Source organism: Planosporangium mesophilum (assembly GCF_016863255.1).
Taxonomy (GTDB): Bacteria; Actinomycetota; Actinomycetes; order Mycobacteriales; family Micromonosporaceae; genus Planosporangium; species Planosporangium mesophilum.
Genome location: NZ_BOON01000016.1, coordinates 1 through 56,981, shown reverse-complemented (window position 1 = coordinate 56,981; position 56,981 = coordinate 1). Strand labels below are relative to the sequence as shown.

At 72.2% G+C, this 56,981-nt stretch carries 57 protein-coding genes, 1 pseudogene and 1 riboswitch (1 of these 59 running past the window's edge); of the genes and pseudogenes, 12 read left to right on the top strand and 46 right to left on the bottom strand.

Going from position 1 to position 56,981, the window contains the following annotated elements:
• Positions 1-463 carry the 5' end (the start) of a CapA family protein gene (locus Pme01_RS08665; RefSeq protein ID WP_239088093.1) on the bottom strand. 605 nt of this gene lie to the left of the window's left edge, so only the first 463 of its 1,068 coding nucleotides appear in the window; the start codon lies at positions 461-463; its stop codon lies beyond the left edge, outside the window.
• A 52-nt stretch (positions 464-515) separates the two neighbouring features.
• Positions 516-604, top strand: a riboswitch (ZMP/ZTP riboswitch).
• Positions 605-633: 29 nt separating this feature from the next.
• On the opposite strand from Pme01_RS08665, the gene glyA reads away from it, so the two are divergent.
• On the top strand, positions 634-1,908 hold the full coding sequence (gene glyA, locus Pme01_RS08660; RefSeq protein WP_168115062.1) for a serine hydroxymethyltransferase: 1,275 nt from the start codon (positions 634-636) through the stop codon (positions 1,906-1,908).
• Here glyA and bioD read toward each other — a convergent pair.
• The 4 genes from bioD to Pme01_RS08640 form a co-directional block, all read right to left on the bottom strand.
• The gene (bioD, locus tag Pme01_RS08655) at positions 1,905-2,621 is read right to left on the bottom strand and encodes a dethiobiotin synthase (protein ID WP_168115061.1); all 717 of its coding nucleotides are present in this window, start codon (positions 2,619-2,621) and stop codon (positions 1,905-1,907) included. The two genes, glyA and bioD, sit on opposite strands and share 4 nt — an antisense overlap.
• A gap of 25 nt (positions 2,622-2,646) precedes the next feature.
• Positions 2,647-3,804 carry an 8-amino-7-oxononanoate synthase gene (locus tag Pme01_RS08650; RefSeq protein ID WP_168115102.1) on the bottom strand — a complete coding sequence of 386 codons (1,158 nt, stop codon included), beginning with the start codon at positions 3,802-3,804 and terminating at the stop codon, positions 2,647-2,649.
• A gap of 41 nt (positions 3,805-3,845) precedes the next feature.
• Positions 3,846-4,067, bottom strand: a complete 222-nt coding sequence (locus Pme01_RS08645; protein ID WP_168114886.1) for a hypothetical protein — start codon at positions 4,065-4,067, stop codon at positions 3,846-3,848.
• A gap of 172 nt (positions 4,068-4,239) precedes the next feature.
• Positions 4,240-4,845, bottom strand: coding sequence for a DUF998 domain-containing protein (locus Pme01_RS08640; RefSeq protein WP_168115060.1), 606 nt, complete (start codon positions 4,843-4,845; stop codon positions 4,240-4,242).
• A 146-nt stretch (positions 4,846-4,991) separates the two neighbouring features.
• Here Pme01_RS08640 and bioB point away from each other — a divergent pair, with 146 nt between their 5' ends.
• Together bioB and bsaP are read left to right on the top strand one after the other, a co-directional pair.
• Positions 4,992-5,987, top strand: a complete 996-nt coding sequence (gene bioB / locus Pme01_RS08635) for a biotin synthase BioB (RefSeq protein WP_168115059.1) — start codon at positions 4,992-4,994, stop codon at positions 5,985-5,987.
• A gap of 2 nt (positions 5,988-5,989) precedes the next feature.
• Positions 5,990-6,181 carry a biotin synthase auxiliary protein BsaP gene (gene bsaP / locus Pme01_RS08630; RefSeq protein ID WP_168115058.1) on the top strand — a complete coding sequence of 64 codons (192 nt, stop codon included), beginning with the start codon at positions 5,990-5,992 and terminating at the stop codon, positions 6,179-6,181.
• Positions 6,182-6,225: 44 nt separating this feature from the next.
• On the opposite strand, the gene Pme01_RS08625 is transcribed toward bsaP, so the two are convergent.
• Complete coding sequence (locus Pme01_RS08625; RefSeq protein ID WP_168115057.1) at positions 6,226-7,434, bottom strand: FAD-dependent oxidoreductase; 1,209 nt, start codon at positions 7,432-7,434, stop codon at positions 6,226-6,228.
• Entirely contained in the window at positions 7,435-8,511 is a 1,077-nt protein-coding gene (gene lgt, locus Pme01_RS08620) for a prolipoprotein diacylglyceryl transferase (RefSeq protein ID WP_168115056.1), read from the bottom strand.
• Positions 8,512-8,588: 77 nt separating this feature from the next.
• On the opposite strand from lgt, the gene Pme01_RS08615 reads away from it, so the two are divergent.
• A complete protein-coding gene (locus Pme01_RS08615) occupies positions 8,589-9,137 on the top strand; it encodes an NUDIX hydrolase (RefSeq protein WP_168115055.1) in 549 nt (182 codons plus the stop codon).
• Positions 9,138-9,158: 21 nt separating this feature from the next.
• Here Pme01_RS08615 and trpA read toward each other — a convergent pair whose 3' ends face one another.
• The 6 genes from trpA to hisI form a co-directional block, all read right to left on the bottom strand.
• Positions 9,159-9,983 carry a tryptophan synthase subunit alpha gene (gene trpA / locus Pme01_RS08610; RefSeq protein ID WP_168115054.1) on the bottom strand — a complete coding sequence of 275 codons (825 nt, stop codon included), beginning with the start codon at positions 9,981-9,983 and terminating at the stop codon, positions 9,159-9,161.
• Positions 9,980-11,182, bottom strand: coding sequence for a tryptophan synthase subunit beta (gene trpB / locus Pme01_RS08605; protein WP_168115053.1), 1,203 nt, complete (start codon positions 11,180-11,182; stop codon positions 9,980-9,982). Before trpB ends, trpA begins: the two co-directional genes overlap by 4 nt.
• Positions 11,179-12,042: an indole-3-glycerol phosphate synthase TrpC gene (gene trpC / locus Pme01_RS08600; RefSeq protein ID WP_168115052.1), complete on the bottom strand. Its 864-nt coding sequence runs from the start codon at positions 12,040-12,042 to the stop codon at positions 11,179-11,181. Before trpC ends, trpB begins: the two co-directional genes overlap by 4 nt.
• 93 nt (positions 12,043-12,135) lie before the next feature.
• Positions 12,136-12,639: a Trp biosynthesis-associated membrane protein gene (locus tag Pme01_RS08595; RefSeq protein WP_168115051.1), complete on the bottom strand. Its 504-nt coding sequence runs from the start codon at positions 12,637-12,639 to the stop codon at positions 12,136-12,138.
• Complete coding sequence (locus Pme01_RS08590; RefSeq protein ID WP_168115050.1) at positions 12,636-14,162, bottom strand: anthranilate synthase component I; 1,527 nt, start codon at positions 14,160-14,162, stop codon at positions 12,636-12,638. The genes Pme01_RS08595 and Pme01_RS08590 overlap by 4 nt, the downstream gene beginning before the upstream one ends.
• A gap of 76 nt (positions 14,163-14,238) precedes the next feature.
• Positions 14,239-14,601, bottom strand: a complete 363-nt coding sequence (gene hisI, locus Pme01_RS08585; RefSeq protein ID WP_168115049.1) for a phosphoribosyl-AMP cyclohydrolase — start codon at positions 14,599-14,601, stop codon at positions 14,239-14,241.
• Between the two features lie 104 nt (positions 14,602-14,705).
• On the opposite strand from hisI, the gene Pme01_RS08580 reads away from it, so the two are divergent.
• The 4 genes from Pme01_RS08580 to Pme01_RS08565 all read left to right on the top strand — a co-directional run bounded on the left by Pme01_RS08580 (position 14,706) and on the right by Pme01_RS08565 (position 17,806).
• Positions 14,706-15,581, top strand: a complete 876-nt coding sequence (locus Pme01_RS08580; protein WP_203935504.1) for a hypothetical protein — start codon at positions 14,706-14,708, stop codon at positions 15,579-15,581.
• Between the two features lie 132 nt (positions 15,582-15,713).
• A complete protein-coding gene (locus Pme01_RS08575) occupies positions 15,714-16,445 on the top strand; it encodes an ABC transporter ATP-binding protein (protein ID WP_168115101.1) in 732 nt (243 codons plus the stop codon).
• Positions 16,445-17,182, top strand: coding sequence for an ABC transporter permease (locus Pme01_RS08570; protein ID WP_168115047.1), 738 nt, complete (start codon positions 16,445-16,447; stop codon positions 17,180-17,182). Before Pme01_RS08575 ends, Pme01_RS08570 begins: the two co-directional genes overlap by 1 nt.
• 21 nt (positions 17,183-17,203) lie before the next feature.
• Positions 17,204-17,806 carry a TetR/AcrR family transcriptional regulator gene (locus tag Pme01_RS08565; protein WP_168115046.1) on the top strand — a complete coding sequence of 201 codons (603 nt, stop codon included), beginning with the start codon at positions 17,204-17,206 and terminating at the stop codon, positions 17,804-17,806.
• Here Pme01_RS08565 and Pme01_RS08560 read toward each other — a convergent pair.
• From Pme01_RS08560 to Pme01_RS08550, 3 genes are read right to left on the bottom strand one after another with little or no spacing between them, the layout of a single operon-like run.
• Positions 17,770-18,276: a hypothetical protein gene (locus Pme01_RS08560; protein WP_168115045.1), complete on the bottom strand. Its 507-nt coding sequence runs from the start codon at positions 18,274-18,276 to the stop codon at positions 17,770-17,772. The genes Pme01_RS08565 and Pme01_RS08560 overlap by 37 nt on opposite strands.
• 34 nt (positions 18,277-18,310) lie before the next feature.
• Positions 18,311-20,140 (bottom strand): ABC transporter ATP-binding protein, encoded by a 1,830-nt coding sequence (locus Pme01_RS08555; RefSeq protein WP_168115044.1) that lies wholly within the window; start codon positions 20,138-20,140, stop codon positions 18,311-18,313.
• Positions 20,137-21,933: an ABC transporter ATP-binding protein gene (locus tag Pme01_RS08550; protein ID WP_168115100.1), complete on the bottom strand. Its 1,797-nt coding sequence runs from the start codon at positions 21,931-21,933 to the stop codon at positions 20,137-20,139. The genes Pme01_RS08555 and Pme01_RS08550 overlap by 4 nt, the downstream gene beginning before the upstream one ends.
• 135 nt (positions 21,934-22,068) lie before the next feature.
• On the opposite strand from Pme01_RS08550, the gene Pme01_RS08545 reads away from it, so the two are divergent.
• Together Pme01_RS08545 and Pme01_RS08540 are read left to right on the top strand one after the other, a co-directional pair.
• Positions 22,069-22,701: a TIGR03085 family metal-binding protein gene (locus Pme01_RS08545; protein WP_168115043.1), complete on the top strand. Its 633-nt coding sequence runs from the start codon at positions 22,069-22,071 to the stop codon at positions 22,699-22,701.
• A 129-nt stretch (positions 22,702-22,830) separates the two neighbouring features.
• Complete coding sequence (locus Pme01_RS08540) at positions 22,831-24,624, top strand: AMP-dependent synthetase/ligase (protein ID WP_168115099.1); 1,794 nt, start codon at positions 22,831-22,833, stop codon at positions 24,622-24,624.
• Positions 24,625-24,683: 59 nt separating this feature from the next.
• Here Pme01_RS08540 and yczR read toward each other — a convergent pair whose 3' ends face one another.
• Positions 24,684-26,135, bottom strand: a complete 1,452-nt coding sequence (yczR, locus tag Pme01_RS08535) for a MocR-like transcription factor YczR (protein ID WP_168115042.1) — start codon at positions 26,133-26,135, stop codon at positions 24,684-24,686.
• Positions 26,136-26,194: 59 nt separating this feature from the next.
• Between yczR and yczE the strand changes: the two genes are divergently transcribed.
• On the top strand, positions 26,195-26,854 hold the full coding sequence (gene yczE, locus Pme01_RS08530; RefSeq protein ID WP_239088092.1) for a membrane protein YczE: 660 nt from the start codon (positions 26,195-26,197) through the stop codon (positions 26,852-26,854).
• A gap of 59 nt (positions 26,855-26,913) precedes the next feature.
• Here yczE and Pme01_RS08525 read toward each other — a convergent pair whose 3' ends face one another.
• From Pme01_RS08525 to hisD, 8 genes are all read right to left on the bottom strand, one after another.
• Entirely contained in the window at positions 26,914-28,365 is a 1,452-nt protein-coding gene (locus Pme01_RS08525; protein WP_168115041.1) for a GGDEF domain-containing protein, read from the bottom strand.
• A 108-nt stretch (positions 28,366-28,473) separates the two neighbouring features.
• Positions 28,474-29,235 (bottom strand): imidazole glycerol phosphate synthase subunit HisF, encoded by a 762-nt coding sequence (gene hisF / locus Pme01_RS08520; protein WP_168115040.1) that lies wholly within the window; start codon positions 29,233-29,235, stop codon positions 28,474-28,476.
• A 37-nt stretch (positions 29,236-29,272) separates the two neighbouring features.
• Positions 29,273-30,001, bottom strand: a complete 729-nt coding sequence (gene priA / locus Pme01_RS08515) for a bifunctional 1-(5-phosphoribosyl)-5-((5-phosphoribosylamino)methylideneamino)imidazole-4-carboxamide isomerase/phosphoribosylanthranilate isomerase PriA (RefSeq protein ID WP_168115039.1) — start codon at positions 29,999-30,001, stop codon at positions 29,273-29,275.
• A 1-nt stretch (position 30,002) separates the two neighbouring features.
• Positions 30,003-30,320 (bottom strand): hypothetical protein, encoded by a 318-nt coding sequence (locus Pme01_RS08510; RefSeq protein ID WP_168115038.1) that lies wholly within the window; start codon positions 30,318-30,320, stop codon positions 30,003-30,005.
• Positions 30,317-30,928 carry an imidazole glycerol phosphate synthase subunit HisH gene (hisH, locus tag Pme01_RS08505; protein ID WP_168115037.1) on the bottom strand — a complete coding sequence of 204 codons (612 nt, stop codon included), beginning with the start codon at positions 30,926-30,928 and terminating at the stop codon, positions 30,317-30,319. The genes Pme01_RS08510 and hisH overlap by 4 nt, the downstream gene beginning before the upstream one ends.
• Positions 30,929-31,537 carry an imidazoleglycerol-phosphate dehydratase HisB gene (gene hisB / locus Pme01_RS08500; protein ID WP_168115036.1) on the bottom strand — a complete coding sequence of 203 codons (609 nt, stop codon included), beginning with the start codon at positions 31,535-31,537 and terminating at the stop codon, positions 30,929-30,931.
• Positions 31,534-32,610, bottom strand: coding sequence for a histidinol-phosphate transaminase (locus tag Pme01_RS08495; protein WP_168115035.1), 1,077 nt, complete (start codon positions 32,608-32,610; stop codon positions 31,534-31,536). The genes hisB and Pme01_RS08495 overlap by 4 nt, the downstream gene beginning before the upstream one ends.
• Positions 32,607-33,896: a histidinol dehydrogenase gene (gene hisD, locus Pme01_RS08490; protein WP_168115034.1), complete on the bottom strand. Its 1,290-nt coding sequence runs from the start codon at positions 33,894-33,896 to the stop codon at positions 32,607-32,609. The genes Pme01_RS08495 and hisD overlap by 4 nt, the downstream gene beginning before the upstream one ends.
• Positions 33,897-34,020: 124 nt before the next feature.
• On the opposite strand from hisD, the gene Pme01_RS08485 reads away from it, so the two are divergent.
• Positions 34,021-34,731, top strand: a complete 711-nt coding sequence (locus Pme01_RS08485) for an LON peptidase substrate-binding domain-containing protein (protein WP_168115033.1) — start codon at positions 34,021-34,023, stop codon at positions 34,729-34,731.
• On the opposite strand, the gene Pme01_RS08480 is transcribed toward Pme01_RS08485, so the two are convergent.
• The 21 genes and pseudogenes from Pme01_RS08480 to mraY form a co-directional block, all read right to left on the bottom strand.
• Positions 34,646-35,485, bottom strand: coding sequence for a DUF2567 domain-containing protein (locus tag Pme01_RS08480; protein WP_168115032.1), 840 nt, complete (start codon positions 35,483-35,485; stop codon positions 34,646-34,648). The genes Pme01_RS08485 and Pme01_RS08480 overlap by 86 nt on opposite strands.
• A 60-nt stretch (positions 35,486-35,545) precedes the next feature.
• Positions 35,546-39,079: a DNA polymerase III subunit alpha gene (gene dnaE / locus Pme01_RS08475; protein WP_168115031.1), complete on the bottom strand. Its 3,534-nt coding sequence runs from the start codon at positions 39,077-39,079 to the stop codon at positions 35,546-35,548.
• 84 nt (positions 39,080-39,163) lie between these two features.
• Positions 39,164-40,183: pseudogene (locus Pme01_RS08470) on the bottom strand (MinD/ParA family ATP-binding protein); the annotation flags it as partial.
• A gap of 174 nt (positions 40,184-40,357) precedes the next feature.
• A complete protein-coding gene (locus Pme01_RS08465) occupies positions 40,358-41,134 on the bottom strand; it encodes a hypothetical protein (RefSeq protein ID WP_168115029.1) in 777 nt (258 codons plus the stop codon).
• Positions 41,131-42,063, bottom strand: coding sequence for an RluA family pseudouridine synthase (locus Pme01_RS08460; RefSeq protein ID WP_203935503.1), 933 nt, complete (start codon positions 42,061-42,063; stop codon positions 41,131-41,133). The genes Pme01_RS08465 and Pme01_RS08460 overlap by 4 nt, the downstream gene beginning before the upstream one ends.
• The gene (gene lspA, locus Pme01_RS08455; protein WP_373315473.1) at positions 42,056-42,688 is read right to left on the bottom strand and encodes a signal peptidase II; all 633 of its coding nucleotides are present in this window, start codon (positions 42,686-42,688) and stop codon (positions 42,056-42,058) included. The genes Pme01_RS08460 and lspA overlap by 8 nt, the downstream gene beginning before the upstream one ends.
• A 14-nt stretch (positions 42,689-42,702) precedes the next feature.
• Positions 42,703-43,143 carry a TraR/DksA family transcriptional regulator gene (locus Pme01_RS08450; protein WP_168115027.1) on the bottom strand — a complete coding sequence of 147 codons (441 nt, stop codon included), beginning with the start codon at positions 43,141-43,143 and terminating at the stop codon, positions 42,703-42,705.
• A gap of 573 nt (positions 43,144-43,716) precedes the next feature.
• A complete protein-coding gene (locus Pme01_RS08445) occupies positions 43,717-44,004 on the bottom strand; it encodes a DUF167 domain-containing protein (protein ID WP_239088091.1) in 288 nt (95 codons plus the stop codon).
• Between the two features lie 69 nt (positions 44,005-44,073).
• On the bottom strand, positions 44,074-44,841 hold the full coding sequence (locus Pme01_RS08440) for a hypothetical protein (protein ID WP_168115025.1): 768 nt from the start codon (positions 44,839-44,841) through the stop codon (positions 44,074-44,076).
• 116 nt (positions 44,842-44,957) lie between these two features.
• Complete coding sequence (locus tag Pme01_RS08435) at positions 44,958-45,758, bottom strand: DivIVA domain-containing protein (protein ID WP_168115024.1); 801 nt, start codon at positions 45,756-45,758, stop codon at positions 44,958-44,960.
• Positions 45,759-45,812: 54 nt separating this feature from the next.
• The gene (locus Pme01_RS08430) at positions 45,813-46,106 is read right to left on the bottom strand and encodes a YggT family protein (RefSeq protein ID WP_168115023.1); all 294 of its coding nucleotides are present in this window, start codon (positions 46,104-46,106) and stop codon (positions 45,813-45,815) included.
• Between the two features lie 15 nt (positions 46,107-46,121).
• A complete protein-coding gene (locus tag Pme01_RS08425) occupies positions 46,122-46,733 on the bottom strand; it encodes a cell division protein SepF (RefSeq protein ID WP_168115022.1) in 612 nt (203 codons plus the stop codon).
• A gap of 129 nt (positions 46,734-46,862) precedes the next feature.
• Positions 46,863-47,597 (bottom strand): YggS family pyridoxal phosphate-dependent enzyme, encoded by a 735-nt coding sequence (locus tag Pme01_RS08420; RefSeq protein ID WP_168115021.1) that lies wholly within the window; start codon positions 47,595-47,597, stop codon positions 46,863-46,865.
• On the bottom strand, positions 47,594-48,697 hold the full coding sequence (gene ftsZ / locus Pme01_RS08415; RefSeq protein WP_168115020.1) for a cell division protein FtsZ: 1,104 nt from the start codon (positions 48,695-48,697) through the stop codon (positions 47,594-47,596). Before ftsZ ends, Pme01_RS08420 begins: the two co-directional genes overlap by 4 nt.
• Positions 48,698-49,010: 313 nt before the next feature.
• Positions 49,011-49,508 carry a DinB family protein gene (locus tag Pme01_RS08410; RefSeq protein ID WP_239088090.1) on the bottom strand — a complete coding sequence of 166 codons (498 nt, stop codon included), beginning with the start codon at positions 49,506-49,508 and terminating at the stop codon, positions 49,011-49,013.
• Between the two features lie 11 nt (positions 49,509-49,519).
• Complete coding sequence (locus Pme01_RS08405; RefSeq protein WP_168115018.1) at positions 49,520-50,284, bottom strand: cell division protein FtsQ/DivIB; 765 nt, start codon at positions 50,282-50,284, stop codon at positions 49,520-49,522.
• 7 nt (positions 50,285-50,291) lie between these two features.
• Complete coding sequence (gene murC / locus Pme01_RS08400) at positions 50,292-51,773, bottom strand: UDP-N-acetylmuramate--L-alanine ligase (protein ID WP_168115017.1); 1,482 nt, start codon at positions 51,771-51,773, stop codon at positions 50,292-50,294.
• Complete coding sequence (gene murG / locus Pme01_RS08395; RefSeq protein ID WP_168115016.1) at positions 51,770-52,900, bottom strand: undecaprenyldiphospho-muramoylpentapeptide beta-N-acetylglucosaminyltransferase; 1,131 nt, start codon at positions 52,898-52,900, stop codon at positions 51,770-51,772. Before murG ends, murC begins: the two co-directional genes overlap by 4 nt.
• A gap of 21 nt (positions 52,901-52,921) precedes the next feature.
• The gene (locus tag Pme01_RS08390; protein ID WP_168115015.1) at positions 52,922-54,370 is read right to left on the bottom strand and encodes an FtsW/RodA/SpoVE family cell cycle protein; all 1,449 of its coding nucleotides are present in this window, start codon (positions 54,368-54,370) and stop codon (positions 52,922-52,924) included.
• A 39-nt stretch (positions 54,371-54,409) separates the two neighbouring features.
• Entirely contained in the window at positions 54,410-55,774 is a 1,365-nt protein-coding gene (gene murD, locus Pme01_RS08385) for a UDP-N-acetylmuramoyl-L-alanine--D-glutamate ligase (protein WP_168115014.1), read from the bottom strand.
• Positions 55,771-56,898: a phospho-N-acetylmuramoyl-pentapeptide-transferase gene (gene mraY / locus Pme01_RS08380; RefSeq protein WP_168115013.1), complete on the bottom strand. Its 1,128-nt coding sequence runs from the start codon at positions 56,896-56,898 to the stop codon at positions 55,771-55,773. The genes murD and mraY overlap by 4 nt, the downstream gene beginning before the upstream one ends.
• Between the last annotated feature and the right edge of the window lie 83 nt (positions 56,899-56,981).

Here is a 56,981-nt window from a genome sequence, read left to right as displayed (position 1 = left end):
CCGGCACAGCGGCCTTGCGCGCATTGTCCAGGGTGTCGGTGAGCCCCACCTGCCCGTAGTCGAGCGAGTGGTTGTTGGCGATCGTGACCACGTCCACCCCGGCTGCCTTGACGGCGTCGAAAGCGGAAGCCGGCGCCCGGAAGTGGAACTGCTTCGGTTCGGGCGTGCCCCGCTCGGTGACGGCGGTCTCCAGGTTGACCATGGCCACGTCCGCGCTCTGCAAGACCGACGCTATCGGGCCGAAGGCGTCCGCCGGGCGGCTGAGCAGGTCGGCGGTACGGCCCTCGAAGTGCACGTCACCGGCGAAGGCCAGTGTGATATCGGCCGGGGGCGCCGAACCCGACGCGGACCCGGCCGCCCCACCGACGGCCGGCTCGGCCCAAATCGCCACCGGCGCGCCGGATGAACAGCCGGCGACGGCCACCAGCACGGTGACCAGCGCGATCAACGCCCGGGTTCTCACCGCGTCAGCGTACGTGCGTCGCGCCCTGATCGCTCCTCGGCACTACACTCGGACGGGTACTCGTGACTGGCGCATGACAGAGGTGGAAACAACCACCGGGGAGCGACCATGATCGCGGCACCGCGCGCCTGGGTGTCCGGTCGCCGGCCGACCGTACCCGGAGGACGCTCATGCACGTACCGCCGATCCCGCACCTGACCACCGCCGACCCGGAGCTGGCCGCTCTGGTCGAGAGCGAGGCCCAGCGTCAGCACGACGTGCTGCGGATGATCGCCTCGGAGAACTACGTCTCCCCCGCCGTCCTGGAGGCGACCGGCTCGGTCCTGACCAACAAGTACTCCGAGGGATATCCGGGCCGGCGCTACTACGAGGGCCAGCAGTTCATCGACCAGATCGAGCAGTTGGCGATCGACCGCGCGAAGGCCCTGTTCGGCGTCGACCACGCCAACGTCCAGCCGTACTCCGGCTCGCCGGCGAACCTCGCCGTCTACCTGGCGTTCGCCCAGCCCGGCGACCCGGTCATGGGCATGGCGCTGCCGATGGGCGGCCACCTCACCCACGGCTGGAGCGTCTCAGCCACCGGTACCTGGTTCCGCCCGGTGCGCTACGAGGTGCGTCGCTCCGACGGCCGGGTCGACCTGGACCAGGTTCGCGACCTGGCCCGCCGGGAGCGCCCGAAGATCATCTTCGCCGGTGGTACCGCGATCCCCCGCACGATCGACTTCCCCGCGTTCGCGGAGATCGCGCGCGAGATCGGCGCGGTCCTGGTCGCCGACATCGCGCACATCGCCGGCCTGATCGCCGGCGGCGCGCACCCGTCGCCGGTCGGGTACGCCGACGTGATCACGACCACCACGCACAAGACCCTGCGCGGCCCGCGTGGCGCCATGATCATGACCACCGCCGAGTACGCGAAGGCGATCGACAAGGCGGTCTTCCCCGGCCTGCAGGGCGGCCCGCACAACCACACCACCGCCGGGATCGCGGTGGCGCTGCGGGAGGCGTCCCAGGACTCGTTCCGCCGGTACGCCCACCAGATCGTCGCCAACGCCAAAGCCCTCGCGGCCGCGCTGACCGAGCAGGGCTTCGACCTGGTCACCGGCGGTACCGACAACCACCTGATCCTGGTCGACCTGACCAGCAAGGGTATCGGCGGCAAGCCGGTGGCCAAGGCGCTGGACCGCGCCGGGATCGAGACCAACTACAACACGGTGCCGTACGACACCCGCAAGCCGTTCGACCCGTCCGGGCTGCGGCTCGGTACCCCGGCGCTGACCACCCGGGGGCTGACCGAGGAGCAGATGCCGCAGATCGCGGCCTGGATCTCGGCGGCGGTCGACGCGGCCGCCAAGGCCGACGAGTCCACCCTGGACACGATCGCCGCCCAGGTACGGGAGCTGCTGGCCGGGTACCCGATGCCGGGCTGGGAGCCGACGCCCCGCTAACGGGACGCCTGCTGGCTCCGGAACTTCTCGGCGTCGAACGTGCCGTGCAGTTCCGGGGCCAGCCAGTCGGCGGCCCGCCGTCGGAACTCCGCCGGCTGCCAGCCGCCCGCGCCGTCGGGTACCACCCCACCCAGCTCGCCGGTCAGGTCGGACAGGTTCGTCCGGTGCACCAGGTCCGGCACCTGCGGCCAGGCGCCGATCACCACGCGCGCCGGCACCGCCCGCCGGTCGAGCGCCTCGAGGGTCAGCGCGGTGTGGTTGAGCGTGCCGAGCCCGGCGCGGGCGACCACGACCGCCGGGGCGCCGAGCGCGATCGCCAGGTCGGCGATGGTCCACCCGCCGTCGCCCATGGACACGAGTACGCCGCCGGCCCCCTCGACGAGGACCAGCTCGTGCGCTGCCGCGAGCTCCTCCACGCCCGCGAGCACGTCGGCCAGGACCAGCGGCGCGAGGCCGGCGACCCGAGCCGCGGTCAGCGGGGCGAGGGGATCCGGGTACGAGGCGAGCGTGCGTACCGTGGCCGGAGCGGCCAGTCGGGTCACGGCGTCGGCGTCGCTCTCCTCGCCGGTCGCGACGCCCGTCTGGCCCGGCTTGACGACGGCGACCCGCAGCCCCGCCTCGGTGGCCGCGGCGGCCAGCGCAGCGGTCGCGATCGTCTTACCGACCCCGGTGTCGGTACCCGTCACGATGACCGGTCCACGCAACGGCGTCATGGTCGCTCCTCAAGGATGCTGTGCGTCATGGACGCACCTGAATGATGACGTCGACGGCGCGTTCGAAATCGGTACGTCCCACTCCGACATTGATCGTAAGCCGCAGACGCGAACGGCCGTCCGGCGTCGACGGCGGGCGGAAGCAGCCGACCGCGACGCCTCGGTCGCGGCAGGCCTGCGCCCACCCGAGGGCCCGCTCCGCGTCCGGGGCGGTGACCGCGAGGACGCCGCCGGACGGCGCAGGTACCTCCAGGCCGGCGGCGCGCAGCCGGGCGGTCGCGTACCGGGCCCGGTCGGCCAGCTCGGCGCGCAGCCCGTCCCCGGCGCGCAGGACGCCCAGGGCTGCGCGGGCACCGGCGGCGACCGCCGGCGGCAGCGCCGTGTCGTAGATGAAGGTACGGCCGGTGTCGACCAGGTGCCGGCGCAGCTCGGCCGGGCCGGCGACCACGCCACCGGCCGCGCCGAACGCCTTGGACAGGGTGGCGGTCACGACCACGTCCGGCTCGCCGGCCAGCCCCGCCGCCGCCACCCCGCCCGCGCCGTGCGGGCCGAGTACGCCCACCCCGTGCGCGTCGTCGACGAGCAGCAGCGCGCCGTACTCGCGGCAGGCGGCGTGCAGCGCCCGCAGCGGCGCGAGGTCACCGTCGACGGAGAACACCGACTCGGTGACGACCAGCGCCGGCCGGCCGGGGTACGCGGCCAGGATGTTGCGTACCGCGCCCGCGTCGGCGTGCGGGCTGATCACGACCTCGACTCCGTCGCGGCCGCCCTTGGCCATCCGGCAGCCGTCGACCAGGGAGGCGTGGTTGTACGCGTCGGAGACCACGAGGGTACCGGGGCCGGCGAGCGCCCTGACCGCGCCGAGGTTGGCCAGGTAGCCGGAGGAGTACACCAGCGCCGTCCCGGTGCCCAGCAGCTCCGCCAGCCCCGTCTCCAGGGCGTCGTGGGCGTCGGTCGAGCCGCGTACCAGCCGGGAGCCGGTGGCGCCGAGCCCGTACGCGCGCAAGCCGGCCACCGCCGCCTCGACGACCTCGGGGTGGCGGGCGAGCCCCAGGTAGTCGTTGCCGGCGAGGTCGACCACGTCCTCAACGGGCCCGTGCGGGCGCAGGTCGCGGCGCAGCCCGGCCGCCGCACGCCGGGCGGCCTGCTCGGTGAGGCTGTCGAGCCAGCCGCCCTCCCCGATCGGCTCGTGGACGGTGAGCGGTGCGCCCTCCGGAGCGAGCGTCACGCGGCCACCCCGAGGGCGGGTGGCTCGTCCGGACCGGTCGGGTCGGTCGGGTCGGTGGGTTTGGGGTCGGTGGGCCCTTCGGGGTCGGTCGGGCCCGGGCCGCTGGGCTGGTCGGGATCGGGCGGCGGGATGGCCGGGTTCTTGGTGGCGAGGGGCACCACGCCACGCTCTGTACCTCGGTGCCACCCGGACGCCGCGTCGCGTTCGAGCCAGTTCATGGCACACCTCCAGCTGTCGCCGGACGTCCACGAAAACGCCCGGTTGCGCCGGAGCAGGTGTTCCAACGGGGGAAACGCACCTCGCGCACCGCTCCGGCCGTCGTCAGACCGTCTGGGCAATGATGGCACCGAGCAGGTTGTCGATTGCGTCACGGGTGCGCTCGCCGTCGCGTCAGGTCCGCTGCGGGTGCCGGCCCAGCAGGGGCGCGGCCACGGCCGCGAGCAGCGCGACCTCGGCGAGGAGCAGCAGTCGCTCGGCGAGGCCGATGAGCGCCCGATCGCCGGGGAACGCCGACCAGACCATCGCCGACGCGCAGGCCAGGCTCACCGCCGCGAGCCCCCGGACCCGGCGCGCAGCGACCACGCCCGGCAACCGCTTCGCGAGCACCCAGGCGCCGATCGGCAGTGCCAGAAACGCGGCCACCGACGCGTACCGGTGCACGTGACCACCTGCCGTCAGCGGCAGTCCCGGCTCGTCCGTCGGCACGGCCGCCGCCAGCAGCAGACCGCCCGCCCACAGCGCGAGCAGCCCGGTCGCCCAGGCGCCGACGCGGATGCCGGCGCGTCGCAGGCCGACGAGCACGGCGACGGTGACGGCCGCCATCACCCCCATCGCGACATCGGTGACGCCGCCCCGATCCGAGACGGCGAAGTCGCTCACCGTGAGGGCCCACGGGTTCAGGTTGTCGTTCGGGTCGACCTGCCCGACGACGACGAGCGCCACCGCGACGACGATGCCACCGACGGCGGCCAGGCCCCAGGTCCGAGGTTTCCCCACCTGGCCAGTCTGCCGGCTCGGCCATCGCCGCGGATCCGGACGAATCCCCTAAGGCGACAGTCCACCCAGGTCAACGAGCGTGATCAACTGCGCACACAGGAGCGTCCCTCACGGTGGCCGGCGTGAGGGCCTTGTAGGGTACGGCCATGCCTGAGTCCGTACTCGCGCGCGCCGAGCGCGTCCTGGAAACCGGTGTCGGCCTCGACGAGGCCGGCGTGCTCGAGGTACTTCGGCTGCCCGACGACCAGATCCCGGCCATTCTCGAGCTGGCGCACCAGGTCCGCATGCGCTGGTGCGGCCCGGAGGTCGAGGTCGAGGGCATCGTCTCGCTGAAGACCGGCGGCTGCCCCGAGGACTGTCACTTCTGCTCGCAGTCCGGCCTGTTCACCTCGCCGGTACGCGCGGTGTGGCTGGACATCCCGGCCCTGGTCGAGGCGGCCAGGCAGACCGCCGCCACCGGGGCGACCGAGTTCTGCATCGTCGCGGCCGTCCGCGGCCCCGACGCCCGGTTGATGGCGCAGCTGGCCGAGGGCGTGAAGGCGATCCGCGAGGCGGTGGACATCAACATCGCCGCGTCGATCGGCATGCTCACCAAGGAGCAGGTCGACGAGCTGGTCGCGCTCGGCGTACACCGGTACAACCACAACCTGGAGACCTCGCGCTCGTACTTCCCCCACGTCGTCACCACCCACTCCTGGGAGGAGCGCTGGGACACCCTGCGCATGGTGCGCGAGTCCGGAATGGAGGTCTGCTGCGGCGGCATCCTCGGGCTCGGCGAGAGCGTGGAGCAGCGGGCCGAGTTCGCCATCCAGCTCCAGGAGCTGGACCCGCACGAGGTGCCGCTCAACTTCCTCAACCCGCGCCCCGGCACGCCCCTGTCCGACCAGCCGGTCCTCGACCCGAAGGACGCGCTGCGCGCCATCGCCGCGTTCCGCCTGGCGCTGCCGCGCACGATCCTGCGGTACGCCGGCGGACGCGAGATCACGCTCGGCGACCTGGGTACCCGGGACGGCCTGCTCGGCGGCGTCAACGCCGTGATCGTCGGCAACTACCTGACGACGCTCGGCCGCAAGCCCGACGAGGATCTCGCCCTGCTCGAGGAGCTGAAGATGCCCGTCAAGGCCCTGTCCGCCACGCTGTGATCATGATCGTCTGGTGTGACCGGTGCGGGCGGGCCCTCGACGAGGGCCCGCACTCCGCCTGCGCCGCGGCCCGGGAGCTGGAGCCGCCCCGGTACTGCGGGCAGTGCCGGCGCCGGATGAAGGTACAGGTGCTGCCGGCCGGGTGGCGGGCCACCTGCGTGGAGCACGGCGACCTCACCCCTACCTCGTCTTGATCACCGGGAGTTGTGGGCGCCATGACGCCCCACACTCTGGGTGATCATGAAATAGGGGGCGGTTCCCAGTCGTTCGCTCCGGACGCCGCCGCCTCGAGCATGCGCGGCGCGATGGTGGCGAGGGCCATGCCGCGGGCCCGGGTACCGAGCCGGCTGCCCCTGCCCTGCAGGACGGTCGCCAGCCGCCGGGCGCTGCGGGCCACCCGCGCGGCGCGGGGTCGCCGGCTGTTCTGGTACGCCCGAAGCGCGGTGACCAGGGCCGGACCCGGCGCCGCGGCACGGACCAGGGTGCGCAGCGTGGCCGCGTCCTCGAGCGCCAGGCACGCGGCCTGGCCGAGGTGGTCGGCGATGGCGTGCGCCGCGTCACCGAGCAGCACGTACCCGCCGCCGCCGGTCGGGAAGACGAACGACTCCGGCATCGGGCTCAGCTCGGTGACCGTCTCCTGGACCAGGTCCTCCGGCCGGGTCGCCTCGAGGAGCTGCCCGATCGGCGGGTGCCAGCCCGCCAACCACCGCCGCAGCAGCGACAGCTGCACCGCGGGCGGCTCCGGGCGGGCCGCGCCGGGCACGCTCGCCATCCAGTAGATGCCGCCCCGACTCGACGCCCCGGCCGAGCCTCGCTCGCCCAGCGAGGCGTGGATGAACCGGTGCCCCACGCTGAGGGTCTCCCCCGCGGCCGGGGTGCCGGCGGGCAGTTCCGGGGCGCGGTACCAGGGGATGACCGCCCGCCAGGCGGCGTAGCCGCCGCTGACGGGCTGGCTCGCGGGCGCCAGGCGCTGCCGTACCGCGCTGCGCGCCCCGTCGGCCGCGACGACCAGGTCGGCCTCCCAGGTGGCCTGCCCGTCGGTGACGACCGGCCGGTACCCGTCGGTGCGCACGGCCCGTACGGTCACGCCGGTCTGGATGTCGATGCGGTCGGAGAGCCCGGCCACCAGCGCGTCGTGGAGATCCTCGCGGTGCACCACGTACGGCGTCGCCCCGTCGGACCGGTCGGCGGCGGACCGGCGCAGCCAGTGCCCGTCGGGGCGGCGCAGTCCGTCGGGGCGCACCGGGGTCGCGATCGCGTCGAGCCCCTCGTCGAGGCCGAGCGCGCGCAGGGCACGTACCCCGTTCGGCCACAGCAGCAGGGCGGCCCGCCCGGGCCGGAGCCGCTCGTCCCGTTCCAGGAGCGTGACCTGCCAGCCTGCCCGGCCAAGGGCGCCGGCGACGGCGAGCCCGCCGATGCCGGCGCCGACAACGACCGCGGAGCCCATCTAGTGCGTTTCGCCCGCCGAGGCGGACGCCGGACCGTTCCCGGCGGTGACGCCGTCACCCTCCTCCGCCGGCGTGACCGGATCGCCGTCCCCTGGGGGCTCGGCCGCGTCCGCGGTCTCCGGGTCGGGCTCGGCCGTTGAGGAACCGGTCGCTGCCGTCGAGGCGCCGGCCGCGGCGGGCAGCCCGTCGGCGGTGGTCACCTGGATCTCGCCGGAGTCGGTGACGACCAGGCGCTGCTGCGGACCGCGTACCCGCAGGAAGTAGATCAGCGCGCCGACGAAGACGATGATCGACATCCAGTTGTTGACCCGCATCCCGAGGATGTGGTGGGCCTCGTCGTCACGCATCGCCTCGACCCAGAACCGGCCGACCGTGTACGCCATGACGTAGAGCGCGAACGCCCGGCCCCGGCCGAACCGGTAGCGCTTGTCCAACTGCCACACCAGGATCGCCACGCCGATGTCCCAGAGCGACTCGTACAGGAACGTCGGGTGGTACAGCCCCGGCTGGGCGATCGGATGCCCGGCCAGGTCGGTCTGGGCCGCGCCCTTCTCCCCGTCCCAGCTGTAGATCTTCAGCCCCCACGGCAGCGAGGTCTGCCGGCCGAAAAGCTCGTTGTTGAACCAGTTGCCCCAGCGCCCGATCGCCTGCGCCAGCGGCAGACCGGGCGCCAGCGCGTCGGCGATGAAGCCCAGCGGGATGCCCATGCGGCGACCCGCGATCCACGCGCCCAGCGCACCGCCGGCGACGCCGCCCCAGATGCCGAGGCCGCCGCGCCAGATCTGGAACGCGGCCAGCGGGTCGCCGTTCGCGCCGAAGTACGCGTCCGGTGAGGTGATCACGTGGTAGATCCGTGCGCCGACGATGCCGAACGGCACCGCCCACACGGCGATGTCGAGCACGGCCCATTCGGGCGCGCCACGACGGCGCATCCTGATCTCGGTCACGGCGCAGGCGGCGACGATGCCGAGCACGATGCACAGGGCGTACGCCCGGATGGGCACCGGGCCGAGGTGCCACACGCTCTGCGTGGGGCTGGGAATCTCGGCAAGAGGGGTGAGCGCGGCGAGGTTCACGGGTGCACACGCTACCCCGTACGCGCGTTGCCCGCGTTATGGTGGTCACACCGTGGGCCCGGTTCTAGGCTACCGATATGAGCCAGCTCACTTCGGCCATCAAAGGCGGCCCCCCATACATCGGCGACCACCCCTGCACCATGGTGGTCGCCGCGGTCGTCTCCGACGACGCCGGGCGCCTGTTGCTGTGCCAACTCGGCCAGGGTCAACCGCTCTGGGCACTGCCCGGGGGGCGCATCCGCAACAGCGAGAGCCCGATCCACGCCGTCATCCGGGACGTCCGCATCGAGACCGGGGCCGAGATCGAACTGTCCGACCTGGTCGGCCTCTACCAGTTGACCGGCGACGGCTGCGGTGACGGCGTGCCCGACGTGGTGGTGCACGTGTTCCGCGGCGCGTGGCACGGTGGCGAGGTCGCCGTGAACGTGGCGGGCCGGATCCTGCGCCTGTCGTGGTACGACCCGGACGCGCTACCGGAGGACCTGACCGCGACGGCGCGCGCGGCCTTGGCGGACGCCGTCGCCGGCCGCTCCGGCGTCGTACGGGTCGTGCGCCGTGACCTGACGCGCGAGCGGACCGACCTCACCGGCGCCGCCCAGGCGGCGAACGTCGCCGCCGTGGGCTGAGCCGACCGGGCGTCCGCCCCGCTACGCCCGGACGCCCCGGGCCAGATCGGCGGTGAGTGTCCGCAGCCCGGCGATCCCCGCGTCGAGATCAGGCGCGTCGAGCAGGCAACTGACCAGGGCGCTACCGACGATCACCCCGTCGGCGAACGACGCGACCTCGGCCGCCTGCGCACCGTCGCGTACGCCGAGGCCGACGGCGACCGGGAGGGCCGGGTCGGGCGCCAGCCGGCGGACCCGCTCGACCAGGGCGGGCGCCGCGCTGGAGGTCTTGTCCCGGGCGCCGGTGACGCCCATGACGCTGCTGGCGTACACGAAACCGCGGCACGCGGCGGCGGTCGCCCGTACCCGCTCGTCGGTCGAGGACGGTGCCACCAGGAACACCCGGTCCAGGCCGTACCGGTCGGAGGCGGCCAGCCACTCGTCCGCCTCGTCCGGGATCAGGTCGGGCGTGATCAGCCCGGCGCCACCGGCGGCGGCGAGGTCGCGGGCGAACGCGGACACGCCGTACCGCTCGACCGGGTTCCAGTACGACATGACCAGCACCTGCGCACCGGCGTCGGCCACCGCCTCGACGGTACGCAGGACGTCCTTGGCGCGGGTACCCGCGGCCAGGGCCGCCTCGGCCGCGCGCTGGATGGCGGGACCGTCCATGACCGGGTCGGAGTACGGGAAGCCGACCTCGACGACGTCGACCCCGGCCTCGACCATCGCCCGGATCGCGGCGATCCCGCCGTCGACGCCGGGGAAGCCGGCCGGCAGGTAGCCGACGAGGACCGACCGGCCCTCGGCCCGGGCCTTGTCGAAGGCGACCGAAACGTTCGTGGCGTTGCCGCTTCGCTCGCTCATAGGACCTTGAACCACTTTCCGGCGGTCTCCACGTCCTTGTCGCCGCGGCCGGACAGGTTGACCACGATCGTCGGAGTGCGTCCCAGCTCGGCCTTCAACGACGGCGCGATCCGCAGCGCACCCGCGATGCCGTGCGAGCTCTCGATCGCCGGGATGATGCCCTCGGTACGGCACAGCAGGTGGAAGGCCTCCATCGCCTCGGCGTCGGTCACCGGTTCGTACACCGCCCGGCCGGTCTCGTGCAGCCAGGCGTGCTCGGGCCCGACCGCCGGGTAGTCCAGGCCGGCCGAGATCGAGTGCGACTCGATCGTCTGTCCGTCCTCGTCCTGCAGCAGGTACGTCCTGGCGCCGTGCAGCACGCCGAGCCCACCGGCGGTGATGCTTGCCGCGTGCCGGCCCGTCTCCACGCCGTCACCGCCGGCCTCGAAGCCGTACAGCCGGACGTCCGAGTCGGGGACGAAGGCGTGGAAGATGCCGATGGCGTTGGAGCCACCGCCGATGCAGGCGGCGACGGCGTCGGGCAGCGCGCCGGTCAGCTCCAGGCACTGCTCACGCGCCTCGACGCCGATCCCGCGGACGAAGTCGCGCACCATCGCCGGGAACGGGTGCGGCCCGGCCGCGGTACCCAGCAGGTAGTGCGTCGAGTCGACGTTGGTGACCCAGTCGCGCAGCGCCTCGTTGATGGCGTCCTTGAGGGTACGGGAGCCGGTCGTGACCGGGATCACCGTCGCGCCGAGCAGCTCCATCCGCGCCACGTTGAGCGCCTGCCGGCGGGTGTCCTCCTCGCCCATGTAGACCACGCACTCGAGGTCGAGCAGGGCCGCGGCGGTCGCGCTGGCGACGCCGTGCTGGCCCGCGCCCGTCTCGGCGATGATCCGCTTCTTGCCCATCTGGCGGGTCAGCAGCGCCTGGCCGAGCACGTTGCGGACCTTGTGCGCGCCGGTGTGGTTGAGGTCCTCGCGCTTGAGCAGGATCCTCGCCCCTGCCTCGGCCGACAGCCGGGTGGCGTCGTAGAGCATCGAGGGGGTTCCGGCGTAGTCGCGCAGCAGCCGGCCGAACTCGGCCTGGAAGACCTCGTCCGTCATGGCCTTCTGGTACTCCGCGTCGAGCTGGTCGAGCGCGGCGATCAACGCCTCGGGTACGAACCGGCCACCGAACCGGCCGAAGTGCCCGAGCCGGTCCGACGTCGTGCCGCTCATCGGCCCGGCCTCGGCGTCGCCGGATGGCTGCCGGCGGTTACCAGCTCGGCCACCGCCTCCCGCGGACTCTTCTGGGTCACAAGGCCCTCCCCGACCAGTACCGCGTCGGCACCGGCCGACGCGTAGCGAATCAGGTCGTGCGGACCCCGCACCCCCGACTCTGCGATCTTCACGACGTGCCCGGGCAGGCCCGGGGCGATCCGCTCGAACACCGAGCGGTCCACCTCGAGGGTACGCAGGTCGCGGGCGTTCACGCCGATCACGCGGGCTCCCGCGTCGAGCGCCCGGTCGGCCTCCTCCTCGGTGTGCACCTCGACCAGGGCGGTCATGCCCAGGCTCTCGATGCGGTCGAGCAGGCCGGTCAGCGTGTTCTGGTCCAGCGCGGCCACGATGAGCAGGACGACGTCCGCGCCGTAGGCGCGCGCCTCGTGGATCTGGTAGCTGGAGACCACGAAGTCCTTGCGCAGCAACGGGACGTCGACGGTGGCGCGCACCGACGCGAAGTCCTCGAGGCTGCCGCCGAACCAGCGCCCTTCGGTCAGCACGCTGATGCACCGGGCGCCGCCGGCCGCGTACTCCTTGGCCAACTCGGCGGGGTCCGGGATCTCGGCCAACTGGCCTCTGGACGGCGACGAGCGCTTGACCTCGGCGATCACGCCGACGCCGGGAGCGCGCAGCACCGTGTACGCGTCCTTGGCCGGCGGCGCCGCGGCGGCCACCTTCTTTATCTCCTCCAGCGGAACCCGCTCCTGGCGTGCGGCGACGTCTTCACGTACGCCGGCCAGGATCTCGTCCAGCACGTGGCCTGACTCGGGCTGGAATCGCGCGGGGTTCTGCGGACTCCCCTCTTCCGCTGTCATGGGCCCGATGCTAAGCGGACCCACCGGGGGGTGGGCGTCGGGGGTATGGGCGTCGTCACGGACAGGGGTACGGCATAATGGCTAACCCGCTGGTCAGCGGGTGGGATCCTCGCCGCGGTCGAGCGCGTCCCAGATCTGAGCCTCGCTGCGCGCCGATCCCGACTTTTGGGACGGGCGGTCGTAGCGGGCGGCCATGCCGGGCCACTTCTTCCCGCGCGCGATGGTCAACGCGCCCGCGCCGGCGACGACCAGACCGCCCAGCGCGGTCAACAGCGGCCAGGCCGGCGTGGCGGTTCCCAGCCGCGACAGCGCCCCGGCGACCACGCCGAGACCCGAAACCGTCAGGAGTACGCCCACCGCGGCGCGGACCGGGCCACGGCTGGCCAGCAGCGCTCCCGCGCCGGCCAGCGCGACCAGCGCGAGCGCGGACAGCCACGGCATCAGGGCCGCGCCGGTCTTCGCCTGGTGCAGCGGCGGCAGCGGCGCCGGGCGCACCACCGTCACCTCCAGCCAGGTGCGGCCGGCGGCGAACAGCGCCAGCCCGGCACCGGCGGCGCAGGCGACGACGGCGAGGGTACGGACGCGGTTGGGGCTCATCGGGCCGGCCGCAGCGTCTCCGCGGCCGCGATCGCGGCGAGCACCGCCGCGGCCTTGTTACGGGTCTCGGTCTCCTCGGCCTCCGGGTCGGAGTCGGCCACGATGCCGGCGCCGGCCGACACGTACGCCGCGCCGTCGCGGAACAGCGCGGTACGGATCGCGATCGCGGTGTCCATGTCCCCACCGAAGCCGAAGTAGCCCACGACCCCGCCGTACACGCCGCGCCGGACGGGCTCCAGCTCCTCGATGATCTCCATTGCGCGGACCTTGGGCGCGCCGGAGAGCGTGCCGGCCGGGAACGTGGCGGCGAGGGTGTCGAACGCCGAGTACTCCTCGCGCAGCTCACCGACGACCGTACTGACGATGTGCATGACATGGCTGTACCGCTCGACGGTGGCGAACTCCGGCACCTCGACGCTGCCCGGCTTGCAGACCCGGCCGAGGTCGTTGCGGGCCAGGTCGACCAGCATCACGTGCTCGGAGCGCTCCTTGGGGTCGGCCAGCAGCTCCGCCGCCAGCGCCGCGTCCTCGGCGGGGGTGGCGCCCCGCCAGCGGGTACCCGCGATCGGGTGCAGCATCGCCCGCCGGCCGGTGACCTTGACGTGCACCTCCGGCGACGAGCCGACGATGTCGAAGCCGTCGAAGCGCAGGAGGTACATGTACGGGCTGGGGTTGGTGGTGCGCAGCACCCGGTACACGTCGATCGGGTCGGCATCGGTGGGGCGCTCGAAGCGCTGGGCGACCACGATCTGGAAGCACTCGCCGGCCCGGATCGCCTCCTTCGCCACCTCCACCGCCTTCGGGTACTCGCCGGCAGGGGTCCGGCTGGTCACCTCGGCCACCCGACCCGGTTCGACGGTGGAGACCATCGGCGGGGTGGGGCGCGACAGCGCCGTGGTCATCGCGTCCAGCCGGCCGATGGCCTGGTGGTAGGCCGCCTTCACCTGGTCGTCGGACGGGTTCTCGGGCAGGACCGCGTTGGCGATCAACACGGCCGCGCCGGCGAAGTGGTCCAGCGCCACCAGGTCGGTCGCGAGCATCATGCCCAGCGCCGGCTGCCGCAGGTCGTCCTCGGCCAGGTCGGGCAGCCGCTCGAAGCGGCGGACCAGGTCGTACGAGACGAAGCCGACCATGCCGCCGGAGAGCGGCGGCAGGTCGATCTCGTCGGGCTCGGGAGCGTGCAGCGCGGCGACGGTGGCGCGCAGCACGTCGGCCGGGTCGCCGACGGTGGGTACGCCGTCGGGCGGGGTGCCCAGCCACCGCGCCCGGCCGTCGGACTCGATCAGCGTGGCCGCGCTGCGCACCCCGATGAACGAGTACCGCGACCAGACCGCGCCGGCCGAGCCGACCCCCTGCTCGGCGGACTCCAACAGGAACGTCCCCGGGCCGCCGGCGAGCTTGCGGTACACCCCGACCGGCGTCTCGCCGTCGGCGAGCAGCCGCCGGGTCACCGGTACCACCCGGCGGGTATGCGCGAGCCTGGCGAAGGTCGCCTCGTCGGGTACGACAGCCCCGGTGGTCATGCCGCCACCTCGCTGCGCTCGGTGCCGTCGTGAGCCCCCGGTGGGCTGAGCCACTCGATTCGCTCGCTGCGCCCGCTCATGGCTTCGCCTCCTGGAGGACGTCGAAGAAACAGCTGTGCTCGCCGGTGTGGCAGGCCGCGCCGACCTGCTCGACGGTCACCAGCAGGGTGTCGCCGTCGCAGTCGAGCGCCACCGACCGGACGTACTGATGGTGCCCGGAGGTGGCGCCCTTCACCCAGTACTCCCGGCGGGAGCGGGACCAGTACGTCGCGTGGCCGGTCGCGAGGGTACGCCGCAGCGCCTCGTCGTCCATCCACGCGAGCATCAGTACGGTGCCGGTGCCGGCCTCCTGGACGATGGCGGGGACCAGCCCGGCGGGGTCGCGCTTCAGCCGCGCGGCGATGTCCGGGTCGAGCCGCGGTTCGGGATCAAGCTGCACAGTGCCCGATTGTCTCCCATCGACGGCTCCCCGCCTTCATGGGATGTGCGCCCGCCGACGCCGGCGGTACCTTGTGCGCGACACGAATCGCCACCCGTGAGATCGTGACCGGCGCGATGGACCTGAGGAGCAGCATGTACCCGAACACCAATGGCAGCGGGTTCGGCCGCGACGTACCGCTCACGCCGTTCACGCCCTGGGCCGGCTCATCCGGGATCCCGTCGCAGCGCAGCCCGTGGGAGCCGTCCTCGCGGCCGTCCAGCGAGCGGTCGGGGTGGGTCGATCCCGCCCGGGTTCGGCCGCCGGTCGAGCCGGTCGAGCCGGTCGAGCCGGTGGCGCCGGGGACGGGGACGGGGATCCCGACCGACGGCGTCGGGCCGGAGACGCAGACGCGGGTCGACGGCGTCGGGCTGGAGACGCCCCCGGAGAGCGTCGGGCCGGACCCCGACCAGGCTGACCGGGACAAGGCGGGCGTCGCCGAGGCTGGCCGGGACGAGGCGGGCGTCGCCGAGGCTGACCGGGACGAGGCGGGCGTCGCCGAGAACGGCGAGCCGACGCCGGTAGCCGTCGACGTGGAGAGCGCGGAAGCCGAGGAGACCGGGGAAACCGCGGACACCGCGGACACCGCGGACACCGGGGAAACCGGGCAGGCATCGGCGGAGACCGGGAAGCCGGCCGCCACCGGGCTGCGCCCGGGCGATCTCCCCGAGACCCGGATCGTGCTCTGGCCGGACGCGGACGCGGAGGCCTTCCGGGCCCGGATCCGCCAGGCCGGCAACCTGTTCGTCGACGACCCGGACTTCGCGGTCACCGCGGCGGCGACCGTCGTCAGCGAGGCCGTCAGCGCGCTCGCCGCGACACTGCAGCACCAGCAGGCCGAGCTGGATCCCCGCCGGGACGGCGCGGCTCCCGACACCGAGACGCTGCGGGTGGCGGTCCGCCGGTACCGCGAGTTCCTGGAGCGCGTCCTCGCGCTCTGAATCGCCCCGACGCCCGCGCGGCCAGCCGCCCGGCCCCCCACTCGATCGATGCCTCACCCGGCCCGCTTGTGCCTGCCTCAATATTTCATCTACTGTTGATTTCAACATCCGATGAGTTCTTTGGAGACCACCATGGACCACGCGATCGCCGTTGACGACCTCGTCGTCGTGCGCGGCAAGCGGACCGTGCTCCACAACCTGAACTGCACCGTTCCGCGCGGCAGCGTCACCGGCCTCCTCGGGCCGAGCGGCAGCGGCAAGACCACCCTGATGCGCTGCGTCGTCGGGGTACAGAAGATCAAGTCCGGTACGGTGACCGTGCTCGGCCAGCCGGCGGGCAGCCCGGCACTGCGCCGGAACGTGGGCTACCTCACCCAGGCGCCGAGCGTGTACGCCGACCTGACCGTCCGCGAGAACGCCCGCTACTTCGCCTCCCTCTACGGCATCGGCCACCGCCAGGCCGACCAGTCGATCATCGACGTCGGACTGCGCGAGGCGGCGGACCAACTGGTCAGCACGCTGTCGGGCGGCCAGCACGCCCGGGCGAGTCTCGCCTGCGCGCTGCTGTCAAAGCCCGACCTGCTCGTCCTGGACGAGCCGACCGTCGGCCAGGACCCGGTGCTGCGCAACGACCTGTGGCAGCAGTTCCACGCCCTCGCCGCCGAGGGCACCACGCTGCTGGTGTCCAGCCACGTCATGGACGAGGCGGGCCGCTGCGAGCGGCTGATCCTCATCCGGGAGGGGCGGGTCGTCGCCGACGACACCCCCGCCGCGGTACGCGCGGCCACCGGCACCGACGATCTGGAAGAGGCGTTCCTGCGCCTGGTACTGGCACAGCAGAAGCACCAGAAGGTGGTGGCGTGATGTCGGCCCGGATCACCCTGTTCACCACGGCGCGCATCCTGCGCCAGCTGCGCCACGACCCGCGCACCATCGGGCTGCTGCTGGTCGTACCGACGCTGCTGCTCACGCTGATGCGGTACGTGTTCGACTCCCAGCCGGCCATCTTCGACCGGGTGGGCGTCATCATGCTCGGCGTCTTCCCCTTCATCGCGATGTTCCTGATCACCAGCGTCGCCATGCTGCGGGAGCGGACCACCGGCACCCTGGAGCGCCTGCTCACCACGCCGATGCACAAGCTCGACCTGCTCTTCGGGTACGGGCTGGCGTTCGCCCTCGCCGCAGCGGCACAGGCGGCGGTGGCGGCCGGGCTCGGGTACGCGCTGCTGGACCTGAACACGTCCGGCAGCGCCTGGGCCGTCGCCGGGCTCGCCATCGGCAACGCCGTCCTCGGCATGGCGATCGGCCTGCTGGTCAGCGCCTTCGCCAGCAGCGAGTTCCAGGCCGTACAGTTCATGCCCGCCTTCGTCCTGCCGCAGATGCTGCTGTGCGGCCTGATCTGGCCGAGGGACCAGATGGCCGGCTGGTTGGAGAAGCTCAGTAACGTGATGCCGATGACGTACGCGGTCGACGCGCTCATCGAGGTGAGCCGGCACGCCGACCCGACCCGCACGATGTGGCGGGACGTGGCGGTGGTGGTCGGGTGCATCGTGGTCGCCCTGCTGCTCGGCGCGGCCACGCTACGTCGACGCACCGCGTAACCACGCACGAACAGGAGAGGCATGGCCCGCACCGGACGACGCCCCGGCAACCAGGACACCCGCGAGGCGATCCTCGCGGCGGCCCGGCAGGCGTTCGCCGAGCACGGCTACGACAAGGCCTCCATCCGACACATCGCGACCAGCGCCGGGGTCGACCCGGCGCTGGTCCATCACTACTTCGGGGCCAAGGAGCAGCTTTTCCTGGCGGTCATGGAGGCGCCGATCGATCCCGGCAAGGCGATCGGCGAGGTACTCGCCGGCGGTCTCGACGGGGTCGGCGAGCGCCTGATCCGGATGTTCCTGACCGTCTGGGACTCCCCCGCCGGCGTACCGGCGGCTGCGCTGATCCGCAGCGCGGTCAGCCACGACTGGTCGGCGCGGATGCTGCGGGAGTTCGTCACCAGCCAGATCCTGCGCCGGGTCATCGGCGGCCTCGACCTCGACCCGAAGGAAGGCCCGCTGCGGGCTTCGCTGGTCGCGTCGCAGCTGGTCGGTCTGATCATGGCCCGTTACATCGTCAAGATCGAACCCATCGCGAGCGCGCCCCGCGAGACGCTGGTCGCGAACGTCGCGCCCACGATCCAGCGCTACCTCGCCGGCCCGCTGGAGGGGCTGGACCGGTAGGCGCGGCGGCTGAAGTACGACCGGGCCGCGGTCAGGTTGAGCAGCACCACGAAGATCACCGGGAACACGAACCCGAACAGGGCGTTCGTGTCGCCGGTCCCCACCAGCCCGTTGTAGAGCGTGGTGGTGATGGCGAACGCGGACGCCACCACCACGAGGACCCGTACCCACTGCCGCCCGCGCTGCAGCTTGCGGGCCAGCACCATCACGAGCAGGCCGACGAAGGCTGTGACCGCCGCGGTGGCGAGGTCCACCTGCCCCAGGTCGGCGACGGCCCGGGGGTACCCGCTGAGATCGACCGACCGGCCGGCGTCGAACGAGACCGCCCAGACCCCGACGCCGGCGACGACCAGCGCCAGCCCGGCGAGGTAGGCGAGCACCGCGACCACGTGCACCGACGGCGGCGCCGAGCGGCGGGCCGGCTCGGTGACGGTAGGCGCTTCGAGATCAACCGGTGAGTGGTACGACATACAACCAGCGTGCACGCTTGCCGCAAGGGTGGCATTACGACGCGCGGGTCTGCTCCAGCCAGGATGCGTACAGCCGGCCGTACACCGACTCGGGGTCGCCCACCAGTTCGTCGTGCGGCCCGCGTTGGACGATCCGGCCCCGGTCGACGACGAGCACCTCGTCGGCGGCCCGGGCGGTGGACAGCCGGTGCGCGATGGCGATCGTGGTCCGGCCCCGGGTGACGGCGTCGAGGGTGCGCTGGAGGCGTACCTCGGTGGCCGGGTCGACCGCGCTGGTCGCCTCGTCCAGGACCAGCAGGTCCGGGTCTGCCACGTACGCCCTCGCGAGGGCGACGAGTTGGCGCTCGCCGACCGACAGCGCCTCGCCGCGCTCGCCGACCTGGGTGTGCACCCCCGCCGGGAGCCCGTCGACCCAGTCACGGAGCCCCAGTTCGGTGAAGGCCAGGTACAGCTCCTGGTCGCTCAGGTCGGGCCGGGCGAAGCGCACGTTGTCCGCGACGGTGGCGTCGAACAGGAAGCCGTCCTGGGGCACCATCACGACGCGGCGGCGCAGCGACGAGAAGCGCACCTCGGTCAACGGCACGCCGGAGAGCAGGACCGACCCGCGGGTCGGGTCCATCAGCCGGGTCAGCAGCTTGGCGAAGGTGGTCTTGCCGCTGCCGGTCTCCCCCACGACCGCCACCCGGGTGCGGGCCGCGATCACGTGGTCGATCTCGGAGAGCACCTCCGGGCCTAACAACGGTTCCGGCTCGCCCGTGCCTGACGGGCCGCGACCCGGCACCGTCGCGGGATACGCGAAGTGCACCTGCGAGAACCGGACGTCGACCGGGCCGGGCGGGAGGTCCCGGCCGCCGTCGCCCGGGTCGGCCACGTCGGGCCGCTGGTCGAGCACGTCGAGTACCCGATGCCAGCCGGCGAGCGCGTTCTGCGCCTCGTTGAGCACCTCGGTGGCGATCTGCACCGGCTGCACGAACAGCGTGACCAGGAACAGGTACGCGGTGAGCTGCCCGACGGTCAGGTCACCGCCGGCGCCGAGCAGGACGCCCACGACCACCACGCCCGCCGTCGCCAGCCCCGACGCCCACTCACCGAAGGTGAAGCTGGTGACGCTGGTACGCAGCGCCGTGAACTGCGCGGAGCGGTTGTCCTCGATCGCGGCGTCGAGCCGGGACTCGGTGCGCCCGCGCACGCCGTACGCGCGGATCACGGCCGCGCCCACGACGCTCTCGGAGACCGCGGCGAGCATCGTGCCGACCTGGACGCGCACGGCGCCGTACGCGACGGTCAGCCGCCGCTGGAAGAACCGGATGATGAACACGACCGGCGCGAACGCCGCGTAGACCACCAGGGTCAGCTGCCAGGAGTACAGCGCCATGACCACCGTGGTGATGGTGAGCTGCCCGAAGCTGACCAGCAGGGTCACCCCGCCGTACTGGAGGAACTGGCTCATCTGGTCGACGTCGCCGGTCACCCGCGACACCAGCGAGCCGCGCCGCTCGCTCTGCTGGTGCAGCATCGACAGGTCGTGGATGTGGCGGAAGGTACGGGTCCGGATCCCGGCCAGCGCCGTCTCGCTGACCGTGTACAGCCGCACGTTCATCAGGTACGCGCAGACCATGGTCATCAGCAGCACGGCGGCCGTGACGGCGACGATGCCGGTGATGACACCGAGATCCGCGCCGTGCGGCCCGCGCAGGCCGGAGTCGATGCCCTTCTGGATGGCGACCGGTACGGCCACCCGCCCGGCCGTGGCGAGCACGGCGAGGCCGAGGGTGCCGGCGAGGCCGGTGCGCAGCTCGGGTGAGATCGCGAGCCCCCGCCGCAGCGTGGACCAGGTCGACGCCCGGGTGACGGCCGTGGTCACGCGGAGACCTCCTCGTCGTAGGCCTTCTCGCGTTCCCGTTCCGCGTCGGCCTTCTCGTACGCGGTGACCAGGTTGGCGTACCCGGGGACGCCTGCCAGCAGGTCGGCGTGGGTGCCGCGGGCGACGACCCGGCCGTGCTCGACGTAGACGACCTCGTCGGCCAGCGCGATGGTGGCCCTGCGGTACGCGACGAGGAGGACGGAGACCGTGGCGTCGTCGTCGCGCAGGCTGGACAGGATCGCCGCCTCCACCCGCGGGTCGACCGCGCTGGTGGCGTCGTCGAGGATGAGCAGCCGGGGCTCGCCGGCCAGGGCGCGGGCCAGGGTGAGCCGCTGCCGCTGGCCGCCCGACAGGGAGGTACCGCGCTCGCCGAGCGTGGTGTCGAGCCCCTGCGGCAGCGCGGAGACGAACGACTCGGCCTGCGCCACCCGCAGCGCCCGCCACACGGCCTCGTCGTCCACGCCCTCCCGCTCCAGGGTGACGTTGCCGCGGACGGTGTCGTCGAAGACGAACGGCACCTGGGGTACCAGCGCGACGGTCCCGGCGAGGGAGGCGTGGGTCAGGGTGGACACGACGGCGTCGTCGATCTCGACGCTGCCGCGCCCCGGGTCGACCAGCCGGGCGGCGAGCGAGGCGATGGTGGACTTGCCCGAGCCGGTGGGCCCGACGAGCGCGACGGTACGCCCGGCCGGTACCTCGAAGGTGACGTCGTGCAGCACCGGCTGGTCTGACGACGCCCCGTACCCGAACTCGACGTGCTCGAAGCGCAGCGTGGCGGGCTTGGCGCTGTCCGGCAGCTCCTCCCGGCCGTAGGCCATGTCGCCGGTGGCGGTGAGCACGCTCTGTACCCGCTCCCAGCCGACGGCGCTGCGCGGCAGTTCGGCCAGCACCCAGCCGATCGCCCGTACCGGGAAGGCCAGCACGGTGAACAGGAACGCAACGCTGACCACGTCCGCTACCGTGACCGCGCCCTGGCGCAGCCGCCAGCCGCCGACCACCAGGACCGCGAGCGTGCCGAAGCTGGGCAGCGAGTCGATGATCGGGTCCAGCAGGCCACGCAGCCGGCCCACCTGGATGAGCGCGTCGCGCAGCTCGGTGGCCTTCGCGGCGAACCGCTGCGTCTCCTCGCTCTCCCGGCCCATGGTCTTGACCACCAGCGCGCCGTCGAAGCTCTCGTGGGCGACCGCGGAGACCTCGGCCCGTAGCCGCTGCGCCGCCGACACCCGGGGCGACATGCGCCGGGAGTACACGACGTTCAGGCCCAGCAGCGCGAGGAAGATCGCGACGCCGACGCCGGCCAGCACCCAGTCGGTGAAGAACAGCGACACCACGGCGGTGACCAGCATGACGACCGTGCCGACCGCGAACGGCAGCGGCGCGATCGGGTAGAACGCCGCCTCGATGTCGGAGTTGGCGTTGGACAGCAGGGTGCCGGTTGCGTGCCGGTGGTGCCAGGCGACCGGCAGCTCCAGGTACCGGCGGGTGACCCGGCGGCGGTACGCGGCCTGGAGCCGGAACTGCATGGCGCCGGCGCCGAGCCGCCGGCCGAACAGGCCGACGACCTTGCCCGCGCTGACCGCGAAGATCACCCCGGCGGCCACCGCCAGGGTCCCGGCGGGCGCGTGGTGGCTGTCGAGCGCCGGCACCACCACCTTGCCGACCACGCCGCCGACGACGTACGCCCCGGCGATCGTGAGCAGGCTGAACAGGATGCTGCCGCCGACACCGACGCAGAACAGCCGAGGCTGTTCGCGGATGCTGTGACCGAGTACCCGAAGCCCCTTGCCGAGCACCCGGTCGCCACTCAAGGCCACTCCCCCTGTAAGTCATCACCAGCGGAGTCCATCCTTACCAGAGAAGGCGGCCTCCGCACCTGGGTTATGAACTGTGTCAGCCGTCACACGACAGTGGTGAATATGATGAAGCCCATGCCGCGGTATGCCCTGATGGAGCGCCAAGCCCTCGCCGACGCCCTGCTCGACGCGGGGCCCGACGCGCCCACTCTCTGCACAGGTTGGACAGCACGCGATCTGGCCGCCCACGTCGTCCTGCGGGACCGCCGTCCCGATGCGATCCCCGGCGTGCTCATCAGAGCCCTGCGCGGCTGGACCGAGCGGGTACAGCGCGGCTACCGCGACGGCCGGGACTACCCCGACCTGGTCGGACTCGTCCGCCACCCACCCCGCTGGAGCCCGCTCAGCCTCGCCCCGTTGGACGAGGCCGCCAATACCCTGGAGTTCTTCATCCACACCGAGGACGTCCGCCGCGGCGGGCCGGACCGGCAACCGCGGCCGCTGGACCCGGGGCTGGCCGCGCTGCTGTGGCGGCGGGTCCCCACACTGGCCCGCCTCAATCTGCGCCGCGTCGAGGAGACCGTACGCGTGGAGGCTCCCGGTCACGGCGCGGTCACCATCGGCAATGGTGAACCGACGGTAACGATCACAGGCGATCCCGGTGAGCTCGTTCTGTTCTTCTACGGCCGCCAGTCCGCCGCCCGCGTCGACCTCACCGGCCCGGAGGAACTGGTCGACAGACTGCGCAGAGCACGATTTGGCCTATAGGGAGAGACGGGACTAGCCGACAACGGGGATGGGAAATTACTCTGCGGTAACACTGACCGTGACCCCCATCACGCGCAGACCCCGTGGAGGCCCTCCTTGACCGCACTGCCCTACCGGTCCATCCCTGACATGTTCCTGAAGCGGGTGACTGAAACTCCGGACGCCCGCGCGTTCGCCCACCCGGCGCCCGGGGACGCCGGCGAGCCGGTGTGGCTGACGTGGACGGACGTTGCCGCGCAGGCCAAGGCGATCGCGGCCGGCCTGCACGAGCTCGGTGTCGGCCTGGAGGACCGCGTCGCGATCCTGTCCAGTACCCGCGTCGAGTGGATCCTGGCCGACCTCGGCATCATGTGTGCCGGCGGCGCGACCACGACGGTGTACCCGACGACGGAGGCCGACGACGCCGCCTTCATCGTCCGCGACTCCGGCTCCAAGGTCGTCATCGCCGAGGACGCCGGCCAGGCCGCCAAGCTCAAGGGCGCCGACCTGCCCGACCTGGTCGCGATCGTGGTGATCGACGGCGAGCCCGGCGAGACCGGCGTGCCCGGCCTCACCCTGGCCGAGCTGGAGCGCCGCGGCAACGAGGCGCTCGCCAAGCGGCCGGCCCTGATCGAGGAGATCACCGCCGAGATCGGGCCCGAGCACCTGGCCACCGTGATCTACACCTCCGGCACCACCGGCCGGCCCAAGGGCGTCGAGCTGCTGCACGCCGGCTGGGTCTGGCAGGGCAAGACGCAGTCCGAGCTCGGCGTACTGGTCCCGAACGACCTCCAGTACCTCTGGCTGCCACTGTCGCACTCGTTCGGCAAGACGCTGATCTGCGGCGTCATCTACGTCGGCATGCCGACCTACGTGGACGGCCGGGTCGACAAGATCATCGACAACCTGGCTGCGATCCGTCCGACCCTGATGGCCGCGGCGCCCCGGGTGTTCGAGAAGGTCTACAACGTCGTGGTGACCACCGCCAAGGCCGGTGGCGACACCAAGTGGAAGATCTTCACCTGGGCCCTGAACGTCGGCAGGCAGGTCTCGGCGCTGCAGCAGGCGGGCAAGCCGGTGCCGGCCGGGCTGCGGATCAAGTACGCCGTCGCCCACAAGCTCGTCTTCTCCAAGCTCCACGCCCGCCTGGGCGGCAACATGCGCGCCATGGTGTCCGGCTCGGCGCCGCTGGCCAAGGAGATCGGAGAGTTCTTCTCCGCCGCCGGCCTGCCGATCCTGGAGGGGTACGGGCTGACCGAGACGTTCGCCGGCTCGTTCGTCAACCGCCCCGAGCACGTCCGCGTCGGTACCGTCGGCCAGGCCCTCGGCGACCTGGAGATCAAGCTCGACACCGACGGCGAGATCCTGCTGCGCGGCACCCCGGTGATGCGCGGCTACCACAACCTGCCGGAGGAGACCGCCGCCGCGTTCACCGAGGACGGCTTCTTCCGTACCGGGGACATCGGCGAGCTCGACCCCGACGGGTACCTGCGGATCACCGACCGCAAGAAGGACCTGATCAAGACCTCGGGCGGCAAGTACGTGGCGCCCAGCCACATCGAGGGCATGTTCAAGTCGGTCTGCCCGTACACCTCGCAGGCGGTCGTGATCGGCCAGGCCCGCAACTTCTGCACCATGCTGATCACGCTCGACCCGGACGCCATCACGGCCTGGTCCGCGGGCGGGCCGCTCGAAGGCCGCCCGTACGACGAACTCGTGACCTCGCAGGAGGCGCACGACATGGTCGACGGGTACGTGAAGCAGCTCAACGAACGGCTGAACCGGTGGGAGACGATCAAGCGCTTCGTCATCCTGCCCCGCGATCTGTCCATCGAGGACGGTGAGCTGACGCCGTCGATGAAGGTCAAGCGCCGGGTCGTGGAGAAGGCGTACGCCGACGACATCGACAAGATGTACACCGGCTCGCTGGCCCAGATCTCCTAGAGCTCCTCGCACTTTTCCGGCGGTCGTGGCCTGAAGGCCACGACCGCCGGAAAGTCGTTTCAGGCCACGATCGCGGGGGCGCGCAGCGGACGTACCGGCACCCGGTCCACGCTCTCGCGGGCCTGCGCGAGCCGCTCGACCGCCTCGACGAGATCGGCCTCGGGCCGGGTGTACGGCAGCCGCAGGAACCGCTCCATCGTGCCGTCGGCGCCGAACCGCGGCCCCGCCGCCACCCGCACGCCCAGCTCCTCCACGGTACGGGCGAGCACGCTGGACACCGGCGCGTCCAGCTCCACCCACAGGCTCAGGCCGCCGTGCGGTACCACGAACCGCCATTCGGGCAGGCGCGCCCGCAACGCGGCGACCAGGGTGTCCCGGCGGGCGGTGAGCTGCGCCCGGCGCGCCGCGAGCACCTGCTCCCGCGCGCCGAGCAGGTGGGCGGCGACGAGCTGCTCGAGCACCGGCGAGGACATGTCGACCGCGACGCGGGCGGCGGCCAGCCGGGCGGTGATCGAGGTGGCGGCCCGTACCCAGCCGATGCGCAGGCCGCCCCAGTACGGCTTGCTCATGCCGCCGACCGTGAGGACGCGGGCCGCGCGGTCGAACGTGGCGACCGACGGCGGCAGTTCCGGGCCGTCCAGGCGCAGATCAGCGAAGGTCTCGTCGACGACGACATCCGTGCCGACCGCGTGCGCCGCCGCGGGCAGCCGCTCCCGCAGCGCGGTCTCCATCAGGTGACCGGTCGGGTTGTGGTAGTCCGGGATCAGGTACGCCAGCCGCGCCCGGGCGTCCCGGACGGTACTCAGCAGCAGGTCGCCGTCCCAGCCGGCGTCGCCCAGCGCGTACCCGACGACCCGGGCCCGGCTGGCGAGCACCGCGGTGAGGGCGTTCGGGTACGTCGGCGTCTCCAGCAGGGTCCGCTGGCCCGGCGCGACGAGCAGCCGCAGTATCAGGTCGAGTGCGTGCTGTGCGCCGCCGGTGATCATGATTTGGTCGGCCAGGGTGGGCAGGCCTCGCCGGCTGAAGTCGGCGGCGACGGCCTCCCGCAGCACGGGCAGCCCCATCGGGTGGTACCCGGCGCTGGTGAGGTAGGCGGGCAGGTCCTCGGCCGCCGCCGCGACCGCGTCGGTCAGCTCCGGCGGGGCAGGCAGCGCGGCCTGTCCGAGATCGATGATCTCGTCGTCCTCGATCGGCGCCCACAGCCCCGAGGTACCGACCCGGTGCCCGCCCGGCAGCGCGGTCCAACTGCCGGCGCCCCGCCGGCTGGTGAGGTGGCCCGACTCGCGCAGGGTCCGGTACGCGGCGGTCACGGTGGTACGGCTCAGGCCCAGCGCCTGGGCCAGTTCGCGCTCGGCCGGCAGTCGTACGCCCAGCGCGAGGCGACCGTCGGTGAGCAGGCTCCGGACCGCACCGGCCAGTTGGGCGTACTCCGGACCCGACCGACGCCGACCGGGCCCCTGCCAGTCGCCCAGGAGTCGGGTGAGCTGAGAGCCACGAACACTGCCCGCCAAGGCCACTCGCCCCCAATTGGCTATATCAACAACTCCGATTGGCCTTCAGAGTGGCATGTATGAGCGCCACCAGCAACCCCGTACCAATGCCACTACGCCACCAGACCGCGCGACGTCTCGTCCAGTTGTACGTCGGATTGGTCTGTTACGGGGTCAGCATGGCGCTCATGATCCAGGCGGGGCTCGGCCTGGACCCGTGGGACGTGTTCCACCAGGGACTGTCCAAGCTGACCGGGCTGCGCTTCGGCGTCATCGTCATCCTGGTCGGCGTCGCTGTCCTGCTGCTGTGGATCCCGCTGCGCCAGCGCCCCGGCATCGGCACGATCAGCAACGCGATCGTGGTCGGGCTGGTCGTCGACCCCGCGGTGGCGCTGCTGCCCACGCCCCGCGCCGTCGCCGCCCAGTGGGCCTTCCTGATCGGCGGGATCGTGCTGAACGGGATCGCCACCGGCCTGTACATCGGCGCGCGGCTCGGCCCGGGCCCGCGCGACGGGCTGATGACCGGGTACGTGGCTCGCAGCGGTCGCTCGATCCGCCTGGTACGCACGACCATCGAGGTGACCGTGCTCACCGCGGGCTTCCTGCTGGGCGGTCAGGTCGGCTGGGCGACGCTGCTGTACGCGGTGTCGATCGGCCCGCTGGCCCACGTGTTCATCCCGCTGTTCTCGGTACGCTCACCGGCCGTGGCCCCGGCGCCCGCCGAGCCCCTGGCCGCATAGCCCGCCCCGGCCCATGATCACGGAGACTTTTCCGTCCTGGAGCACGGAAATTTCCGTGATCATGTGAGTGCGGCCTCGACCCGGTTCCGGCCGGCGTCCTTGGCTCGGTACATCGCACGGTCGGCGCGGGCCACCAGCTCGTCGGCACTTTCCAACCCGTTCCAGGTCGCCACGCCGGCCGAGAACGTGCACCCCATGGGGGTGAGCGGGCGCAGCCGGTCGAGCAGCGCGACCGCCTCGGCTTCGGTGGCCCCGGGCAGCAGCGCGACGAACTCCTCTCCGCCGTAGCGGGCCACGAGGTCCACCGCGCGCAGGTTCGCCACCCACGTCGCAGCGGTCTCCTCGAGCAGGCGGTCGCCCGCCTGGTGCCCGTACGTGTCGTTGAACGCCTTGAAGTGGTCGAGATCCAGGACCGCGAGGGACAGCGGAGCAGCGTCACGCGCGGCCCGCCGCAGCGCCGACGGCAGCTCGGCGTTCCAGGCCCGGCGGTTGGGCAGCCCGGTCAGCGGGTCCCGCTCGGCCACCTCGCGCAGCCGGTCGGCCTGGTCGGCCAGGACGCGGGCCTGCGCGTGCACCTGCCGCACCAGCATCGTCATGCGGGCGACGACGAGCAGGAACATCGTCACACAGCCCAGCACGATCGGGTACGCGTCGGGTACCCGCCCGCCACCGCGGTACGCCTGCCACGCCAGCAGCGCCGGCGCGATCAGCGTGGCGCCGGCCAGCAGCACCAGCCGCCGAACTGAAACCGGCCGGACCCGGTCCAGATCCACCGGACGCCCGATCTCGGCCATTCCCGGGTGCAGCGCGCCGGCCCCGAAACAGAGGTAGGCGACCAGATACGTGCAGTCGATCAACCGGCTGCCCAGGTTACCCGGGTTGTAGAGGGCGTGGTCGGCGAAGGCCCAGACGTAGTCACCGCCGAGGAAGGCCGCCATGTTGACCGCGACCAGCACGAATGAGACGTTGCGCACGCCGTCCGTGGTCAGCAGCCAGGCCAGCAGGGCCAGCAGCAGCAGGTCCAGGGTCGGGTACGACAGCGTGATGAGCTGCGCGGGCAGGGCCATCGACCGGTCGCCGACCACCGGCTTCATCAGGAACACCCAGGTCAGCAGCGCGAAGGCGGTCGCGACGAGCAGGGAGTCGACGAGGTTCGCGCGGTCGCCGCCGCGGTTGCGGCGGCGCAACAGGAGCAGCAGCCCGAACGCCACCAGGAAGTAGCTGAGCAGGTACGGCAGGTCGTACGGGGCCGGCGACGGGCGGTCGGGGAGCATGAAGTACAGCACGTCACCGACGACATTCGCCCCCTGGCCGACGACCAGCAGCCACCACGCCGCCGGCTGTTCGGGGCGGTTGCGCCGCGTACCCACCGCCATCGCGGCCGTACCGACGACCGCTATCCCGTCGTACCAGCACTGCTGGAGCAGCCCCGGGGCCAACCACGGGTAGGGGGCGGCGACCAGCAGACCGACGCCCAGGAACCACGCCCAGCCGGGGACGCTCGTACGCATGACGCCGCCCTCCCGCTGTCGGCGATGCTGGCGCTCCCCTCCTCATCGGCAACCGACACGGCAGGCTGAGCGGATCTCCGGCTTCTCATGATCACGGGAAGGCTGGAGTCAGCGTACCGGGTGACCGGCGGCCCGCAACGAGTCCTTGACCTGGCCGATCGACAGCTGTCCGAAGTGGAAGACGCTGGCGGCGAGGACCGCGTCCGCGCCGGCACCCACCGCCGGCGCGAAGTGCTCGACCGCGCCGGCGCCGCCGGACGCGATCACGGGGATGCCGACGGCCTCCCGGACCAGCGTGATGAGCGGCAGGTCGAAGCCGTCCTTGGTACCGTCGCGGTCCATCGAGTTGAGCAGGATCTCCCCCGCGCCCAGCTCCGCCGCCCGGGCCGCCCACTCCACCGCGTCCAGCCCCGCACCGCGACGCCCGCCGTGCGTGGTGACCTCGAACCCGCTGGGCGTGGCCGGTGACCGGCGCACGTCCAGGGACAGCGTGAGGACCTGCCGGCCGAAGCGGTTGGCGATCTCGGCGATCAGCTCCGGCCGGGCGATCGCGGCCGTGTTGACGCCCACCTTGTCGGCGCCCGCGCGCAGCAGGGTGTCGACGTTGTCCACCGAACGCACCCCGCCGCCGACGGTGAGCGGGATGAACACGCTCTCGGCGGTACGGCGCACCACGTCGAGCATGGTGGCCCGCTCGTCGGCGGACGCGGTCACGTCGAGGAAGACCAGTTCGTCGGCGCCCGCCGCGTCGTAGGCGGCGGCGAGCTCGACCGGGTCCCCCGCGTCGCGCAGGTCGGCGAAGCGTACGCCCTTCACCACCCGCCCGGCGTCCACGTCCAGGCAGGGGATCACCCTCACCGCGACGCTCATGCCGGCACTCCACCGCTGTTGACGGCGCTGCGCTCGCTCACTGGATCTCCGACAGCGCCGTCAGCGCCTCGGCGACGGTGAACGCGCCGGCGTAGAGCGCCTTGCCCACGATCACGCCCTCCACGCCCGCCGGCTCCAGGGCGGCCAGTTGACGCAGGTCATCGAGCTTGGACACGCCGCCGCTGGCGACGACCGGCTTCTGCGTACGCTCGCACACCTGCAGCAGCAGGGTGACGTTAGGGCCGGTGAGGGTGCCGTCGCGCAGGACGTCGGTCACCACGTACCGGGCGCAGCCGGCCCGGTCCAGCCGGTCGAGGACCTCGAACAGGTCACCGCCCTCCTTGGTCCAGCCCCGGGCGGCCAGGGTGTGCCCGCGCACGTCCAGCCCGACCGCGACCCGGTCCCCGTACGTGGCGCAGACGTGGTCGGTCCAGTCCGGGTTCTCCAGCGCGGCGGTACCGAGGTTGACCCGGGCCGCGCCGGTCGCCAGCGCCCGCTTCAGCGACTCGTCGTCGCGGATGCCGCCGGAGAGCTCGACGGCGCAGTCCAGGCGCTTGACCACGTCGGCCAGCAGGTCGGCGTTGGAGCCCCGCCCGAACGCGGCGTCCAGGTCGACCAGGTGCACCCAGTCGGCGCCGTCGCGCTGCCACGCGAGGGCGGCCTCGAGCGGGTCGCCGTAGGCGGTCTCGCTGCCGGCGGCGCCCTGTACCAGGCGTACGGCCTGGCCATCGGCCACATCGACGGCGGGCAGCAGGGTCAGGGCCACGTCAGGTCCTCCGGTCCAGGGTGAGCACGAACAGCATTGGCGCGCAGAGCGCGATCAGGGCGGTCAAGGCGATGCGGGTCGACAGCCCGTCCACCAGCAGCCAGACGAACGTTACCGCCACCAGCGCACCGACCGTGATCCCCGCCCGTTCGGCGCGACTGAGCCGGGACGGCAGGCGCCCGGAGCCGCGCCGGCGAGGCAGTGCCGGGCGCAGGCGCGTGAGCACCGCGCGGCGGCGGGCCGCCCGCTCCCGCCGTACCCGCGCTTGGTGGGCTTCGGCCTCGCGCGCCGCTCGCCGCAGGGCGCGCTCCCGACTCATAGCGAGTTGACCCAGTTGGCCAGCAGCGCGGCGCCGGCGTCGCCGGACTTTTCGGGGTGGAACTGGGTGGCCGACAACACACCCTGCTCCACCGCGGCGGCGAACGGCGCGCCGTGCTGAGCCGTGGCGACGGCCGCACCCTCGACAAGCGCGGGAGCGGCGTACGAGTGCACGAAGTAGAACCGGGTGTCCGGCGCCAGGCCGGCGCTCAGACGCGAAGACGCGGGCCAGTCGACGGCGTTCCAGCCCATGTGCGGTACCACCGGGGCGGACAGCCGGGTGACCGCGCCGGGCAGCAGGCCGAGGCCCTTGGTGACCACCCCGTGCTCCTCACCGGCGGTGAAGAGCACCTGCATCCCCACGCAGATGCCGAGCACCGGCCGGCCGTCGCGGACCCGCTCGGCGATCACCGGGCCGGCGCCCAGCGCCTCGATGCCGGCCATGCAGGCGGCGTAGGCGCCCACGCCGGGCACGACGAGCCCGTCCGCGTCACGGGCGGCGGAGAGATCGTCGGTCACGACGACAGCGGCACCGACCCGTTCCAGGGCCCGCTGGGCCGACCGCAGGTTGCCCGAGCCGTAGTCGAGGACGACGACGCGCGGCGCCACCTACAGCACCCCCTTGGTACTGGGGATCCCCGACCGACCGTCGAGCGCGACCGCCTGGCGCAGCGCCCGGGCCACCGCCTTGAACTGCGCCTCGACCACGTGGTGGGCGTCGGGTTGGGCGCCCGGCCGGCCCGCGCGCAGCACGTTCACGTGCAGCGTGACCCGGGCGGTGTGTCCGAACGACTCCCAGATGTGGCGGGTCATGCTGGTCGCGTAGATCTGCCCGATGTACGGGGCGATGTTCGCCGGCTCGTCGTGCACCACGTACGGACGGCCGGACAGGTCGACGGCGGCCTGCACGAGCACCTCGTCGAGCGGCACGATCGCGCTGCCGAAGCGGGTCACGCCCACCTTGTCGCCGAGCGCCTGCGCGAACGCGGTACCCAGCGCGAGCGCGGTGTCCTCCATGGTGTGGTGGGCGTCGATCTCCAGGTCGCCCTCGGTCACCACCCGCAGGTCGAACCCGCCGTGCTTGCCGAGCTGGCTGAGCATGTGGTCGTAGAAGCCGACGCCGGTGCTGACCTCGACGGAGCCGGTGCCGTCGAGGTCGACCTCGACGAGGACCTTGGTCTCCTTGGTGGTGCGCTCCACGCGTCCGGTGCGGCTCACGACAGGCTCCGATCAAGTGCGGCCAGGAAGGCGTCGGTCTCTTCGGGGGTACCGGCGGTGACCCGCAGCCAGCCGGGCAGGCCGACGTCGCGGATCAGTACGCCGTGGTCGAGCATGCGCCGCCACACCGCCGTGCTGTCGGCCAGGCCACCGAAGAGCACGAAGTTGGCGTCGCTGGCGGCGACGGCGAGCCCGCGCGAGCCGAGCTCGGCCACGATCCGGTCGCGCTGGGCCTTGATCGCCTCCACCGTACCGAGCAGCGTCTCGGCGCACCCGAGCGCGGCGCGGGCGGCGGCCTGGGTCAGCGCGGACAGGTGATACGGCAGCCGGACGAGCTGGACCGCGTCGACCACGGCCGGGGCCGCGGCCAGATAACCCAGCCGGGCGCCGGCCAGGGCGAAGGCCTTGCTCATCGTGCGGGTGACGACCAATCTCGGGTACACCGGGAGCAGCGTCAACGCACTCGGGGTGCCGGGCCGGGCGAACTCGGCGTACGCCTCGTCGACGATGACCATGCCGGGCGCCTCGGCCGCCACCGCCTCGATCACGTCCATCGGCATCGCCGTGCCGGTGGGGTTGTTCGGCGAGCACAGGAACACCACGTCCGGGCGGTGCTTGCGGACCTGCGCCAGGGCGTGCTCCACGCTCAGCGAGAAGTCCTCGGCGCGGAGTCCGTCGACCCAGCGGGTACCGGTGCCGGTCGTGATCAGCGGGTGCATCGAGTACGCCGGGGTGAAGCCGAGCGCGGTGCGGCCCGGCCCGCCGAACACCTGGAGCAGCTGCTGCAGGATCTCGTTGGAGCCGTTGGCCGCCCAGACGTTCGCGCCGGTCAGCCCGTGCCCGAGGTAGCCGGCCAGGTCGGCGCGGAGCGCGACCGCATCGCGGTCGGGGTACCGGTTGAGCTCGCGCAGCTCGCCCTGGACCGCCTTGGCGATGGCGTCGACGACCTCGTCGGGTACGGGGTACGAGTTCTCGTTGGTGTTGAGCCGGACCGGCACGTCGAGCTGGGGCGCGCCGTAGGGCCGCACCCCCTTCAGCTCGTCCCGGAGGGGAAGGTCGTTCAGTTCGATCACTGGGCGAACCTCACACTCACCGCCTGGCCGTGCGCGGGCAGGTCCTCGGCCTCGGCGAGGGTGACCACGTGGCCGGCGACGTCGCGCAGCGCCTCCTGCGAGTACTCGATGAGCTGGACGCCGCGCAGGAACGTCTGCACCGACAGCCCCGACGAGTGCCGGGCGCACCCGCCGGTGGGCAGGACGTGGTTGGAGCCGGCGCAGTAGTCGCCCAGCGACACCGGCGACCACGCGCCGACGAAGATCGCTCCGGCACTGGTGACCCGCTCGGCGACGGCGCGGGCGTCCTCGGTCTGGATCTCCAGGTGCTCGGCGCCGTACGCGTCGACCACCCGCAGCCCCTGATCGATGCCGTCGACGAGGACGACCGCGGACTGCTCGCCGGTCAGGGCCTGGGTGACCCGCTCGGTGTGCTTGGTCGCGGCGACCTGCGTGGCCAGCTCGACCTCGACGGCCTCCAGCAGCGCCTCCGACGCCGTGACCAGCACGCTCGCGGCCAGCGGGTCGTGCTCGGCCTGGCTGATCAGGTCGGCGGCGACGTGGCGCGGGTCGGCGGTGTCGTCGGCCAGGATCGCGATCTCGGTCGGTCCGGCCTCGGCGTCGATCCCGACGACGCCGCGCAGCAGGCGCTTGGCGGCCGTGACCCAGATGTTGCCCGGCCCGGTGACCAGGTCGACCGGCTCCGACTCCTCGGTACCGTGGCCGAACATCGCGATCGCCTGGGCGCCACCCGCCCCGTACACCTCGTCGACGCCGAGCAGGCCGCAGGCGGCCAGGACGAGCGGGTGCGGCAGGCCGGTGTCACGCTGCGGGGGGCTCGCGACCGCCAGCGAGGCCACCCCGGCGACCTGGGCCGGCACGACGTTCATGACCACGCTCGACGGGTAGACGGCCAGGCCGCCCGGCACGTACAGGCCGACGCGGCGCACCGGGCGCCAGCGCTGGGTGACCGTACCGCCGGGGACGACCTGGGTGGTGTGGTCGGAGCGACGCTGGTCGGAGTGGACCTTGCGGGCCCGGGCGATCGACTCGAGCAGCGCGTCGCGCAGCGCCGGGTCGAGGGCCTCGACGGCCGATGTGATCTCCGTCGCAGGTACCCGCAGGGCGTTCTGTCGTACCCCGTCGAAGCGCTCGTTCGCGTCCATGACCGCCCGGGCGCCATGCTCGCGGACCGCCTCGACGGTCGGACGCACCAGTTCCATGGCGGCGGCGACGTCGAGCGAGGCACGGGGCAGCAGGCGGCGCGGGTCAGCGGTGGAGCCGCGCAGGTCGATCCGGGTCAGCACATAGAGAAGTCTAGGCGGCTCTCACGAAGCGGACCTGCTGCGTCCAACGGATGAGACCTACACTGCACCCCGCCGCCCGGACGGGCCCCCGGTGCGGCATCGGGCGTCGGATACGCTCAGCGGCGTGACCGCGGCGCTACCGCTGTTCCCGCTCGGCACCGTCCTGTTCCCGGGTCTGGTGCTGCCCCTGCACATCTTCGAGGAACGCTACCGGAAGCTCATGCGCGACCTCATGGCCCTGCCGGCCGACGAGGCGCGCGAGTTCGGCGTCGTCGCGATCCGCAGCGGCTGGGAGGTCGAGCACGCGACGCCCGGCGGCGAGTCGTCCGACGGGCTGACCACGAGCACCTCGCTGAGCCTGTACGAGGTGGGCTGCAGCGCCCAGGTGCGGCAGGTCACCGAGCACCCCGACGGCCGGTTCGACATCGTGACCGTGGGCCGGCGCCGCTTCCGGATCGTCGACGTGGACACCACGGCCGGCCCGTACCTCCACGGCCGGGTGGAGTGGCTGGACGAGTCGGCGGGCGAGCCGGGCCTGGCCGACGCCCTCGCCCCGGGTGTGCTCGAGGTCTTCCAGCGGTACCTGCGGATGCTGCGCGGGGAGACCTCGACCGGCGAGCAGTTGCCCGACGACCCCAACGTGCTGTCGCATCTGGTCGCGGCGACCGCCTCACTGACCATGGAAGATCGCCAGAGCCTGCTCGCCGAGCCCGACACCGTCAGCCGGCTGCGGGCCGAGCGCAAGCTGCTCAGCCGCGAGGTGGCGCTGCTGGATCAGATTCGGGCGGTACCGGCGACGCTGGCGGAGTTGTCGAACCGGTCGGCCCCGAACTGACGGTTTCGGCCCGCTCGGCCTGCTGCCCCGGCTCGGCCTGCTCCCCCGGCTCGGCCTGCTCCCCCGGCTCGGCCTGCTCCCCCGGCGAGGCCAGCCCTGCGGGCGGGACCGGCGGGGCCATCGGCTCGAACGGCTGGCGCGGCGGCACCCCCTCCGGCTGACGCAGGTCGGGCTCGACGTGGAACGCGGCCAGCATCAGGTAGGTCATGACCGCCGCGACCGCCTGTACCAGGACGGCGCCCTGTACCCGCGGCAGGAACCCGTACCACAGGCCGACGCTGCCCGACCGTACCGACGGCGGGCGCAGGATGTGCGTGCCGACCGGGGCGTGGGCGATCAACTGCCGGTACTGCGCGTACCCGATCTGGTGGCCCAGCCACGCGGTGAGCACCGCACCAGCGACGCAGCCCAGGCCCAGCCCCAGCAGGATCAGCGGCCCCCGGCGGTGGCGCACCACCGCCCACACCGTGACCGCGGCGAGCAGGCCGGCCACGAAGGTGATCAGCACGTACCAGCCGTCGCCGGCGATGAAGCCCTCCGGCTCCGCCTGGAGGGTGGTCGGCCCCGACTCGGTCATCACGAACTCGACCCTGGGTGAGACGGCCCGCCACAACAGGCCGAGCGGCAGCCCGAGGGCGGCGAGCGCCCCGGCGACGGCGAGCGCGATCAGCAGTTCACGGCGCAGGCCTCGATCGCGTACCGGTGGGGCGGGCGGTTCGGGCAGGGGCTGCGGTATGAGGGCTGCGGTCGTCACAGCGGCGATCCTGCCATGCCCCGCAGGCACCGCCCACCGGTACCGCTGAACCGGCGCAGGTCAGTTCGCCACCGAGCCGGGGCCGAGCAGCGCCTTGAGATCCCCCATCAGCGCCGGGGTGGGACTGACCCGCAAGGGTCCCAGCCGCAGCAGCGTGGTACGGGTACCGTCGACCAGCCGCAGGTGCACCTCGGCCGGGCCGGGGTGGCTGCCCAGTACCTCCTTGAGCCGCTCGACCAGCGGCTGCGTGCAGCGCGCCGGCGGCAGCGTGAGCACGACCGGCTGGAGGTCGTCGGGCACCGTGAGGTCGGGCAGCGACAGGTCCATCGCCATCAGGCGGGGCTGGTCGTCCCGGCGGTCCACCCGGCCCTTGACCACGACGATCGCGTCCTCGGCCAGGTAGGAGCCGACCAGCTCGTACGTGTTGGGGAAGAACAGCACCTCGACGGCGCCGGTCAGGTCCTCCAGGGTGGCCGAGGCCCAGGCCCGGCCCTGCTTGGTGATCCGCCGCTGCACCCCGCCGAGGATGCCGGCGAGCGTGACGACCGCGCCGTCCGCAACGGCGCCCTCCTCCGACAGGCTCGCGATCTGCCGCTCACTGACGCGGTTGAGCACGTACTCGTACCCGTTGAGCGGATGGTCGGAGACGTACAGGCCGAGCATCTCCCGTTCGAAGGCCAGCAGGTCGGGCTTGTCCCACTCGCCGTCCGGGATCGGCGGCGTCACGACCAGGGATCCCCCGTCCGCCGAGTCGTCACCGAACACGACGGCGAACAGGTCGAACTGGCCGACCGCCTCGTTGCGCTTGACGTCGAGGTACGCGTCGATCGCGTCGGCGTGCACCGCCAGCAGGCCCTTGCGGTGGTGCCCCATCGAGTCGAACGCGCCCGCCTTGATCAGCGACTCGATCGTCTTCTTGTTGCAGACCACCGGATCGACCTTGTGCAGGAAGTCGTAGAAGTCGCCGTACCGGCCCTTCTCCTTGCGGCACCGGATGATCGCCTCGACCACGTTGACGCCGACGTTGCGGACCGCGCCGAGGCCGAACCGGATGTCCGTGCCGACGGCCGCGAACCGCCCCTGCGACTCGTTCACGTCCGGCGGCAGCACCTTGATGCCCATCCGCCGGCACTCGGCCAGGTAGACGGCCATCTTGTCCTTGTCGTCCCCGACGCTGGTGAGCAGGGCGCCCATGTACTCGGCCGGGTAGTTGGCCTTCAGGTACGCCGTCCAGTAGGAGACCAGCCCGTACCCGGCCGTGTGCGCCTTGTTGAACGCGTAGTCGGAGAACGGGACCAGGATGTCCCACAGCGTCCGGATCGCGTCGTCGGAGTACCCGTTGGCGCGCATGCCGTCGGAGAAGGGGACGTACTCGGAGTCGAGGATCTCCTTCTTCTTCTTGCCCATCGCCCGGCGCAGCAGGTCGGCGGCGCCCAGCGAGTACCCGGCGAGCTGCTGGGCGATCGCCATGACCTGCTCCTGGTACACGATCAGCCCGTAGGTGTCGCCCAGGAGGTCGGCGAGCGGCTCGGCCAGCTCCGGGTGGATCGGGATCACCGGCTTGCGGCCGTTCTTGCGGTCGGCGTACTCGTTGTGGGCGTTCGCGCCCATCGGGCCGGGCCGGTACAGCGCGAGGACCGCGGAGATGTCGGAGAAGTTGTCCGGGACCATCGAGCGCAGCAGCGAGCGCATCGGGCCGCCGTCGAGCTGGAACACGCCGAGCGTGTCGCCGCGGGCCAGCAGTTCGTAGGTGCGCCTGTCGTCCAGCGGCACCTGCTCCAGCACCAGCTCGGTGCCGCGGTTGTCCCTGATCGCGGCCAGACAGTCGTCCAGCACCGTGAGGTTGCGCAGGCCCAGGAAGTCCATCTTGAGCAGGCCGATGCTCTCGCAGGCGCCCATGTCCCACTGGGTGATGATCGCGCCGTCCTGCTCGCGCTTCTGGATCGGCAGCACGTCGAGCAGCGGCTCGCGGGACAGGATCACGCCGGCCGCGTGTACGCCCCACTGCCGCTTGAGCCCCTCCAGGCCCTTGGCCAGGTCGACGACCTTACGGACGTCCGTGTCGGCCTCGTAGAGCTGCCGGAACTCGACCGCCTCCGGGTAGCGCGGGTGCGCCGAATCGAAGATCCCCGACAGCGGGATGTCCTTGCCCATGACCGCGGGCGGCATCGCCTTGGTGATCCGGTCACCGAGCGCGAACGGGTACCCCAGAACCCTGGCCGAGTCCTTGATCGCGGCCTTCGCCTTGATCGTGCCGTACGTGATGATCTGCGAGACCCGGTCCTCGCCGTACTTCTCCGTGGCGTACCGGATCATGTCGCCGCGCCGGCGCTCGTCGAAGTCCATGTCGATGTCGGGCATCGACACCCGGTCCGGGTTGAGGAACCGCTCGAACAGCAGGCCGTGCGCGAGCGGGTCCAACTCGGTGATGCCCAGGGCGTACGCGATGAGCGCCCCCGCCGCCGAACCGCGCCCGGGTCCGACCCGGATGCCGCTCGCCTTGGCGTACGCCACCAGGTCGGCCACGACCAGGAAGTAGCCCGGGAAGCCCATCTGGCAGACCACGTCGAGCTCGTACTCCGCCTGCTTGCGGTGGGTCTCGGGGACGCCGCCGGGGAACCGGCGTTCCAGGCCCCGGCGGACCTCGGCGCGCAGGAACGACTCCTCGGTCTCTCCCGCCGGCACTCCGAAGCGCGGCATCAGCTGGCGCGGCGCGAACAGCGTCGAGTAGTCGCCGATCCGCTCGGCGATGAGCAGGGTGTTGTCGCAGGCGCCGGGGACCTCGTCGTCCCAGAGCTTGCGCATCTCGTCGGCGGACTTGAGGTAGAAGTCGCGGGCGTCGAGCCTGAACCGCTTCGGGTCGGCCAGGGTCGAGCCGGACTGCACGCAGAGCAGCGCCTCGTGGGCGTCGGCGTCCGAGGCGTACGTGTAGTGCAGGTCGTTGGTGGCCACCGGCCTCAGGCCCAGCCGCTTGCCCAGCCGCAGCAGGTCGGCGCGGACCCGGCTCTCGATCTCCAGGCCGTGCTCCATCAACTCCAGGTAGAAGTTGTCCGGGCCGAAGATGTCGCGGAACTCCGCCGCCGCCGCGCAGGCCTTCTCGAAGTCACCGATGCGCAGCCAGGTCTGGATCTCCCCCGACGGGCACCCGGTCGTGCCGATGAGCCCCCTGCCGTACTCGTGCAGCAGTTCCCGGTCGGCGCGCGGCTTGTAGAAGAAGCCCTCCAGGCTGGCCCGCGAACCCAGCCGGAACAGGTTGCGCAGGCCGTCGGCGTCGGCCGCGAGCAGCGTCATATGGGTGTACGCGCCGCCACCGGAGACGTCGTTCTCGCCGCCGGAGGCCCAGCGCACCCGGGTCCGGTCGCGCCGGTCGGTACCCGGCGTGACGTAGGCCTCGATCCCGATGATCGGCTTCACGCCGGCGGCGGTGGTCTGCTGGTAGAAGTCGTAGGCGCCGAAGAGGTTGCCGTGGTCGGTCATGGCCAGGGCGGGCATGCCCATCCGGGCGGTCTCGGCGATCAGCGGCTTCAGCCTGGCCGCGCCGTCCAGCATCGAGTACTCGGTGTGCACGTGGAGATGCACGAACGAGTCGCCCACGCCAGCTTCGCCCCCTCATCCCCCGAGTCGTCGCAGCGATGGTAGCCCAGCGGTAGGACCGATTCCGGCGCTCGATGTGATCGGTCAGGAGCGGGCGTACGGCTCCAGCATCATCGCCGTCGCCTTCAGCCAGGCCCGCTTCGTGGCGGGGGCCAGCGTCCCGTACTCGATGTTGGAGCCGCTCTCCAGCTGCGGGTCGTACGGCACCACCGCAACCCCCCGGGTACGGGTACCGAAGTGCGCGGTCAGGTCGTCCAGCAGGGGCGACTTCCCCGGCGTCGGGCACGACAGGAGCGTGACCGCGTTCCTGACCATCGCGCCGAGACCGGCCTCCTCCAGCAGATCGAGCATCCAGTCGGCGGTGAACGCGGCGTCCTCGCGCGGCACCGTGGTCACCACGAGCTGGTCGGCCGACTGGATCACCGTGCGCCAGTTGGGGCTCTCCACGTTGTTGCCGGTGTCCACGCAGATCACGTCGTGGGTACGGCAGAGCAGTTCGAGCACCCGGCGGACCGTGTACGGGTCGAGCTTCTGCGCGAAGCGGGGGTCCTCCTCGCCGGCGAGCACGTCGTACGTGCCGTCGGAGGCGTGCCGGAGGTAGTCGTCGAGCCGCTCGGCCAGCTCGTACCCACCGTAGATCTCCAGCTGGGCGAGGTCGTGCAGCAGGTGCCGGATGGTACGGGCGTGCCGGGCGCTACCGGCCCGCAGGCCGAGGGTGCCACGCAGCTCGTTGTCGTCCCACGCGATCACGCCCCGCCCTCGCACGCTGCCGGCCGTGGCGGCGGCGAGCACGGTCGCGGTGGTCTTGTGCACCCCGCCCTTGGGGTTGGCGAAGGCGAGCACCCGCGGGCCGCCCAGGGCGGCGCGGAGCACCGCCTCCTGCCGGTCGGTCCCGTCGGACGGCTGCGGCGCCGGCGGCCAGCGCAGCGCCAGGCCCTGGTCGGTCTCCACGTACTCGTGCCGGGTTGGCGGGGGCGGTGCCGGCGGTGGCGCGGTCGGTGGCGGCGGTGGCGCGGTCGGTGGCGGGTCGTAGCTGACCAGCGCCTGCTCCCCGGATCTGCCGGGCAGGGCGCGGTCCAGCAACGATCGCCACCGGTTACTGGGCTCGGCCGATCGGCTCCAGCCGGCCTCGGTGCGCTCCAACGCTCGCCTCCTGCCACCTGTCTGCCGCCATCAACAGGCTACGGACCGGATCGATATCCGACCACACCCGGGATGTCCATACGGGCAACCGGGCTCCGAGGTTCAACGCTCGAATGGCCGTCGGGACGCTCCCGTTTAGCCGGAAGTGTCCGGCGGCACGGCCTGCTCGCGCTGCTCCGGCAGCGGGGGCAGGAACACCGCGCGGTCCAGCCGTCGTACCTCCGGGGCCGGATCGACCATCCGTACCTCGGCGCGGTGCGCGAGCGCGTCCAGCGCCGCCGGGGTCGCGCGCACCACGGCCGCGTACACGCAGGCGCAGTGCGCGCGGTAGCCAGCCGCCTCGGTGGCGGCGATCCGCTGGCCCGTGGTGTACACGGCGCGCAGCTGCGTCTCGGAGTTCCCGCCGCCGGACAGCTGCGCGACGAGCCGCGCGTAGTCGGCCGCCTCGGAGTCCTTGCGCGCGGCCACCCGGTCCATGGCGGCGACGACGTCCTCGGGCACCCGGTACGCGTCCAGCCGGACGATCTGGGTCTGCAGCCCCGGCGCCGGCACCCGCGCGTACACCTGGGTCACCGACGCACCGTTCAGAACCGGGGCCAGCTTGTCCGGGGCCAGGTACCCGCCCAGGGTCACCAGCGCGACCAGGTCCCCGGTCCCGCCGCCGGCCACCAGCCCGGCGAGCTCCGAGCGGCTGCGGTCGGCGTACGCCGGTACCGAGCCACCGTCGGCCACGCCGACCCGGACCACGTCGCCCGCCGAGGTGTCCCCGCCGGTGGCGCCGGTGGACACGCGCCCGACCTGCCACACCGTCACGGCGGTCACCGCGACCGCTGCCAGCAGGGCGACCAGGAGCAGGCCGCGCATGCGCCGCGCCCCGCGTCGCAGCCGGGCCAGCGCGTCGCTGAGGTTCATGCTTCCCCGCGCAACACCGACAGGGCGTGTGCCAGGTCGGCCGGGTACTCGCTGGTGAATCGGGCGTACTCGCCGGTCGCGGGGTGGGTGAAACCCAGTTCGTGCGCGTGCAGCCACTGGCGCTCCAGCCCCACCCGGCTCGCCAGCGTCGGATCGGCCCCGTACGTGAGGTCGCCGACGCACGGGTGGCGCAGCGCCGAGAAGTGCACCCGGATCTGGTGGGTACGCCCGGTCTCCAGCGAGATGTCGAGCAGGCTGGCGGCCGGGAACGCCTCGATGGTGTCGTAGTGGGTCACGCTGGGGCGCCCACCGGACACCACGGCCCACTTGTAGTCGTGGTTGGGGTGGCGATCGATCGGCGCGTCGATGGTGCCCCGCAGCGGGTCCGGGTGGCCCTGGACCACGGCGTGGTAGCGCTTGTCCACCTCGCGGGCCTTGAAGGCGCGCTTGAGCACGCTGTACGCCCGTTCGCTCTTGGCCACCACCATCAGCCCGGTGGTGCCGACGTCGAGGCGGTGGACCACGCCCTGCCGCTCGGCGGCGCCGCTGGTGGCGACGGTGTGGCCCATCGCGGCGAGGCCGGCGGTCACCGTCGGGCCGGTCCAGCCCGGGCTGGGGTGGGCGGCGACGCCGACCGGCTTGTCGACCACCACGATGTCGTTGTCGCTGTACACGACGTTCAGGCCGGACACCGGTTCGGGCTCGACCGGCCCGGCGAGCCCCTCGGGCGAAGGCAGCGTCACCTCCAGCCAGGAGCCGGCGCTGACCTTGTCGGACTTGGGCCGCGGTACGCCGTCGATCAAGGCGTCACCGGCCTCCGCGATCGAAGCGGCCGCGGTGCGCGACAGCCCGAACAGACGTGAGATCGCCTGGTCCAACCGCAGACCGTCGAGACCATCGGGTACGGGCAGTGAACGAACGTCAGCCACCTGCGGAGTCTGGCACACCTGTCTGATCACGGTTTCGGGTACGGGTACCGTCGACGCGCCGCCCGGTCAGCTCCAGCACGACCGCCAGCGTCACCCCGACGCACAGGGCCGAGTCGGCGATGTTGAACACCGGGTAGTGCTCGCCGTTGGGGCCGAAGAGACTGATCATGTCGATCACGTGCCCGAGCATCGGGCCGGGCGCCCGGAACAGCCGGTCGGACAGGTTGCCCAGCGCCCCGCCGAGGACGAGCCCGAGCGCCAGCGCCCACGGCGCCGAGCGCAGTCGCCGCGCGGTCCAGCAGATCCAGGCCACGACGGCAACCGTGATCACCGGGAAGATGAACGTGTACCCGGTGCCGAGGCTGAACGCCGCGCCGCTGTTGCGGATCAGGTCCAGGTAGACCACGCCGCCGAGCAGCCGTACCGGCTCGCGCCCGCTCAGGGCGCTGACGGCCCACTGCTTGGTGAGGACGTCGACCAGCAGCACCAGGGCACCGGCGCCGGCGAGCAGGCCGATCGGCCGGCCCGGGCGCAGGGCCCGCTCCGGCGCCTGCCCGTCGTCGCCCGGCCGTCCGACCCGCTCCTCGGACCCGGCCGGCTGCTGCGACCCGTGATCCGTGGCCAAGCTCTCCTCGCCGTTCAGCGCCGCTCCTCCAACTGCTTGCAGGTGACGCAGAGCGTAGCCGACGGGAACGCGGCCAGCCGCTCGACAGGGATGGTGTTGCCGCACCGCTCGCACCAACCGTACGTGCCGTCGTCGAGGCGCTCCAGCGCCCGCTCCACCTGGCTGATCCGCTCCAGGATGCTGTTGGCCAGCGAGATCTCCTGCTCGCGCTCGAACGTCTTGGTGCCGGTGTCGGCCTGGTCGTCGCCGGCCGAGTCGGTCAGCCGATCGCGCTGCAGCTCAGCGATCTCCGACAGGGTCTGGTCGTACTCGGTCCGCAGCTCGTCGCGACGCTCGGACAGGGCCGCCCGGATCTTCTCGGTGTCGGCCGCGGAGCGCGCGCGAGGCGCCTTACCCGTAGCGGTCTTGGTGCCGGCCGTGTCGGTGGCGGTCTTGCTGTCGGCGGTCTTAGCCATCGTCGCTCCCTCGGCCGCGGTGGTCGCGGCGGTTACCGGTACTTGCGCAGGGCTTGCTACGGATGTCCCGGCCGGCGCGGGGGCACGCCGCCGGGCCTTCCAGGCCGGGGACGCACCGAGGGGTACGGCCTGGACCGGGTGGTCGGACGCCGTCGAGGACGGCACCGAGGGGACGTGCGCGGGGGCCGCACTGCCCGCCGCCGGGCTGGGGGTGGTCTTGGTCACGCTTTCGGTGGTGAAGGTTTGGGCACGGCGGTCACCCGTCGTAGTCTTCTCGGCAGGCCCGGCTTCTGAACCGGTCCTCCGCGCGGCAATCGCCCCAGCCGCCATCGCGTCCCCCAGAATGCAAAACGGGCGCGCGACGGAACGCCGCGCACTCCAGAGAGTGGCAAGAATACGGAACGTACGTGCGTCCGACAATCGTGCCACACGATACGGGCGGGCCGGAGCGACCGGTTTCCCGCGTCACCTGCTCAGACTCCGCCTCGGGTTATCGGCGTGGCATACCCATCGGCGCCCGCGTTGAACCCCTCATGTGTCGGGGATCGGACTCTGCCGGCGTACCGGGACGCCTCAGGCCGATCCGTCACGTAGGTGCCGTACCCGCTCCGCCAGGTCCGGCGGGGGGTGGTCGACGGTGAACAGCTTGTCCCGACTGGCGGCCCCGATCCGCAGGCTCACCGCCGCCGCGCGCAGGCCCAGGGCCTCGGCCAGGGCCCGGCGCGCCGCCTCGGTCGCCCGGCCGTCCACCGCCGGCGTGTTCACCGCGACCACCAGCGCCGGGCCGTGCGGCCCGGCGTGGCTACCGCCGACGCGGGTACGCGACGAGCCCGGCTTGACCCGGACGGCGATGGTGACCACCCACCCATTCTGCGTCGACGGCGGACGGTGACCCACGCCGGACCGGCGGACGGCCGGCGGTGACCCGCGTCAGACCCGGCGGGCCTCGGCCAGCAGCGCGCTGTCGGGCTCGCACAGCCCGCAGGGCGTGAAGCCCAGCTCGACGGCCTCGTGTACCGGCAGCGGCTCGCTGTCCCGGCCGAGCAGGTGCACGCAGCCGGCCAGGTGGTAGCGCGGCCGACCGTCGACGACGAGCACGTCGTTGCTCATCCGGGCCACCCGGGCGGCGTCCGCGGCCGACACGTACTGGGCGACCGGCTCGTCCGCCGGCTCCTCACCCTCGATGTCGTCGGGGTCCTCGTCGAGCATGACCTGGCTCGGGAGCGACTGACTCACGTCCGGGGCGCCGCTCTGCGCGGGGATCTCCTGGGCCGCCACCAGCGGGCGGCGGTCCTGCACGCCCTCGCGGATGGCGGGGATCGTCTCCGTCATCGGCTCCGGCCGGCCCCGGTACCCAGCCGGCTCGGCGTAACCAACCGGCTCGGCATACCCGGCCGGCTCGGCGTAACCAGCCGGCTCGGCATACCCGGCCGGCTCGGCGTAACCAGCCGGCTCGGCGTAACCGGGCGGCTCGATCAGCGGGGCCCCCTCGCGGGAAGCACGGGTACGTCCTCGGGCTCCCTTGCCGTTGCCGGGCGCCGAGGCGGCAGCCGCCCGGCGGCTGCCCACAACGAGCGCGATCGCGGCGAGCAGACTCGCCGCCACCGAACCGACGAGGTACGTGTTGGAGCCCTGTACCAGACCCAGCGCCAGTAGCACGATGGAGCCGAGGATGAGAAGTAGACTTCCGACTATCACGGCCGGCCCTCCGGGGCGGTAGTCCCTGACCTGTCGTCACGTCTAACGATCGAACCCCGGATCAGCGACCGGCACAGCGGCGAGTCGCGTGCGCGACACGCCGCTGTGGAGTCGAATCAGCGTCCGCCGTCCATCCCGGAACGGCCACCGTACGCTCCGGCGAGCGTCGCCAGGCCGCCGGTGTTGCCACCGACCGACCGGCCGTTCTCGGTCCGGGTGAGGTCCGCCTCCAGACCCTGTGCCCGACCGTCCAGGTCGCGCAGCTGGCTCTCGAGGTACGCCTTCAGGCGCGTGCGGTACTCACGCTCGAACTGCTTGAGCTCCTCGATGTGCTTCTGCAACGCCGTGCGCTTCGCGTCGAGACCGGCGATGGCCTCCTGGTGGCGCTGGCGGGCGTCCCGCTCCAGGGCGTCGGCCTTGGCCCGCGCCTCGCGGGTGACCTCCTCGGCCTTGGTCCGCGCGTCGCCCAGCACCTTGTCGGCCTCGCGACGGGCGTCGTTGACGTGGTCGTCAGCGGTGCGCTGGGCCATCATGAGCACCCGCAGCGCCTGCTGCTCGCCGTCGCCGCCGCCCACCACGCCGGCGCCACCCTGGGCCCGGACCTGGTCGAGCTCGGCCTGCATGCTGCGGGCCGCCTGCTCCGCCGCCGACTTCTCGCGCTGGACGCGGTCGAACTGGCTCTGCAACTCGCTGAGTTCGGCGGCCAGCCGCGCGTCAGAAGCGCTGCCACCGCCCACGCTGCGACCGCCGCCACGCTCGGCCTGCGCCCGCAGCTCGTTGTTCTCCTCGATCAGACGGGCGAGCTCGCGCTCGACCTCATCGAGGAAGGCGTCGACCTCCTCCTCGTCGTATCCCCGCTTGCCGATAGGTGGCTTCTTGAATGCGACGTTGTGGACGTCGGCCGGGGTGAGCGGCATCGAAACTCCTCGGGTTCAGTTGCGGCCGCGTGGCGCCATCACTACTTGCAGTTACTAGATCAGACGCCGTACCACGACGTTCATCAGCACGAACAGGATAACCAGCAGCACTAGGGAGGCTAGGTCCACACTCACCGTACCAATTCGGAGCGGTGGGATCACTCGCCTCAACGCGTTGAGGGGCGGATCGGTGACGCTCCAGACGACTTCAAGTGCGGCAGCGGCACCGCGCCCCGGTTGCCAGCGCCGCCCGTACTGCAGCACGGCACCCATCACGAACCTCGCCAAGAGGATCAGGATGAAGATGTAGAGCAGCAGATAGACGACCTGCATGGTGACCGACAACACGGTGGCCTGGCCTCGCTAGCTCTGGTTGAAGAACCCGCCCTCGGCGATCTTCGCCTTGTCTTCTGCCGTGACCTGAACGTTGGCCGGCGAGAGCAGGAACACGCGGTTGGTGACGCGCTCGATCGTACCGCGAAGGCCGAAAGCTAGCCCGGCAGCGAAATCAACCAGTCGCTTAGCATCCGCCTCGTCCATTTCGGTGAGATTCATGATGACTGGGACGCCATCGCGAAAATGCTCACCAATGGTCCGCGCCTCGTTGTAGGTCGTGGGGTGCAGCGTCGTGATCTGATAACGACGCTCCTCCTCCTCGGCCTGGCTCGCCGGGCGCTCGTTCACCCGCGGCGCGAGAGCGAGGTTCTCCCTCGTGGGGTAACTCACGGTCGACGACGTCGGACGGGCGATGGACCGTACGGTCGAACGCTCGGCGCGGGCCTCCCGCTCGGCGGCCAGTCGCTCGCTGACCCGGGTCCTGGTCGACGGGAGCGGCTGCTCGTCGACCTCGTCCTCGTCGCCGAAGTCCTCGCCGTACCGGTAGCCGCGCTCGTCGTAGCCGCGCTCACCGTACGCACGCTCGTCTTCGTCCTCCACGAGGCCTAGCCAGACCCCTGCCTTCCGCATTGCTCCCACGCCGCGCCCCTTAGCTTTCGTGCGGCACCGCCCCGTGCCGTGACCCCAAACCCCGGACCGAATACCCGCCCGGTATCCCGTCCCGGCCAAAACCACACTGGTGTAGTTTTCGATGTCCCGACCGCGAGGCTACCGCAGCGGGGGTCGTTTCCCGAGCAATGCGCTGCCGATCCGGACGTGTGTCGCACCTGCGGCGATGGCCGCCTCCAGATCGGCGCTCATGCCCGCGGAGACGACCGTCGCGGCCGGATGCTCCCCCCGTAGCGCGTGCGCCACCTCGGCGAGCCTCTCGTACGCCGACGGCGGGTCCCACGACAGGGGCGCCACCGTCATCACTCCGCGCAGCCGCAGCGACCCCGACCCGGCCACCGCCGCGACCACCCGGTCGAGGTCGCGCTCGGGTACGTCCGCGCCGCTGGCGGCGCCGCCGCGGTCCAGGTCACCGTCCAGGCTGACCTGGACGAGCACGTCCAGCGGCCGCTCCCGCTGCCGGGCCGCGGCCCGGTCGAGCGCGGCCGCCAGCGGGACACTGTCGACCGAGTGGACCAGGTCGGCGTACCCGACGACCGACTTCGCCTTGTTGCGCTGGAGCTGGCCGACGAAGTGCCAGCGCACCAGCGCCTCGGCGGCGGCCAGCTCGGCCGCCTTCGGCGCGGCCTCCTGGTCCTTGTTCTCCCCGATGTCGTGCACGCCGAGGTCGACCAGGCGCCGGACGTCGCCGGCCGGGTAGGTCTTGGTGACGGCGATCAGCGTCACCTCGCCAGGATCCCGGCCAGCGTCGGCACAGGCCGCCGCGATCCGCCCCCGGACCTCCGACAGGCGGTGGGCGAGCTCGTCCCGTCGCGGGTCAGCGCCGGTACTCACGCGCCGTTCTTGAGGAAGTCGGGCACGTCAACGTCGTCGAAGAGCACGCGCCGGGGTGTCGCCGGGGGCGCCTGGCGCGCCGTCGGGTTCGGGCTCGCCGGCTCGACCGGCGTGGGCGCCTTGCGCGGCGGCTCGGCCGGCTTGTACGCCGGGGCACCGCCGTCGAAGCCCGCCGCGATGACCGTGACCCGCACCTCGTCACCGAGCGCGTCGTCGATCACGGCACCGAAGATGATGTTGGCGTCAGGGTGCGCCGCGTCGGTGACCAGCTGCGCCGCGTCATTGATCTCGAACAGGCCCAGGTCGGAGCCGCCCGCGATGGACAGCAGCACGCCCCGCGCGCCGTCCATGCTCTGCTCCAGCAGCGGGCTGGAGATAGCCGCCTCGGCCGCCTCGACCGCCCGGTTGTCGCCCCGGGCGCTGCCGATGCCCATCAGCGCGCTGCCGGCACCGCTCATGACGCTCTTGACGTCGGCGAAGTCCAGGTTGATCAGGCCCGGCGTGGTGATCAGGTCGGTGATGCCCTGTACACCGGAGAGCAGCACCTGGTCGGCCTGGCGGAAGGCGTCCATCATGCTGATGCCGCGGTCGCCGAGGGCCAGCAGCCGGTCGTTCGGGATCACGATGAGCGTGTCGCACTGATTGCGCAGCTCTTCAATGCCGGTCTCGGCCTGCACCTGCCGCCGCTTGCCCTCGAAGGAGAAGGGCCGGGTCACCACGCCGATGGTCAGCGCGCCGATCTTGCGGGCGATGTTGGCCACCACGGGCGCGCCGCCGGTGCCGGTGCCGCCGCCCTCACCACAGGTCACGAAGACCATGTCGGCGCCCTTGAGCACCTCCTCGATCTCGTCGCGGTGGTCCTCGGCGGCGTTCTTGCCGACCTCGGGCTGGGCACCTGCGCCGAGACCCCGCGTCAGCTCACGTCCGACATCGAGCTTCACGTCGGCGTCGCTCATCAGCAGCGCCTGCGCGTCCGTGTTGATCGCGATGAACTCGACGCCCTTGAGCCCGACCTCGATCATGCGGTTGACTGCGTTGACGCCGCCGCCACCGATGCCGACGACCTTGATGACCGCCAGGTAGTTGTGCGGATGTGTCATCGGACGTGCCTTTCCTTCGAGAATCGTCGAGCACCGGTCCGGTGCGGGTGTCCGCATCGGGTGCGGCCCCTCGCGGTCGGCGTCCGCTTCGTGCAGACGGAGCAAGGGTTCGGCAAACCCTCACCCTTTACTAGAGGCTTATAGTTATGTCAACTAATGCCTGGTGGAAAGGTATGTGCCGACCTCGTTTGATCCAAGGACCGGCGTCGGCGTGTCGCCGGGTCACTTGTCCGTGACACCGCCGATCGACGAGAAATGGCCGACCGGACACCTTTCACGGCCGCCATTTCTCCTCGATCGACGAGAGGAGCGGCTATTCACCGACAGTACCGTCGATGAGCTCCCGCATGGCGTCGAAATGGCCATTGTGCCGGGCCGTCTCCTCGATCATGTGCAGGTAGATCCAGCGCAGCGAGATGTCCACCCCCAGCTTCGGGTGGTACCCGGTGTCGTCGAGGCCCCGGCCGGCGGCCAGTTCCCGCGACCTCTCACACTGCTCGGCGTAGCGCTTGAGCACCCCGTCGAGCGACTCCGTACCGGACCGGGCGAACTCGGCGTCCCGCTCCACCAGCCACGGCAGCGGTACGTCCACGCCGGTGAGGATCCGTTCGAACCAGTTGCGCTCCACCCAGTACAGGTGCAGCACCAGCCCGGCCGGCGACATGGCCGGAGACGACGGCAACGGGGTGCGCCAGGCGTCGGCCTCGGCCAGCCCGGCGCACTTCACCTGCACGGTGGTCCGGTGGTAGTCCAGCCAGCTCTCCAGCAGGCTGCGCTCGTCGCCGGTGAACGGCGGGTCGAGCCTCTGCACGGCATCCTCCATCAGCGGGTGGTCACCACGGACGGCGCGCTCACGTCCGTCACCTTCTGGGGTCCGGACAGCATCAGGATCGCCACCCGGGCCTTCTCGTCGTTCTGGGTCGAGTCCCCCCACACGATCTGCCGGCCGTCGCTAAGCTCCAGCCGGATGCGGGCGGGCGCGTCCGCGACCAGGACCGCCATCGGGTCACGCAGTTGGGACGGCAGGACGGCGAGCACGGTCAGCGCGGCCCGGGTGGCCGGGTCGCCCCGGCCGGGGGTACGCAGCTTGATCACGGGCAGCCCGGCCGGCGGCTGCGCCGCCCGGTCGAACACCGTCCCGGTACGGTCGATCACCACGTACCCGTCGCCGGCCGGCACGACCGCCAGCGGGGTGCGCTCGACCACGCGTACCACGAGCGCATGCGGCCAGGACCGGCTGACCGTCGCCCGGTCGACCGCGGGCAGTCCACCCACCCGGCGCGCCACCGCGCCGGTGTCCACGCGCACCAGCGGCGTGCCGGGCGCCACCCGGGCGGCCGCCCGTACCTGGTCGGCGGTGACCAGCCGCGCGCCGGTCACCCGGATGTCGGTCACGCCGAGCACCGGCGTGGCGTAGCCGACGCCACCGAGGGCGGCCAGGAGCGCGAGGACGCCGAGCCCGACCAGCCACGGCACCGCCGCACGCAGCCGGCGCCGGCGGGCCCGTTCGGAGAACCGGCGTACCGACGTCGGTACCGCCTCACGACGCGCCCGGACCAGCCGCCACCGGCCGGACGTCGGACCCACCGCGCCCCTACTCGGCGCGGGCGTGGCGCGCCACGTACCCGTTGCCCGTGGACCCGTTGCCCGTGGACCCGATCGACTCCTCCAGCGCGGCGAGGAGTTCGTCGCCCATGAGCGAGATCGGCGGCGCGCCCATCGTCACCACGACGTCGCCCTCCCGCGCCCGCCGGGCCACCTCGGCCGGCACGTCGTCCCAGTTCGGTACGAAGATCTTCCGGTCCTCGGGCAGGTCGATCTCGGCCGTCAGCGCGACGCCGCCCTCCCCCGGCTCCCGGACCTCACCGGGCCCGAACACCTCGAGCACGATCGCCTCGTCGCCGATCGCCAGCGCCGCCGCGATCTCGGTCTGGTGGTCCCGGGTGCGGTACACCCGGTAGGGCTGGAAGACCACGATCAGGCGGCCGTCGCCGGCGATCTCGCGCAGCGTGTTCATCGCCGCCGTCATCGACGTCGGGTGGTAGGCGTACTCGTCGTACACCCGCACGCCGGCGACGATGCCCTTGAGCTCGAACCGGCGCCGCACGCCGGAGAACGCGCCGAGCGCCTCGACGATCGGCTCGATCCCGACGCCCAGCCGCAGCGCGGTGAGCACGGTCGCCGCCGAGTTGAGCCCGAGCACCCGGCCGGGCACCCGCAGCGAGATCTCGCCCAGCGACTCACCGTCGAGCGATGCCATGTACCGCACGCCGTTCACCGAGGAGACGACCTCGGTCATGCGCAGGTCGGCGTCCTCGGCCTCGCCGTACGTGTACACCCGGATGCCCTCGGCCCGGACCCGTTCGGCCATCCGCCGCGCGCCCGGGTCGTCGGCGCAGGTGACGACGAACCCCTCCGGGTCCACCCGCCCGCAGAACTCGACGAACCCGTCCTCCAGGCCGGCCAGGTCGCCGTAGTTGTTGAGGTGGTCGGCGTCGATGTTGGTGACGATCCCCACGTGCGGGCGGTACACCAGGAACGACCGGTCGCTCTCGTCCGCCTCGGCCACGAAGTACTCGCCGCTGCCGTGGTGCCCGTTCGAGCCGGTCTCGGAGATCTCACCGCCGATGAAGAACGACGGGTCCAGCCCGGCGTGCTGCAGGATCTGCGTCGCCATCGAGGTGGTCGTCGTCTTGCCGTGGGTACCCGCCACCGCGATCGAGCGCCGGCCGGCCATCGCCGCGGCGAGGGCCTCCGACCGGTGCAGGACGCGCAGTCCCCGCGCGCGGGCCTCGACCAGTTCCAGATGGTCCTGCGCGATCGCGGTCGAGTAGACCACCGTGTCCACGCCGTCCAGATTGGACGGCTCGTGCTGCATGTGGATGGTCCCGCCGAGCGCCCGCAGGCCGGCCAGCGAAGGCCACTCGCGCAGCTCGCTGCCGGACACCGGGATACCCCGGGTGAGCAGCAGCCGGGCCAGTCCACTCATGCCCACCCCACCGACCCCGATGAGGTGCACCTTCCCCAGGTCCTCCGCCGTCAGCTCGGCGAGCTGATCTGGCTTGGCCGTGTTCACCGACCCATCCCCCCCACCACTTCGTACATGAAGGCGCGTAGCGCCTCGTCGCCGTCGCGGCGTCCGTACGCCGCGGCGGCCCTGCTCATCGTGTCCAGGCGCGCGTGGTCGCGGGCCAACGGGACAATCGTCCGCTCGATCCAGTCCGGCGTCAGGTCGCCGTCGTCGACGATCAGGCCACCCCCGGCGTCGACGATCGGCAACGCGTTACGGCGCTGCTCGCCGTTTCCGTAGGGTAGCGGTACGTAGACTGCGGGCATACCGACGGCCGCGGTCTCCGCGCAGGTGATCGCACCACCCCGGCACAGGGCCAGGTCGCCGGCCGCGTACCCCAGCTCCATCTCCGACAGGAACTTGACGGTGACGTACGGCACCGGCAGGTCCGGCGGGATCTCGACCGGCTCGTTGCGCGCGCCGATGATGTGCAGCACCTGTACGCCCGCCGCGGTGATCGCCTTCGCCGCGCCGGCCATCGCCAGGTTGATCGACCGGGCTCCCTGGGAGGCGCCGAACACGAACAGCGTGGGCAGGTCCGGGCGCAGCCCGAAGTGCGCACGGGCCTCGGCGCGGCGGGCGGCGCGGTCCAGCGAGGTGATCGACCGCCGCATGGGCACGCCGGTCACCCGCGCCTGGCGCAGCGCCGGCACCTGCTCGACCTGGTGCGGGAAGCCCACCGCGAGGTCTCGGGTGAAGCGCATGCCCATCCGGTTGGCCACGCCCGGCGGCACGTTGACCTCATGGATCACGATCGGCGTCTTGCGCCGCCACGCCGCGAGGTAGGCCGGGACCGAGACGTAGCCGCCGAAGCCCACCACGACGTCGGCGGAGACCTCGTCGAGGATGTCGCGGGTCACCTTGGCGGCCCGCCACATCCGGTCCGGGGTGCGCATCAGGTTCATGTTGACCGAGCGCGGAAGCTGGTACGCGGGGACGTTGCGCAGGTCGTAGCCGCGCGGCGGGATCAGCTCGTTCTCCAGCCCCTTCGGCGTGCCCAGGCAGGTGATACGCAGTCCCGGATCGTGCTGCCGCAGGCAGTCGGCGAACGCGAGCAAGGGATAGATGTGTCCGCCGGTACCTCCACCGGCGAGCACGACCGACCGTACGGAGCCCGCGCCGTATACCGCCATCTGAGCGTTCCTCCCCTTCGGCTAGCGGTCCCGGCCGCCGCCCATGTCTCGTCCACCGCTGTCGAGGCCTGCCCCCGCGGCGCCCGGTCCGCCGGCGCCACGCCTGCCGCCCCCGCCCGTCCCGTCGGCGCCCCGACGGCCCGGCAACGGTGGCAACGGCGCCCACACTAGCTGTACCCACGGACGCGGCGGGCGGGCGTGCAGGGCTCGCGCGGCGTCTGGCTCGGCGCGGGCGAACGAGGTCAGGATGCCCGCCGCGGAGAGCACGACGACCAGGGCCGTTCCACCGTCGGAGATGAACGGCAGCGGCACACCGGTCATCGGCATGATGCCGATGACGCCACCGATATTGATCATCGCCTGTCCGACGATCCAGCAGGTGATGCCGGCGGCGACGAGCCTGCGGAACGGGTGTTCGACACGGCCGGCGATGCGCAGCCCAGTGTAGGCGAGCACCGAGAACAGGGTCACCAGGACCACACAGCCGACGACGCCCAGCTCCTCGCCGATCACCGCGAAGATGCTGTCGTTGTGCCCGTTGGGCAGCAGCCCCCACTTGAACTTGCCCTGCCCGAGACCGACGCCGAACCAGCCGCCGTTGGCGATGGCGTACAGGCCCTGGAAGAACTGGTACCCGCCGTTGTCGCGGTCGGCGTGCTCGGGGTCGAGGAACACGGTGAGCCGGGCCGCGCGGTAGCTGGCCATCGAGATCAGCAGGGTCATCCCCAGCGCGGCGGCGCCCAGCAGCGCCACGAAGACCCGTTTGGGCGCCCCGGCTGCCCAGAGCACGCCGAGGAACAGCAGGAACAGGCACGTCATGCTGCCGAAGTCGCCGTAGCCCACGAGTCCGAACAGCATCAGCGCGACCGGGAGCAGGGGGTTGATCAGCTCCCGCCAGTTCGCGATCTTCGTACCCTTGCGGACGAGCACGTCGGAGGCCCACAGCACCAGCCCGAGCTTGGCCAACTCGGACGGCTGCAACTGGAAACCGCCGATGTACAGCCACAGCTCCACGGCGTGCAGCGGACCGACGTGCACCGCTATCGGATCCGAGTGCGGCGGGGTGTTCAGGGCGGTCAGGAACGCCAGGATGTCGGTGACGACCACCAGCACGAGGCAGCCGATGATCACGACCCGGCTCACCGCCCGGTAGGTGCGCATCGGCAGCCGCTGGCAGATCCAGAAGCCGATCAGCCCGACCACCGCCGAGGACGCCTGCCTGATCAGCGAGGTGTACGCGCTGCCGCTCTGCCTGAAGCTCTCGACGCTGGTCGCGCTGAACACCATCACCAGGCCGAAGATCAGCAGCAGCCCGACGCTGGCCAGCAGCAGGTAGTACGAAGCCAGCGGGCGGTCGAGCAGTCCGCGCAGCACCGCCGCCGGCCCGGCTGCCGGCCGGGCGGCCGCCGTCGGCGCGGACGTGGGCGCGGCGGGAGGGTCCCTGTCCTCAACGGTCGTGTCGGTCTTCACGCCACCCCCTCGGCCCCGATTGTCCCGCCACGCCGGCTGTCAGGTACCGGAGCCGGCCAGGGCCCGCACCGCCGCGGCGAACGCGCGCCCCCGCTCGGCGTAGCTGACGTACATGTCCCGCGACGCCGCCGCCGGGGACAACAGGACCGTATCGCCGGTCGTGGCCAACCGCGCGGCGGCGCCTACGACCTCGGTCATCGCCCCATCATCGGTCCTGGCGACCTCGACGGTGGGGACGTCGGGCGCGTGTCGCGCCAGCGCCGCGGCCACCTCGGCCCGGTCGACGCCGAGCAGCACCACGCCGGCGAGCCGGTCCGCGACCGCGCGTACCAGGTCGGACACGTCGACGCCCTTGAGCTGGCCGCCCGCGATCCAGACCACCCTCGGGTACGCGGCCAGCGCGGCCAGCGCGGCGTGCGGGTTGGTGGCCTTGCTGTCATCGACGTACGCCACCCCGCCGACCGTGGCGACGTGGGCGTTGCGGTGCGCCTGCGGGGTGTACCCGGCGAGCCCGTCGCGCACCGCCGACGCCGCCACCCCGTACGAGCGGGCGAGCGCCGCGGCGGCGAGCGCGTTGGCCACGTTGTGCGCGCCCGGCGGCTTCACCAGGTCGGCCGCGACCAGTTCGACGCCGTCGTGGACGAGAACCCCGTCCACCACCCCGAGCCGGCCCGGCCCCGGCTCGCCCAGCGTGAAGCCCACGGTGCGGCCCGGTACCCGGGACAGCGCCGCCGCCACGCGGGGATCGTCCAGGTTGCCCACCGCGACGCCGTCGGCGGCCGCCGAGCGCCAGATCGCGGCCTTGGCCCCCGCGTACGCGTCGAAGTCGCCGTGCCAGTCGAGGTGGTCGTCGGCGAGGTTGAGGATCGCGCCGGCCTGCGGTGCCAGCGTCGACGACCAGTGCAGCTGCTGGCTGGACAGCTCGACGGCGAGCACGTCGTACCCGGTGGCGGCGAACACCAGCGGCTCGCCGATGTTGCCGAGCGCGGCGGTCCGCAGCCCGGCGGCGGCGAGGATCGACGCGAGCATCGTCGTCGTGGTGGTCTTGCCGTTGGTCCCGGTGACGGCCAGCCAGGCCGGCGCGTCCGGACCACGCAGCCGCCAGGCCAGCTCGGGCTCGCTGTACACCTCGAGCCCGGCGGCGAGCGCCGTGACGGCGAGCGGGTGGTGGGGCGGGAAGCCCGGCGAGACCACGACGTCGGTGACGGCGCCGACGAGGTCCGTGCCGTCCCCGACGGCGGTCTTCGCGCCCGCCGCCCGCAGCTCCTCCAGCGCCGGGCCGTCGGCCCGGTCGACCACGGTCACCTCGGCGCCCGCGGCGAGCAGCGCGCGCGCCGCCGCGGCGCCGGCCACGCCGGCACCGGCGACGAGGACCCGACGCCCCGCGTACCCGGTCCCGCTCATCCCGACACTCCCTTGGTCACCACCCGCAGGAAGTCGGCGTAGAACAGGCCGATGCCGATCGCCACCCCGAGCCCCGCGATGATCCAGAACCGGACGACGATGTTGACCTCGCTCCAGCCGGCCAGTTCGAAGTGGTGCTGCAACGGCACCATCCGGAAGATCCGGCGCCCGGTCATCCGGAACGAGCCGATCTGCATCACCCAGGTGATCACGATGATGAGGAAGAGCAGGCCCAGGATCGGGACCAGCAGCACGGTGTTGGTCGCGTACGCCAGGCCCGCGATCAACGAGCCGAGCGCGAGCGCGCCCGTGTCACCCATGAAGATCCGGGCCGGGGACGTGTTCCACCACAGGAATCCGGCCAGCGCCCCCGCTGCCGCGGCCGCGATGATCGCGACCTCCAGCGGGTCACGGACGTTGTAGGAGTACGCCGCGCCGACCGAGTACGCCTTGTCGGCCTCCCAGTGCCGGTACTGCCAGAAGCCGATGAGCGCGTACGCCCCGATCACCATCACCGACGCGCCGGTGGCCAGGCCGTCGAGGCCGTCGGTGAGGTTGACCGCGTTGGACATCGACATGACCACGAAGACGAACAGCAGGACGGCGCCGACCTTGCCGATCTCCAGCCAGTAGATCTCCTTGACGAACGACAGGTACGTGCTGCCGACCGTCCCGCCGGCCTTGTTCGGGAAGTACAGCGCGATCACGCCGAAGACGGCGCCGACCAGCGCCTGGCCGATGAGCTTGCCCCGCTTGTTGAGGCCCAGGCTGTTCTTCTTGCTGACCTTCAGGTAGTCGTCGAGAAAGCCCAGCGCACCGGTACAGAGGAACAGGCCGAGCAGCACGATGCCGGTGGCCGTGGGCCCGGCCGGGGTCAGCCGGAGCTGCACGTCGGGCAGCGTGCTCAGCACGAGGTGCCCGGCGAGGTACGCGAGGAGGGTGGCGAGGATGAACGCCACCCCGCCCATCGTCGGGGTGCCCTTCTTGGCCAGGTGCGGCGGGACCGGCCCCTCCGACCGGATCGGCTGGTCGGCCCGCAGCTTCGTGAAGACCTTGATGGCGATCGGGGTGAGCAGGATCGACAGGATGAACGCCGCGAAGGCCGCGACGATGACAGCCCTCACGCCGAGACCTCGCTTCGCTCGATCCCGACGTGAGGCCTAAGCCCACTGAACCAACCGGTTCGCTCGCTACGCTCGCTCATGCC

Bases quoted from the DNA above. Each gene is read 5' to 3' on its own strand.
- glyA (WP_168115062.1), top strand. From the start codon at position 634: ATGCACGTACCGCCGATCCCGCACCTGACCACCGCCGACCCGGAGCTG.
- bioD (WP_168115061.1), bottom strand. From the start codon at position 2,621: ATGACGCCGTTGCGTGGACCGGTCATCGTGACGGGTACCGACACCGGG.
- Pme01_RS08645 (WP_168114886.1), bottom strand. From the start codon at position 4,067: ATGAACTGGCTCGAACGCGACGCGGCGTCCGGGTGGCACCGAGGTACA.
- bioB (WP_168115059.1), top strand. From the start codon at position 4,992: ATGCCTGAGTCCGTACTCGCGCGCGCCGAGCGCGTCCTGGAAACCGGT.
- bsaP (WP_168115058.1), top strand. From the start codon at position 5,990: ATGATCGTCTGGTGTGACCGGTGCGGGCGGGCCCTCGACGAGGGCCCG.
- Pme01_RS08625 (WP_168115057.1), bottom strand. From the start codon at position 7,434: ATGGGCTCCGCGGTCGTTGTCGGCGCCGGCATCGGCGGGCTCGCCGTC.
- Pme01_RS08615 (WP_168115055.1), top strand. From the start codon at position 8,589: ATGAGCCAGCTCACTTCGGCCATCAAAGGCGGCCCCCCATACATCGGC.
- trpA (WP_168115054.1), bottom strand. From the start codon at position 9,983: ATGAGCGAGCGAAGCGGCAACGCCACGAACGTTTCGGTCGCCTTCGAC.
- trpB (WP_168115053.1), bottom strand. From the start codon at position 11,182: ATGAGCGGCACGACGTCGGACCGGCTCGGGCACTTCGGCCGGTTCGGT.
- trpC (WP_168115052.1), bottom strand. From the start codon at position 12,042: ATGACAGCGGAAGAGGGGAGTCCGCAGAACCCCGCGCGATTCCAGCCC.
- Pme01_RS08595 (WP_168115051.1), bottom strand. From the start codon at position 12,639: ATGAGCCCCAACCGCGTCCGTACCCTCGCCGTCGTCGCCTGCGCCGCC.
- Pme01_RS08590 (WP_168115050.1), bottom strand. From the start codon at position 14,162: ATGACCACCGGGGCTGTCGTACCCGACGAGGCGACCTTCGCCAGGCTC.
- Pme01_RS08575 (WP_168115101.1), top strand. From the start codon at position 15,714: ATGGACCACGCGATCGCCGTTGACGACCTCGTCGTCGTGCGCGGCAAG.
- Pme01_RS08570 (WP_168115047.1), top strand. From the start codon at position 16,445: ATGTCGGCCCGGATCACCCTGTTCACCACGGCGCGCATCCTGCGCCAG.
- Pme01_RS08565 (WP_168115046.1), top strand. From the start codon at position 17,204: ATGGCCCGCACCGGACGACGCCCCGGCAACCAGGACACCCGCGAGGCG.
- Pme01_RS08560 (WP_168115045.1), bottom strand. From the start codon at position 18,276: ATGTCGTACCACTCACCGGTTGATCTCGAAGCGCCTACCGTCACCGAG.
- Pme01_RS08545 (WP_168115043.1), top strand. From the start codon at position 22,069: ATGCCGCGGTATGCCCTGATGGAGCGCCAAGCCCTCGCCGACGCCCTG.
- Pme01_RS08540 (WP_168115099.1), top strand. From the start codon at position 22,831: ATGTTCCTGAAGCGGGTGACTGAAACTCCGGACGCCCGCGCGTTCGCC.
- yczE (WP_239088092.1), top strand. From the start codon at position 26,195: ATGAGCGCCACCAGCAACCCCGTACCAATGCCACTACGCCACCAGACC.
- Pme01_RS08525 (WP_168115041.1), bottom strand. From the start codon at position 28,365: ATGCGTACGAGCGTCCCCGGCTGGGCGTGGTTCCTGGGCGTCGGTCTG.
- hisF (WP_168115040.1), bottom strand. From the start codon at position 29,235: ATGAGCGTCGCGGTGAGGGTGATCCCCTGCCTGGACGTGGACGCCGGG.
- Pme01_RS08510 (WP_168115038.1), bottom strand. From the start codon at position 30,320: ATGAGTCGGGAGCGCGCCCTGCGGCGAGCGGCGCGCGAGGCCGAAGCC.
- Pme01_RS08465 (WP_168115029.1), bottom strand. From the start codon at position 41,134: ATGAACCTCAGCGACGCGCTGGCCCGGCTGCGACGCGGGGCGCGGCGC.
- Pme01_RS08450 (WP_168115027.1), bottom strand. From the start codon at position 43,143: ATGGCTAAGACCGCCGACAGCAAGACCGCCACCGACACGGCCGGCACC.
- Pme01_RS08435 (WP_168115024.1), bottom strand. From the start codon at position 45,758: ATGCCGCTCACCCCGGCCGACGTCCACAACGTCGCATTCAAGAAGCCA.
- ftsZ (WP_168115020.1), bottom strand. From the start codon at position 48,697: ATGACACATCCGCACAACTACCTGGCGGTCATCAAGGTCGTCGGCATC.
- murG (WP_168115016.1), bottom strand. From the start codon at position 52,900: ATGGCGGTATACGGCGCGGGCTCCGTACGGTCGGTCGTGCTCGCCGGT.
- murD (WP_168115014.1), bottom strand. From the start codon at position 55,774: ATGAGCGGGACCGGGTACGCGGGGCGTCGGGTCCTCGTCGCCGGTGCC.